Raw genomic sequence first — 57671 nt, forward strand, 5'->3', positions numbered from 1 at the left:
TTTCTTGTGTACTGGGGACATATTTTACTGCCATGATCCCATCCACCCTTTCGCCAGTAGGTATCCACAGTCGGTGTTCTCCCGAACCAAATAAAGGAACTGCCGTCCTACGATCCTGTGCTATCGTCAGACCGGGGAGGTTGGAATTGCCATGACCTACCAAGCCACCCTTAGGCGTTTCGGTTTCGTCCATTTGCTGCCAACTTTTTCCATGGTCAGTGCTCAGCATGGTGCTGTGGTCGGATATGATCATTACGCTACCATCCGGGCCCACATCCAGTGCCCGCATGGACCTCAACGCATAATCATCCCCATGCCGCATGTGCGGTGAAAAATGGCCGACCACCATATTTTGACTGATTGGCTGCTCCCTTGAAGCCCAATAAACACTGTCCTTGGCCCAGGTCTCCTGATAAAGTCGCGCTGTACTTGTCCAATTTTCCCCAAAATCGATAGTGGCCCACAAGCGACCTGGCATAATCGAGTTTCCTATCTGTGGATCTGCAAAACCTACATACACCGCACCATCACGACTCGGATCCGCACTGACCATATTGAATCGTTGCAGGGCACTTTTCGGAAGCTCTGGATATTGCTTGGTTACTTCATCGATAGGAAGATCAAACCACTTGGAAAGATACTGGTAATAATTTTTGGGCACTCCCCCCGAAAGTCGGTTAATGTTCAGGCCTAAATTTCCATTTATTTCTTCCCAAGTATCACCCGCATCATCAGAGTAAAAAACCCCACCAGAGCAGCTTGTGGATTGTCCAGATGGATGGTACTGCACTTGGTCTAGGACATAGAGCACAAATCGCCCAGTAGATTGGTCAAAATAATAGTCCATGTCCATGATGATATTGTTGTCCAATTGACTTTCGCCAATTTGGGTCCAGCTATCTCCACCGTTTTCAGAGCGATAGAGGCCATAGTTGGAAGCCGCAAAAACCACTTGCGGATCTAGTGGGTTGACAATAATCCTTCCTACTTGGGCTTTCGGATGGAGTCCTTTATTCACAATTTCCCAGCTACTTCCCGCATCCGTGGTCCGCCAAACCATTCCCTGGTAATCAGAAGGAATGCCATGAGGCGCTGAAGCTTTGAGGTCTTTATAACAAGACAGCCACTCCTGACCACGCACATTTGTCCCTCCCCCTACAAACCATTTGTGGCTATCGGTGGGATCAATGGCCAAAGAAGCCACTTTCTTCTTCCACCTGTCTATATCTTCCCCATCCTGGCCTACCTTATACCACGGACAGTTTTTCACTACTTCCCAATTTCTACCTGTGTCCTTGGTGATCCATAATTCAGAAGATGAAATCGCCAGTCCCATTTTGGGTTCTGAATGCGAATAATACAAATCCCGCAAGTGGTAAAAGGTACCATCTCCATCTTCATCGGTGATTCCATACCACCGCTTGCCGTTATTTTCAGACTGGTAAGCATTCCACATATCCGGGCACAACGCCACCGTTCCGGGGATAGTGGGATGGTACCTGAGCAGGTTGGCAAATCCAGCATTCCCGGGCCCAAATTGCCGCCAGGTAATTTCATCGCCGGAATCGACACGCTCAGTTTTCAGTTTATGGATATTATCTTGATAGACCTGAGCCTGAAGCAGGGTAACATGAAAAAAAACTACTACGAATAGAATCCTCATAACATGGTTATTTGAACCTAAATCTAGTATGGATTAACTCCGATGACTGATCCTTATATCCAAATTTGTAGCATACATGTCTTTTGGAACCCGTAGCCCTCCTTAGCCTGAGGCAGGAGATATGGAGCAGCTATTTTTCATTAGCTGTCGGAATGTTTCGGAACTGCTTACGGTAATTTTGGGGAGACATTTGCTTATATAAGTTAAATTGGCGATGAAAAAATGACAAATTATTAAACCCGGATCGATAGCCAACCTCAGAGACGGACAACTCCGTTTCGATAAGCATTTGACTGGCAAGAGTGATCTTGTACTCATTCACGTAATGGGAAAAAGTTTTGTCAAAAGTCTTTTTAAAAAACCGACAAAACGCTTCTTTGGAAAGTGCAAGTCTATCTGCTATCTCATTAAGGCGTATTTCTTCCAAAATATTGTCCTTGATATAGCTATTTATCTGATTGACACGTTGACTCTCTTTATTGGAGAGCGCCTTACCAAAACCCGGTCCAGCAAGCAGGGAGGTACTGGAATCATTGGCAAGGGTATTTAGAATCCGTAGAAAGGACAGCAATCTGTCAAAAGGACGCTTATTTACTAGATCAATAAACTCCGCTTCCATCGCTATTGATGTTTGGTGATCAAATGCAATTCCATAGGAAGAATTCATCAGTAATTTACGGATATTCGAAAATTCCGGCAAATCCAACCAATACTTCAGCAAGGATTCATCCCATTGGATAATAATGCATTTTACACACTTTCCATTACCTCCTACAGTTTTCCAAGAATGCGGGACATTCTTTCCGACAAGCACTAAGTCCCCCCGATAAAAGGGAGCCATAGAATCTCCCACATACCTAATCCCAGTTGATTGAACCATATAGGTAAGTTCATACTGTGGATGAAAATGCCATTCTGCCTTGAACTGGGGCTCTTCAAAAACCTTCACTTTAAATGAGCATTCAGAAGAGGTGGTCACTTGTTTTAAATGAGGTTTCATAAGAAACAATTGATTGATTTTTTCCAAAAATGACAATTATTAACTAAAACTGAAATGACAAATGGTAAAAATATCAATATAGTACACTACATAAACAAAATGCTATACTGATCTTCGGTCAGGAAAATTCAATTTTGCATATAACAATCTAACCATAATACAAATCGAATGAATGACCTAGCCATTAGGGAAGTGAAATTTTTCAAGGCCTCTTCCGACCTCAAAAAGCCTATAGCGGACGCTACGCATTCGCTAACCGAAATCTCCTTTATTGTCTTGAGAATTCAGCTGGAAAATGGAGTTATTGGGGAATCATACCTATTATCCTTCCAGTATTCTCCAAATGCGATTATAGGAGCGCTAAAAGATATAGTTCCCTTGATCAAGGGCTTTAAAGCATATGAAACAGGAATGGTTTACCAGAAGTTGGAAAATCTCTTTGAATATTTTGGCAACCAAGGCCTGCTTCGTTGGGTACAGTCAGCCATCAACATCGCTATGTGGGATGCTTGGGGAAAAATACAAGGTCAACCTATCCACAAGCTATTGGGAGTAACCAAAAAAAATGTAAACATCTATGGCAGTGGAGGTTGGCTCTCCTACAGTATAGATGAACTCATACAAGAAGTAACAGATTATGCTGACAGGGGATTCAAAGCGGTAAAGATAAAAGTCGGTTCCCCAAAGGTTTCCACAGACCTGAATCGCTTGCGAGAAGTACGGGAAGCAGTAGGTGACAAAGTAGACATTATGATGGATGCAAACCAAGGAATGGATTTACCATCTGCTATTAAATTGGCCCAGAATGCTCGTGATCTAAACATCCACTGGTTTGAAGAGCCAGTGCACCACCAAGACTTCCAAGCCTACCAAATACTTAAAAACCAAACGGGCATTTCCCTGGCCATGGGAGAAAGAGAATTTGACACACTCCCATTGAGGGAGTTGGTTACCCGAAATGCGCTGGATATCTGGCAGCCGGACATTCTCAGGATTGGTGGAGTTGAAGCATGGAGGGAGAGTGCCGCGTTAGCCCATAGTTTTCACCTTCCCGTGTTACCACATTACTACAAAGACTATGACGTACCCCTATTATGCACCATCCCCAATGGGGTCGGGGCAGAATCGTTCGACTGGGTTGACCCGTTGATTGACAATCCCATGGTCATTCAGGATGGGTATGCCAAACCGCATGATTTGCCTGGTTGGGGTTTTAATTTTATTGATGACCGGTTAACAGAAATCAAATGAGCAAAAATGTTTTTTCATTAGAAGGGAAATTGGCCCTTGTGACAGGCGGTGGAACAGGAATAGGGTTTGGTATTGCCCAGGCTTTCGTGAAAGCGGGTGCACAAGTGGTGATTACAGGACGTAGAGAGTATGTTTTACAACAGGCCGTAGAACAGCTTGGAAATAACACCGTGTATGTAGTAAATGACATCACCGATAAAGAGGCTATCCCATCTCTAGTAGCAGAAATAGAGCAAAATGTAGGAGCCATTAATATTCTGGTCAACAATGCAGGAATCCACCACAAGGCGATGGCTCAGGATACTTCTGACGAGGATTTTGAGCGAGTCATTCAAACCAACTTGCTGAGCGTCTTCAGTTTGACCCGAGAGTGTGCCAAATACATGCTGGGACGAAAGAGCGGCTCGATCATTATGATTGGTTCAATGGCCGGGCTTTTCGGTATTGACAAAGTAGTGGCTTACGGTTCCTCCAAGACAGCCCTGACAGGTCTTGTCAATGCTTTGGTTACAGAGTACTCGGCCAGTAATGTACGTGTCAATGCAATCGCTCCTGGCTGGATCGAATCCAACATGTTTATAAATGCAATTAACAATGACCCTGAAAGAAAAGCGCAAATCACGAACCGAATAGCCATGGATCACTTCGGGCAACCTGAGGACATAGGCCATGCAGCGGTTTTCTTATCATCTGTGGCAGCAAGGTATATTACCGGTGTAGTACTCCCAGTAGATGGAGGTGCCACAGTAAATTTTTAACATCATGAACAGCCCCACTTACATTGACGATTATTTGACCAGCAAGGCTTTTGATGGACAGAGCAGACTGGTCTATGGAACATCAGGCCTAGGAGGCGTTTGGGGCTCTGTGCAGGAGTCCGAATCTATTGATGCTGTACTATATGCATTGGAACATGGTGTTTCAGTCTTCGATACAGCCCCGTCTTATGGAAATGCCCAAGAAATCCTTGGTCGGGCACTTGCTCAGTGGAATGGCCCCCGTCCATTCGTAAGCACAAAAGTAGGTCGCTTAAGAGGAGAAGACGCCTTTGATTTCAAGTTGGACTTTTCTAGTGAGGGGATGACCAAAAGTCTGGAAAATAGTTTGACAGCCCTTGGACTGGACCATGTTGACTTATTATTCCTCCACGAACCGCAACTGGTACCCTTAGAAAATATTGACGCTATCCTTGACACACTAAAGCGTTTCAAAGAAGAAGGACTCGTCAAGAAAATTGGTGTGGGAGGAAATCCCACGGTTGCATTTCTGCCTTATATCACCAAAGACAACTTTGATGTGGTCTCGGGTTTTTTGAAAATGGACGCTTGTAACCTGTCCACATTTCAAGGAGATATTCAACTACTTAAAAAAGAACACATTGCCTACTATGCAGCTTCTGCGCTTCATTTTGGTCTATTGGGCAACCGATATGAGCAATGTCTAAAAGATGGTGCAGATGGAAACTGGATCATCCAAGCAGATTTAGACAATGCCAAGGCTATCAAAAAAATCGCTGATGAGCAGAACATGCCCCTGTCCTCTCTAGCACAACGCTATTTATTTTCCATTGAAGAGGCAGACCGTGTAGTGGTAGGAGCCAGAAACCTTGAACAAATAACTACCACCATCGAAGATTGGAAGCAGGGTAAGCTCCCAAAAGTTGTTTTTGACCAAATCACAAATACGATCTTAAAATGAAAACCATCAGACTGAACGAACCAGAAAAATGGGAAATGCTTGACGTGCCAAAACCCGCAGCAGAACAGTTGGCTCCTGAAAATGCGTTATTGAAAGTGAAAAAAATTGGAGTCTGCGGTACGGATTTACATGCATTCAAAGGTACCCAACCATTTTTCCAATATCCAAGGATTCTAGGACATGAGCTTGCGGTGGAAGTCGTAGCGGTCGGTGAAGCAGTGGACAATGTCAAGGTCGGCGACCACTGCTCTGTAGAGCCCTACTATAATGACATCATCGGTCAGGCCGTTCGCCGAGGCAAGACCAACTGTGGTGAACACCTTAAAGTATTGGGTGTACACGTGGACGGTGGCATGTGTGAATACTTCACCTATCCAGCTAAATTTTTGCACACTTCATCAAAGCTCTCTGAAGATCAGCTAGCTTTAATAGAACCATTGGCCATAGGTTGCCATGCGGTAGATAGGGCAAGAATTAAAGAAGAAGATATCGTTTTGGTAATTGGTGCGGGACCAATCGGACTTGGCACCGCACAGTTTGCTCAGCTTACGGGCGCCCGCGTCCTGGTGATGGATATTGATCAGAACAAACTTAAAATATGCAAGGAAATTACCGGTGTAAAAGAAACCCTTACAGCTGACAGCGATATAAAATCCAAATTACTGGAAATATTGGATGGTGACTTGCCAACGGTCATTTTGGATGCCACTGGCAGTTCCCAGTCCATGATGAAGACCTTTGATTATGTAGCTGCTGGAGGAACTATCGTCTTCATCGGCCTTTTTATAGGTGATATTGTATTTGACGATCCCACATTCCACAAAAAGGAAATTACTCTCATGGCCAGCCGTGCAGCCATGAGTCATGATTTTTCGAAAATCATCCAGCTGGTAGAAGAAGGTAATATAGATCCATCCACCTATATCACGCACCGGCTCAAGTTTGATCAGGTACCTAGTGATTTTGAAAAACTCTATGCACATGGGTCGGACCTGATAAAGGCCATAATAGAACACTAAAAAACAACATACAGCCATGTCCCCAAAAAAACCAAACAATAGTCGATTTCTGGTGCCACTTATCATTGTTATGGCCCTGATGTTCTTCTGGAACCTAAGCCGCAACATCAATGATGTATTGATTCCTCACCTTAAACGAGCATGTCAGCTTACTGATTTCCAGTCATCTCTGGTACAATCGGCCTTTTTCGGGGCATACTTCCTCATGGCTTTACCTGCAGGCTGGTACATTCAGAAAAAGGGCTACCGCATGGGCATCATCACAGGACTGTTCATTTCGGCACTTGGTGCTTTTCTATTCTTTCCGGCGGCAGAGACAAGGATCTATCCGCTCTTTCTGCTGGCACTGTTTGTCATGGCGGCTGGTTTTGCCATGTTGGAGGTGACCGCTTCGCCTTATATCACTAAGCTAGGTGATCCAGAAGGGGCTTCAAGTCGATTGAGTATGGCAGCAGCCATTGGCTCGCTTGGGGCCACCATCGCACCTTCACTGGCGGCATTGCTACTCCTGCACGAAGTGGATGTACCACAAGCCACCATCGAGGCTTTTACCCAAGTTGAGCTGGAAGCCTTTTTGTCTTCTGAGGCCGATCTGGTAAAGCCACCATACCTGATCCTTGGAGGCATTTTGGCTTTAACGGCCATCACGGTAGTTTTTATAAAACTGCCAAAAATCAAAGATGAGCAAGGAGGTGACAAAAAACCACTTATAGACATTTTAAGGTTCCGGCATACGCTATACGGCATAGGTGCTGAATTCTTTTATATAGGTGCTGAAATAGGTATCGTGAGCTTCATCATCCGGTACGCCAAGTGGTTTAGGATACCAGAGCTTACAGAGCAAAAATCAGCGCAGTTTATCACTGCATATATGGCCTTGGTGCTTATTGGCAGGCTCCTAGGCGTGTATATTCTTAAACGATACAAACCCCAACATGTGTTGGCATTTTCCTCAATCAGTGCATTTACCATGGTTACTGCCGCCATTTTTACCAATGGCTATTTCTCACTGGCCTGCTTATCCGCTGTTGGCTTGTTTACCTCCATTATTTACCCAATCATCTTCAGTCTAAGTATGCAGGACCTGAAGGAGTATACCAAGACAGGTTCATCAGTGTTCCTATTGGGAATTGTGGGAGGAGCTATCGTTCCGCCCGTTATGGGCTACATATCTGACACAGCAGGGATCAAGTATGCATTTATTGTTCCATTGATCTGCTATGTTTACCTATTGTTTTTTGCCATGGAAGGTTATAAAGTGAAAATCAAAGAAGCTTAATTATGAACACCAAACAGTTCAGGAGATTTACCTATTTTATTCAAACCGTCCCCCGCAATATCAATGCATTTTTTGAAAGTACTGATTGGCATCGTCTTTTGGAGAAACCCGAAATGAAGGAAATACACGACCTGAAAATCTACAGAAAAGGAATGGATTATTTTATCCTTTTGGACACCTCAGCGATTTTGGACAATAAAGCCCTCCTAAAAGCCCTGAACCGTATAAAAGCGTTTCAATTACTTCAAGAAAAATTGACCGCAAATGGCACCTCCTCTGCACAGTTGAGTAAGCCTCTTGAACGGATATTCGAACTGGAACAGCAAGACGTTTATTCTCCAGAAGAAGGTCAATTAAAAAATAGCATAGGAAAGCACAAAAGATTTGTATGGACTTTGCTATTGGAGCCAACCCTGATTGATGAATATAAAAGGGTGCATGCCATGGGTATGGCCTGGCCGGAAATCACCAATAACTTAAAAACCATCGGTGTGAAGGACATGGAAATTTACTTATATGAAAATCGTGCGTTCCTGATTATGGATACTGTGCCAGGTTTTGACCTTGAAAAGGTCAGCCCCACTTGGCAAAAAATGCCTCGTGAAAATGAATGGCAGGAATACGTGGCAAAATTCCAACAAACCAGTCAGGGGAGCTCTATTCAAGAAAAATGGCAAAGTATGGTCAAAATTTAAACGTTATGATCAAAAATACAAGTATCATCATCTTACTTTTTTTGTCGCTAAGTTGTACACAAAACGCAGCAAAAAAAGAAACAGAAAACGAAGACTTCCCCCTATATACTCCAACCTGGACTTCCCTCCAACGTCATCAAACCCCACAATGGCTTAAGGATGCAAAGTTTGGCATTTACACTCATTTTTCTTTGGAAAGTATGCAATTCAAAGAAGGAAATGGAAACAAATACAAACATGAACTTATTAATGAATTCACATTTGAAAATTTTGATGCCAAAAAATGGGCAGAATTATTTAAAAGATCGGGGGCCAAATTTGCCGGACCAGTAGCATGGCATGGTAGTGGAATGGTGCACTGGGACAGCGATATAACCAAACTTGATGTAGTTGATATCGGACCCAAACAGGATGTAACCGGTTTGTTAAAAAAAGAAATCACAAAAAAGAACATGAAATTTTTGATGTCGTTTCATCCCGGTTATTGGTATAATGCTCTTCTTGATAATGAAAACCCAGGGCGTGGAATGCCGGAATTCTATGAGCTTTATGGTCCACCCCATGACCAAGATATCACCAGGTTCACCCCGTGGAAAGACCATGTAGAGAAACAGTCTAAGTTTTCGGAACCTTATAGAGATTTATGGCTAAAAAAAATGAAGGAAGCTATCGATAAATATAGTCCGGATATTAGCTGGACGGATGTTTCCTTTGGGGGGACAGTATGGTCCCATAATGTCGGGAAATTCAAAAACGGAAAAGCCATTTCTGACAGTCTATATTTTAATGGTTTTGACGAAAGGAGACAAAGGCTTTATTTAAGCCATTTTTTTAACAACGGCCTTAAAAGTAATAAAGAAGTTGAGTTCGTCTACAAAGAACATGATATTCCTCCGGGAATTGGCATGAGAAATTTTGAAAACGGACTGATAGACAAACTGGCATATGATACGTGGATGACAGACATTGATATATGTCATCCGGTCAGTTGGTGGTACAAGCCAAACATGGACATAAAAAAAGCTGATTTACTTATAGATATGTTAGTGGATATAACGTCAAAAAACGGAATACTACTATTGAATGTCCCTCCTAAACCCGATGGTACTTTTGCGCAATTCATAAAAGATGAATTATATCAGGTTGGAGATTGGCTAAAGCTAAATGGAGAGGCCATTTATGGTACCATGCCATGGAGTATTTATGGTGAAGGTCCTTCTAATTTACCACAAACTGGACATTATTCAGAAAAGGAGGACAATGCCAGTTACAATGAACTGGATTTCAGGTTTACCCAAAAGGACAACCTATTATACGCTATCTGCTTGGGTATTCCCAAAGGGGAAGTTGTTATTCATTCACTGGGCAGCAATGCAAGATTATATCCAGGTGATATCCTATCAATAGAGCTCCTTGGTAGTGATGCTGCCATTAAATATGAACACAACCCCTATGACCTTACGCTACAAATGCCAGATGATTATCATGGTAATTTTGCCTGCGTTTTCAAGATTCAGCGAAAGCCCTGAACTCCCCACTGAATAACCTAAACTTGACATTAAATGAAAAAAATAATTCCGCTCTTGATACTGTCCTTTACCCTAGCCTGTCAGGCTAAAAATCAAAACAACCTATCCAAAGAAGGCACTCAGGTGGAAATGTACGAGGAAAATTGGGAAAGCCTTAAAAATTACGAAATTCCACAATGGATGAAGGACGCTAAGTTTGGCATCTTTATTCACTGGGGTCCCAATTCAGTAGCAGAACGTTATACTGATTGGTATCCAAGATGGATGTACTTGGATTCTGGTATTGTGAACCCCCAAACCAATAAAGTGGTCAACAACAAGGCCCACCCGGCCGTGGCCTATCACAGGGAGAAGTTTGGTGACCAAAAGGATTTTGGTTTTAAGGACATGATCCCCCTTTGGACCATGGAAAACTTTGATCCTAAAACGTGGGTAAATCTTTTCAAACAATCAGGAGCGCAATATGTCATACCGGTAGCAGAGCATCATGATGGTTTTGCACTCTATGAATCTACCCTTACTCCTTACAATGCCGTGGATATGGGGCCCAAAAGAGATGTTTTAAAAGAGCTAACGGATGAGATCAAGAAACAGGGACTCATCTGTGGAGTAAGCTCACACCTAGCGTTCAACTACAACTACTATAATCAACAACCCTATTTTGACACGGGAGATCCACGATACGCAGACCTATATGGCCCTCCCCATACTATGGGGGATTCGGTAAGTAGCGAATGGCTGGCCAATGTATGGTGGCCCAGAACAAAGGAAATCATTGACAAGTATCAACCTGATATTCTTTGGTTTGACTTTTACCTCGACCGGGCCGAATTTGCCCCATACCATAAAAAGCTGGCTACCTATTATTATAATTCCGGAATTACAAGAAATAAATCAGTGGTTTTACAAACCAAGAACCTGCACTATAAATCTTATCCCGAAGGCACCCATATGCTGGACCTTGAACGCAGCAAAATGGACTCCTTGCGAAAAGACTATTGGCAGACCGATACATCCATAGGTAAAAACTCGTGGTATTACTCAAAGAATTGGATACCAAAAGACGCGGGAAGCCTAATAGCAGACCTAATGGATATTGTAAGTAAGAACGGGTGTCTTTTACTTAATATCGGGCCTAGAAAAGACGGTATCATCCCAGAAGATCAGAAAAAAACACTTTTGGAAATTGGTCAGTGGCTGGAAGTAAATGGAGAAGCGGTTTATGGTTCTACCTACTGGGAAGTTTTTGGAGAAGGGCCGACCAGAACTGCGACCGGCCACCTATCAGAAAACAAAAACAAAGGCTTTACCCAAAAGGATATCCGCTTTACTACCAATAAAGGTACACTTTACGCCACCGTACTTGTACCTCCTACTGAAGATGTGCAGATAAAATACCTAACAAATTCTGAAATTGACATCTCCTCCATCCAGCTATTGGGCTATAATGGCAACATTGAGTTTGAGCAATCAGCAGGCGGGACATCCATCAAGTTACCTAAAGATACTGATTTGAAACATGCATTGGTTTTTAAAATCAATAAAGCAAAACCGCAGACCAATAACTTATCAGTGCATTAAACAAATATGACATGGAGAGTTTATGCTACGACACCTATAAAAGCTTGTTAGCTATACTTCTATCCTTGACAATTGGCGGGTGCTCCTCTAAATCACCAGCCCCTAAACGTCCCAATGTTATGATCATCCTGACTGATGATCAAGGCTACGGTGACCTGAGTTGTCATGGAAACAAGTTTATCAAAACCCCTAACATTGATACGTTATTCCATGAGTCGGTTCGATTTACCGACTTCCATGTTGATCCCACCTGTGCCCCCACTCGAGCAGCACTGATGACTGGTAAATACTCCCATCGTGCTGGTGTATGGCATACCATCGCAGGGGGAAACCACCTACGTGATACTGAAATGACCATGGCCGATGCTTTTAAATCCTCAGGATATCAAACTGCCCTATTTGGAAAATGGCATTTGGGATCCAACTATCCCTATCGCCCAATGGACAGAGGATTTGATGAATGGCTGGGTCAAGGAGATGGTGGCACAGGAACCACTGACGATTGGTTTGATAATGACCGGGTAAACGATCATTATTGGCATAATGGTGAACGAGTGCAAATAGATGGTTTTGCACCGGATGTCTTTTACAATGCGGCAATTGATTTTATCACAGAAAAAACATCCGCCGATGATCCGTTTTTTGTGTACTTACCCACCTATTTACCCCATAGTCCCCATACTTTGCCGGACACGACCATGGCAGAACATGCTGACCCGAAAGTTCCTAAATATGTTTCTTATTTTTTTGCTGGGATCAAGCGCATAGATGCTAACATTGGGCGATTAAGGCAGGCACTTAAGGAAACAGGGCAGGCCGAGAATACTATCATTATATTCATGAGTGACAATGGCGGTACAGATGGTGTGCAGCTGTTCAATGCTGGAATGAGAGGCCATAAAGGGCAAGTTTATGAGGGAGGCCATAGGGTTCCATTTTTTCTTCATTGGCCCAATGGGCAAATAAAGCATGGCTCGGATGTAAAAGAACTTACTGCACAAATAGACCTATTCCCTACCCTGTTGGATCTTTGTCAAATAGACTTGGAAAAACAACCTTCATTCGATGGCCGCAGTTTTAAGGAGCAGCTGTTTATCCCTGAAAAGCCTCTTTCCGATCGAACGGTTTTTGTAGAAACCCAGCGGACAATTATACCGAAAAAATGGGTAAACACAGTAGGGATGAACGGCAAATGGAGATTGGTCAATAACCAAGAACTCTATGATATATCAAAAGATCCAGCACAAACTACCAATATCATTGCTGACCACCCTGAAATTGTTAAAGCAATCCAGGATGACCATGTGAATTATTGGAAAAACGTAAGTCCAGGCGATAGGGACAAACCAGTCTATATTGTAGGCCATGAAGCAGACCCTGAAACCTACTTGACTTCCTCAGACTGGCATCTTCCCCAAGTCCCCTGGAACCACGCTCAGGTTGCTGCCGGACCGTCAAATGTTGGCACATGGGAGATCAATGTTTCACAAAAAGGAATGTACAGATTCGATGTGAGGAGATGGCCTAAAGAGGCCAATGCACCTATTTCTGGCGTACCAAGATTCCATAAAACCATTGATGCATGGGACAAGAATGGCGGAATTGATAAACTTATTTACGGAGACCAAATGAAGCCTTTACCTGTAAAAACCATTCAACTTGAAGTGGGTGGATACACTGAGGCGAAGGCCGTTGATTCAAACGACACTTCTTTGACGTTTGATGTAGAACTAAAAAAAGGTCAAGCTACGGTAAAAGCTTTAATGCTGGATATGGAAAACCAGCTATTGGCTGGAGCTTATTACCTATACATTACACCCTATTTCAAAAAACCTGACTGAGGATTTATGGGCTCTTAGTTCCTCACAGAAACCACGGAAATCTCAGAAAAGCTTGGTTTAACCCGCTTTTTCAATGTCGTTTAGTAAAGGAGATTTTCTAATACAGATCGTCCATTGAGAGAATTATGGTTTTAATCCATGGACTTTAAAAACATGTACAAAATGGATCCGCCTTACAGGTATTGGGCGTTAAGAAATTAAAAAGCGGGTGGGCAAGAAGGCAGGCTTGTTTGACGAAATACTAGCCAAAAAGAATGTTGGCAGCTAGAAAAGGAGGAGTTTGCCTGCATGAGGGAAGGTTTTAATTTTAGGCCAATAGATGCACAGCGGCGGATTTTTTTGGTTACTTTTTTGACCTGAAGCAAAAAAGTAACAAAGGTAAAGAGATTAAAACCATCTTGGAATTTAGCAAGAAAAATAATAGAACCAATATTTACAGATACACACTAACTAAACGACATTGCCCGCTTTATGCATTAGGAATCGTTATGGCCTGTCCCAATAGCTATCGGGAAGAACTGAAACTACAAGAAAATCAGGCTGTTTGGAGATTGAATCATCCGCCGCGGCGGATGGTGAACCTGTCTACCGCCAGGTAGAATCGAAAACAGCAGCGGATCGACTGATTTTGTCCGCCGCGGCGGATCAGGTCGCAATAGATAGGCTAGTGCATAATGCGGGTTTAATTCGGGGTTTTCTGTGGGCTCGGCGATAATAATAATTACTGTCAAGAAAGCGAATAATCAAATTTCCTTTTATCCTTTCAGTTAACAAAGCATTCCAAACCATTTCTTTACAGATCAATTGTCCGATCAACTACTACTTATTTTCCTGATAATACCTCACCCAATCGATTTTCATGCTCGTACCGTCTATGGCGTCCGTCACCGTTCCATGCCACTTGATAATGGCCAGGCTTAAAAAGATGGGTACTTCACTAAAACTAAATTCATTGGTTACCCTCCGAATTTCTTTTCCATCCATATAGAATACAAGTTCCTTTTCATCCCATAACAATCCGAATGTGTGATACTCTCTCGAGAAATCGATATTTTCAAAAGTGAATGCTTCTGGGTTTCGCATACTTGTTTTCTTACCGCTTTCCGTCAGCACCAAGTCGGTGTGATTATGTATGTTCGTATTCACCATATTAGGATAATGACCTTCGTTTATATCTAGCTCAAACCGCTTACCTTCAGTTGGAGAAGCTCCCTTTGTCATCAACCAAAACGAGTTGTTTGTCGCTTCAGCTGCCGCATATTTATAGCGGCATTCAAAATAGCCATATTTAAACTTCCTTCTGGTCCAGATACTTGCTGAAGTCCATTCCTGTCCTGCCCTATTCTCTTTCTTGTTTTTGAGGTACAATATACCGTCCTTAACTTCGGCATTTTCACGCCACCTGCTACATAGGATATGTCCACTTGGACCATTTTGTGCTTCCCAATTTACGTCCAGCTGCGCATCAGGATAATTAAAATCATCTTCCCAGACAAGTTTGAATTTTTTCTTCACAATATGTGGCACCTGTGCGGATACACTAAAATTGGTCAATACAAGTAACGTACTTAAAACCAAGATCAGCGTAGCATTTTTCGATTTATTATTTTTCATATACATCATCTATTCACACAATTAGTTGTTTTCCATATAGTACTTTACCCAATCGATTTTCATGCTGGTACAGTTCATGGCATCCGTGATTTCGCCAGCATGATCTAAATTTCTTTCTATACACCACCGACAAATGCCTCGATTTTATAATCAGAAATTACCCCCATTCCAGTTACTACCACTTTGCCATCCATTATTAACCAATTTCCTGCACTGTAGGCCAGGCAAACTCCAGCCATTTCTCTCCTTCTGTCTGGGACACCCCAGCCATCGGCAACATCAGACACCTTAAAATCATCACGAAGCACACCACTGGCATTGATCTTCACCCCTTCATTTTGTGCAATATTTTTCACTACCACTACTTAAGAATATACTGCATTTGAAAAGAGATTTTTTGGATAGCAACTTTCATTTGAACTTTAAACCCTAAACCCACGAATGTGAAAATGAGAATGAATTGGTCAATATAATTTTCGGAAGGCTCATCATAACTTAAGCCCTGGTTTAAAAAACATCCAGCCTTTTAGGGCACATATTTAGTGGTTCTTATTGGAAATTGAACATTGAAAGAATGTAACACGCCATTTTCATCCTTTATATCAGAGGCACAGAGTAGAGCCACCGGTTTTCCTTCCTCGATATACAGCTGAGGTCGTTCCAAATGTTCTACTTCCTGAGTAGTTCCATCTGCCCAATCTATTTTCAAAGTAGAAACCAATGGATCATCAGCCAATTTCCATTCGAAACCGTCCGAAGAGTCAAAGAGCACCAGAGCTCTGCCAGCATCTGTAAATGCACCGTGCATGTCTTTTACAATTGCACGGTACTTACCATCCTGAAACCAAATAAAGGGATCCTCCGCAGGAAAATCATGCCCTTCGGCTTGGAATACTGGCTTATCATGTTTTTTGAATGGACCTGTGGGGCTGTCTGAAGTGGCTACACAGTGCACAACAGGCCCACCCCAAACACCGGCTTTTTTTTTCATCACTGCCTTATAGACCATCAGGTATCTGCCGTCTGGACCTCTGGTAATGGATGGGTTACTGGTAATCAAAGCATCCAAAGCATCCTCATTGGGACTTACATCAATCAAGGGAGTATCAAATCGTCTCCATGGCCCGTTGGGATTATCTGCCACCGCTACACCGATCCTTTGGTTGTTTCTATGCACGGGATTTAATTTTATCGTCCTAGGTGTCGAATATACCCTTCCATCGCCGGTGTTGCCCATGTAATAGAGGTAGTATTTACCATCAAAAAAGTGAACAGTTGGATTGTGTGTACACAAACCATCCCAGAATTCTTTTCCACGGACAGTAAGGGCAACATCTTTGTGCCTAAACGGACCGAAAGGGCTGTCAGCCACGGCATGAGCGATCTGCGAATCGGTTTCCCATGCCCAGCCCAGCTCTTTTTTCCAGCGTGAGTAAAACATATGATACTGGCCATTTGGCCCTTTTATCACAGATCCTCCCCAAATGCTCCATTTGTCATCTTCAAATTTCGAATGCAAGGCGGGTTGCCCTAATTCCAATTTGAACTTCTCTGTTTTATGTTGAGCGTTCGATGTAGCAGATTGCTTCTGCTGCTGGCTACATGATGAAATGGCTATAATTGCCATCATCACAAGTACAATGTTCTTTAGTTTCTTTTTCATAGTTCCTTATTTTGAAGCTTTTGCCAATTCCAATTTGGACCACTTGCTTTCCTGCTTATTGGTATTTCGTTTGATCTGAAAGTAAACCTTCTCCTCATCCGCTAAATCAATCGACATCATCCCTCGGACATTCGAGGTGAAAGTCTTATCCAGGTTTTCTGGATCCGTACCATACCTTACCGTGTAGTCACCATCGGTAAAGTCACTGGAATATCCAATCACCAGCTTGCCATCAGTAATGAATGTATCCCAAACTATCGGTGGCAATACCTTTTCTGTCATGGTTACTTTTACAGCCTCAGAAGGCTTACTTTCTCCCTGATCATTGATCGCCACAAGAGATAATTCATAAGTCTTATCGGCATCAAGATCTCCGACATCAATGAAATCGGCAATCGTTTTCTCGGATTGCATTACCTTAGCACCATCAGTGTAAGTCACATAGTATTCTGTAGCGTTTGGAACCTGATCGAAGAATATTCTAGCTTTATTTCTTCCCGCAATTACCTCACTGATCTGCGGAGTATTGGCTCGTTTAAAAGAAAAGGTTTTTACCAAACGTGTATAACCTGTAGGTGCCTTTAAGCGGAGCGTAAGGTCAAGAACGGCTGATGGCAAACCAGTCCAGGTGAGCTCTCCATACCATTTCTTATCCTGCGGCGCAAGGTCGGGAAGCTGTAAGGCATTTTCAAAAACAACTTTACCAGAGGTATCTCTAAATGCATATTCTAATCGGTAATCCCGCATGGTGTAACTTGGGTAGCCTTTGACATCACGAATAGGCATGCTGACATTAGCCTTGCCGTTTGAGAAGTCTACATCAAATACCTCTATGCCCTTTACCGGTGAGTGCTCTCGCTGGATTCGATCAAAAAGCCTCCTTTTTTCCCTCCAGGTGGTGATGACTCCCCACACCCTGTTTTCTTCCGCAGTGGTACCCGCATAAGCACTTCGGTAGTCATTGAATGTCCACATGGAAGTTCCAATCACAAATTCATTTTTTTGTCGAAAATGATCCATCCACGTTGAAAACACCTCTTTATCACCGTCCAGCGAAGTGGAAGGAAAAGGGTCAAAACCAAATTCTGAAATAAAAACGGGCTTATTGGGCCACTTTTCCCTGAGGGTATTCAATATCTCCTGAGGTTTGCCTTGCCACCGGTACATATTGTGCATGATCAAGTCCACAAAGGTATTGGGATCAGTCTCCGGCGTATATTCCTCTTTTTGCCCAGAATTGCTCACGCAGGTCACCAGTCGGTACGGATCCAGCTCGTTTTTCACATATTTGATCATCTCCCGTCCATATGCATAGTGATTATTGAGCTCATTGCCGACGCTCCATCCGATAATACTGGGGTGGTTGATATCGCGCTCTATCATTCCTTTGAGCCAGTACTTGGCAAGCAGGTAGTTTTTCTCTTTTACCTCCACCCCATGTGCTTCTCTCAACATCACATAAGGCTCGTCAAACATCAGGATTTCTTCTTCCTCCCAATTTAGGTTTATGCCTTGTTCCTCTTCTAGTTTAGCTACCGGATAGTAGTTGGCGCGGAATTCATCATTGTCCAAATCACGTACATTGATCTCTTCAAAAAGCAGGATACCCTTTTGATCACAGAGCTCAATGAGTTTTTCGTTTTGTGTGCCATGCATGATGCGCATGAAATTGGCTCCGGACTCTTTCATAAGATCCACGTCTCTCTCCAATACTTCCAGCGGCTCAGAAGATCCCCAATAGCGGCTCTCACTTACCCGGTTGAATCCCGCCAGACGCACGGCCTCCCCATTAAGCAAAAGTTGTGAATCAGTCAGCTGAACCTTACGGATACCAAACTGATCGGCTTGTGTACTTAGCGTTTGACCTCTCTCAGAAATCGCTGTTTGAACTTGATACAGCTTGGGATTATCAAAGTGCCACAGCTCTACCTCATTGGCATCTAAAGTTGCCGTAAGCGTTACCTGGTCCGTGCTATGAGGAACAAGAACAAGCTCACCACTCAAAGTAGCTAACTCATCAGCTCCATTCATAACTGATGATTTCACAGCTATGGATCGTTCCTGACTTGAATTATTCTCTACTTTTACCTTCAGCGTAAGCTCAGCAGTACCTTCCTGTAAATTTGGATCCGCATGCATGTATTGATAGTCGATTCGTACAGCATTGGCTTGTGTGAGCGTCACGTCCCGGATGATCCCTCCCCAATTCCAAGTAGCACCTACAATGGCACTGTTGTCGGCTTGTACAGCGATAACATTTTCACCTTCAAAATTCAACGCATCGGTCACATCAAACTCAAAAGGCGTAAATCCTCCACGGTTCATTCCGATATACTGACCATTGAGATACACCCTAGACAGGTGATAGACACCTCCGAATTTCAGGTAATAACGCTTACTATTTGTCTTTTGCCAGCCATCGGGCAAGTCGATATGCTTTCGGTACCAGCCAATCCCAGTATAATTAGAAAAGTCATTGATCATTCCCCAGTGTCCCGGGACGGTGAGGTCATCCCATTCTGAATCATCAAAATCTTTCAAATGGACACGATCAGGCTCTGACTTGGCTCTTATGAACTCTTCCTCAGAAATTTCACGAAACATCACAGCATCTGCCGCCACAGCACCGCTCACAATAGCCGTAAGTTCCACATAATTGTCATCAGCTTGATTGAAATCATATATCCCCAGACTCACCCACTCACCACACACGACACGCTGACTTTGGTATTTGGTCGTTATGCCATCTGCATGCTGGATGTTGTATTGGGCTGTCAGGTGGGATGAAAAGGGAAATATGGTAAACACTTCGTAGTAACCGGATTTTTTAAATTCAGGATAAAACCGAACATACGAGCTGTCCTGAACATTACCGGCATCTAGATCAGTCAAGGAAAAGTAATGTTGTGCATAATCCTCTCCATAAAACCGGGAATTCCGCTCACCTACTTTCGAAACCTCCCAATCCCCTTTCATTTCGACATTCTCATCTACATTATCTATGACAATATCTGATTCACGTTCTTCTATATTGAGGTAATTGGAGCCCTCGCCATAAATCGTGTAAAACTTCCATTTGCCATTTAGTGAGATTTCTTGACACCTCACCTCCTTTGGGATAATGCAAGTAAACAAGAATAAAATGGGTAGATATAGTATGTTTTTCTTCATAATGGATATTTGTCTAGTCATTCCAATGCATTTCGATCAGTTCTTGAAGATGGGGATAATGGTCATCCTCTTCGTTCAGTTTTTTTCGTTGAGCCTTGAGTTCTTTTTTTAATTCCCCGATGATACCTTTATAATCTGGATTGTGATATTCATTTTGCATTTCTTCAGGATCTCTCCTTAGGTCATAAAATTCCCATGCTACCGGAGTATCAAAATCATATCTCCCCCATCCGTCCTGCTCTATATCATCTTTGGGTTTATAGTACTTTCCGTAATAAAAAATAAGCTTAAATTCCTTTGTCCGAATTCCAAAATGTGCTGGATTTGCATGCCTGCTTCCCATGTGCATCCAATATCGGTAATACGTAGCTGAACGCCACCCTTCAGGTTCTTTTCCAGTTTCCAACACCTGTTTAAAGCTTTTGCCTTGCATATACTCTGGTACTGTAGCACCGGCCATTTCCAAAATACTCGGGGCAAAATCTGTATTGTTGATCAATAAATCTGTTTTTATTCCTCCCCTATATTTTTTTGGAAAGTGAACGATAAATGGCATCCGCATACTTTCCTCATACATCCAGCGCTTATCCACATAATCATGTTCTCCCAACATCATTCCTTGGTCAGAAGTATAGATAATCACCGTATTGTCATATAACCCTTCTTTCTTTAAAAAATTAATTAAACGCTTAATGTTATCATCTACTCCCTTTACACAGCGGAGATAACGCTTAAGGTATTCTTGATAGGCTTTATGGACATATTGGGGATCGTCAGGATCCAAACCCATTTGTAGACTTCTTCCCATGCCACGAATAGTATTACGCATTCCTACTGATGACCCAATGTCATGGATCAATCTGTCATTTTCACCTCTGGTGGCAATGGAACCATGATTTCCCCGCTGATAAAGACTTGCTGGCTCTGGAATATAACTATCCTCTAGGTATGCTGAATATCGAGGAGCAAATTCAAACATCCCATGTGGAGCCTTAAAATGATGCATCAGTAGAAATGGCTTTGACCGGTCACGTGAATGCTTTAACCATTCGATCGAGCGGTCAGTGATGACATCAGAGGAATGGCCTTCGAACTCATCCACTAAAACCTCGTGAGCTCCATATCTTCCAAATTTAATGGTCTTTCTTATTTTACCTTTTCTGGAAATCAGCTGGGGATTATGATAATCTCCCTGTAAGGGAAGCACCTCATAATAATCAAAACTTTCAGGAGCTTCTTTTAAATGCCACTTACCGATTACCGCAGTCTCATATCCCTGCTTTTTTAAAAGTTGCGGAAGATATTGTTTTTTCTCTGGAAGAAAATCATGCAAATCCAGCACCCCATTGGTTTGGGAGTATTGACCGGAAAGGATCGTGGCCCGGCTCGGTGTACATATCGAATTGGTACTGAAGGCATTTTCAAAGAGCATTCCTTCAGAGGCCAGCATATCAATAGTTGGGGTTGGGTCCAATACCGACAACCTTCCCCCATACGCCCCAATGGCATGGGCAGCATGATCATCAGACATGATAAAAAGGATGTTGGGTTTTTCTTGTGCCGTAAGTTTTGCAAAGGTTGCAAAGAATATAACTATGAATGACATGGTCAATTTTGCTCCAAAATAGCCTCCCTGGCCATGGAAAAAAACTTGCAAATACCTTAAATCATCCTTCATCGTAACGGTACCGGGTTCCAAACTCATGTTTTTTTAAGGAGCAACTGCTCTTTCTTCTCTTTTTTTCCTCAAACTGCCCAATCCTTGCTTGAAATACACCTCTGGCCTATGCCAAACTCCGGTTGATTTAAACGTAGGTTCATCCACATCTAAGCTTAAATCCGCATCTACCCTAGCTATAATGGAGTGTTGCTTATTCCTATCAGTAGCAGCATTGATAAAATGGCAAACACCCCAAGTTACCCCTCGTCCATAATCTGTATCAGTAAATGCATCAGGTGTGTAAAACCCTGCAGCTGTAGGGGTAAGCTCCACAGTACTGGCAATATTAAAATTCACTCCATCTTCGGCATACTGCATGGTTTGTGCTTCATTCCCATCCTTAATCGCTAAGGCAGCGATTCCTTCTTTAAATGGAAAATAGGTCGTTTCATGCCCTGAATTTAACACAGGGTTGAGAGTGTGCTTCTCAAAGGGGCCATAAGGATCATCAGCGATCGCTAGTCCATGGGCAACGGCATATTCATCTCGCTTGTCTGGCCATTTGTTATATGCGGCTTTGTAATACAAGTGAATTTTGCCATTATATACAATTGGGTGTGGATCTTGGGTCTGGTCTTGGTCCCAATCCCCCTTTTTGCCAAACGGAACTACAGGTTCACCCACCATGGTCCATGGCCCATTCGGGGAGTCTGCGTAAGCCATTGAAATCGGACACCAGTCACCACGTGTCCCACTAGGTTCATTGAAGGCCTGAAAATACAAGTAGAATTTCTCCTCCCATATCAGTATATCGGGTGTGGCAACTGACCGCCAGCCCAACTCCGGTTTCGGTGGTCTGGACACCGCTACGCCCTGCTCCTTCCACCTGAAACCATCATCACTGGTAGCATACCAAATATCACATAAATCCCAGTCAGTGGAGGGGATTTGATCTGTTGCCTGTTCTGCTTTGTCCCAACCAATCGGAGGAACTTCGGTGTGTCTCTTGGTATAATAAATATAGAACTTACCATCCACCTTAATGGGACGGGAAGGATCACGACGGGAAATGGTGCCATCCCCATTGCTATAATCGAAACCTTCCAATCGGGTATATTTAAACTGGGTGAACAACTCATTGTCCTGCGCCCTTGGTGCTGGATAGTTAAACATCCGCTCAATTGCGGAGCTTAGTGGAAAATTTGGTTTTTCTTTAGGCATTTTATGGGGAAAAACCTTATGCTCGGATATCTCTTCGGCAGGTTCGTTGAGTTTGGAACCGGGTTGATTGCAAGATTGTAGCACCATGCAAATCACTCCTATTACGATTGAATGATGTATGTTCATTTCAATATTTTGGGTTTAAGTAATTGACTGGTGGATGGGCTTCCACAGGCCTATTTTTGTAGTTTCAAATTTTGTTCTTCAATCCGCTTTCTTTGATCCTTGGACAATCCCTGACTATAATAAACGTCCAAGTCATGACGGATACCCGTTTCCTTCATCTGCGGATCGTCCACATCCAAGCTCAGGTCACAATCAAACCGCGTAAGGATGGAATGGGGGTTCACGCCATAGGTTCCGGCATTTACAAAATGTGAAAGGCCCCAAGTGATTCCGCGACCGTAGTCCGTATTGGTATAAGCATCCGGCACAAATGGCCCAGCCGCTACAGGCACCAATTCGCCAATTGAGGCAATTTCAAAATTGACCCAATCTTCAGCGTATTGGATGGTAAAGTGCTCGGTGCCGTCCTTTGCCACAATGGCGCCTAGGCCTTCTTTGAAGGGGAACATCGTCACCTCGTGCCCCGAACTCGTCAATGGATTTAGAGGATGTTTTTCAAAGGGGCCAAGCGGATCTGTCCCAGTGACCAATCCCCCTCCAACCCAAACCGGATTCGGTCTGTTAAATGCGGATTTATAATAAATGTAAATTTTACCATCATGCACCAATGGGTATGGATCGTGGATGGCATATTGGTCCCAAGATCCTTCGGGGCCATTTTCGATCACCACTTTGCCCGAAGCCGTCCATGGACCATCAGGCGAATCCGCATAGGAAACGGTCACGGGACAATAATCCCCCCGCTTTCCACTGGCCTCCATAAAACCTTGATAATAGAGATAATATTTCCCCTTCCATTTAAGAATATCTGTGGTCGATACCGACCGCCAGCCCACCTCGGGCTTAGGAGGACGTGGTACTGCTACTCCCTGCTCTTCCCAGTGAAACCCATCCTTACTGGTTGCATACCATATTTCAGCCAGATCCCAATCAGTCGAAGGAATAGTATCATTGCTTTGATCGGCATTGCTTGCGCCTACAGGAATAACTGGAGTATCCCTCTTGGTGTACCAGACATAATATTGGCCATTCTCAAAGATCACCTTGGATGGATCCCGTCTTGAGATCGTCCCATCATGGCCGTTATAATCAAACCCCTTGAGCTCAGTATATTTGAACTGGGAGTATAATTCATTGTTTCGCGGATGGATAGCGCTATAATCATGAAAACTCCGCTTCATGGCCGCACTTAGCTGCCGGTATTTGGTATCTTCAGTGATGGTATAAGGAAAAGGAGTTTGTTCCCTATTTTGACTTGCAGTATTTTTATCAGGAGATTGACATGCGACCAAGACCATCACACCCACTATTAGCATATTTTTGATCATTTATTCTGTCGTTTATTGGATTCTTCAATACGTTTTCTTTGTTTATCTGTCAGTCCAAACTGAAAATAAATTTCCGGAGACAATCGATAGTTATGGTCTTTCATTTCGGGATCATGTACATCCAAACTTAAATCACAATCAAACCGATACAGTTCTGAATGCCATCTGTCATTATCTTTGCCCCTAAAATTTATAAAGTGACCGATTCCCCAAGTAATCCCTCTTCCATTTTTGTTGTCAGCAAAGGCATCGGGTATATAGGCATTTGGTCCCGTAGGCATAAACTCGGTTATGGACATTACTTCAAAATTGACCCAATCTTTAGCGTACTGAATGGTAAAATGCTCACTACCATCTCTTATTGTCAATGATGCCACTCCTTCTTTCCATGGGAAAAAGCAAATCTCGTGGCCTGAGTTTTGAACGGGATTTAAGTCGTGTTTTACAAATGGACCTAAAGGATCTTCCGCAATGGCCAACCCTATGCCACTCCAAACGGTATGGGGTCGGTTAAATGCTGCTTTGTAATACACATAGATTTTTCCATCATGTATCAATGGGGTAGGTGCCTGAATAGCAAATTGGTCCCATTCTCCCTTATTGCCCGTAGGGATGACCACATCATCAACATGAGTCCATGGCCCATCTATACTGTCAGCATAGGCCACTCCAACAGGACAATAGTCTCCCCTTACCCCACTTGGTTCCGTAAATGCTTGGTAATACAAATCATTGTTGTCCGGTAAACCCGGATATTAGTTAAATTCAATTTTCAACCTCTTGATTACAAAGTGGTTATTTATTTTTCGTCAGGGGCAAGCCCCCCTCATCTCAGGGAACAGTGTGTTTTGATTTTTCAAAATATCTTCTTGTATGATGGCTCTCCAGCTTCCTTCCGGATCCTCCAGGAACCTATACAAGCTGATATAATTCATTAATTGCTGTCTGACCAGGGATACCAAGTTGGAGAAAGCCCATTTCCTTTTGACCTGGCTTTTGATCAAGGTCAAAAGGAGATTGGCCAACATGGCCGACCATATCTGTATTTCTATGGCATTTTCATTGTCGCCCAAGAAGTACTTTAAAGGGAAGTTCTGCTTAAGCTGTTTGAATAATAGCTCTATCTGCCAGCGTCTTTTATAGATGAGTGCTATCTTCTCTGCTGCCATCTCAAAATTATTGGTAATGAACTCAAACGGGCGTTCACTTTTGCTGTCCCAATAGGCTATTCTCCTGGAACGGTGCTCCTGTTGCTTGTTCTTGCCATATCGTAAGATGATTTCTTCATCCTTGAGTACTCCGGAATCTGCCCGATCAGGAATATTAAACTCCTTTCGGGCCTGATAGACAGCATTGTCTTTTAACCTGGTCACATACCATATCCCGCTTTCGGTCAGGACCTCATATTTTCCATAATCCACATATCCCTTATCAAAAGTGATGATAGAGCCCCCGGGCAGGTTGAAAACCTCATTCAGGAAGGTATGGTCATGTCGGACAGCCGCACTGTAACGGACAAGATAAGGAACATGGTCACTCGCCCTGATGATGGTGTGGGCCTTAATACCTCCTTTCTTTTTGCCCGTTTTCGGGTTCCTGCCTACTCCCTTGAGAATATCCTTGAACAGACTAATGGTGGTAGAATCCATAATATAGAGCCTCTTCATATCAGCATCCTTCAACCGGCTGTCCGTTAAACTGTCACCATGCCTTTGGTACACACTCATGTATATATCGGCGAACACATCGCTCACACGTCGTTTGTTGGCTTCTGATAACGTACTCCGCCTTACCACATAGTTCAGACCCAAATGGGCCAATCTATGGGCATTGGCCAACAAACCGACAAGTGTCTCACGAATGGAATGATAGCCCTCAAATGCTACAAACAGCATTACTATCAAGTGGTTATAAGTCGTGAACTTCTTCACATAACGCTCCGCATTATGCCTGCGGGCTATCTCCCTTACCTCCCCCTTGTCAATGAACTTTATTAACTGATTGAATATCGGCTGTCCGCTAAAATTACTACTTTTGCCCATGGCTTAACTTTTTTGTGTCGTAACTCAAAAGTAGCCACAATGGGCTGGTTCAGCAATGGACTGGCCCTCTTTCATTTATTTTTTACCGGACACCAATGAATACAAATAATATTTCCCCTTGAACTTCAAAATATCCGGGGTCGCCACTGCCCTCCAACCCGGAGTGGGATACGCTGGACGAGCAACTGCCACCCCTTGCTCTTCCCAATGAAAACCATCCTCACTGGTAGCATACCAAATTTCGCCCAAGTCCCAATCCGTCGTGGGTATGGTATCATTCCAAACCAAACCGTCTTCCGAGGTTTCCATTATTTTATAATCGTTTGAAAACCTTCCTACTGGAGGAATTGGCGTATCACGCTTCGTATACCAGACATAATACTTCCCGTTTTCAAACAAAATCTTGGAAGGATCCCTCCTGGTTACGGTAGCATCGCCATCATTATAATCGAAACCTGTTAATTTGGTATATCGAAATTGGCTGTATAACTCATTTTCCGCATTTACATGGGAAGGGTACTGGTTAAAACTCCTATCGATTGCTGCACTTAATTCATAATCGTCAGAATACTCCGTTACTTGGTATGGAAAGGCTTCTGTTCCAGGCTCAGGAGTTTTCAATGGGATTACTACGGAATATGAATCTTCACTGTCCTTCGGCAGAACCGCTACAATTAAGGCCTTGGGGATACCATCTTCCATGTAGAATTTGGGCATATCTGCCGTGCGCTTTGTTTTAGTAGTAGTTCCATCTGTCCACTTGATCTCACCTGCCTCAATCACCAGAAAGTTTTTAGCGGGTTTCCAATCCAGCCCCATATCATCGGATTCAAACAACATCGTACTTCCCTCAGGATGGTCCGACCATACACCTCTTGAATCTTTTGCCAAACAATAATAATTCCCGTTATAGACCCACTCCAAGTGGTCGTCAATTGCAAAAGAAGCAGTAGGGTGGGTGATAAATGGAATATCGGTATCGACAAATGGACCTTCTGGTTCCCGGCTGATAGCCGTAACGTGTACTACCCTTCCCCCTCTCTCACTACCATCATCCTTGACATATTTATAGGTCATTAAAAATTGTCCATCAAGTCGTTGGGAGACCACTGGTGTGGAAACCATTTTCCTCCCCTCTACCACATTTATCAGCGGCTGATCAAAACGTTTCCAATCTCCATTCAGGTCATCTGCTATCGCCAGGCCTATACGCTGATTGTTCCTGTTTACCCACCATTCTTCATCATCTGAAATGGATGGCATACGGTCTGCAGGTGTACCGTCCCAAAAACCGCTGCCTCTATTCCCCATATAATAAAGATAATACTTCCCTTCATGTTCCATTATATGGGGATTATGCGTGCAATCGCCATCCCAATACTGCTTTCCCCGAGCAGGCAGCACGACATTCCTAAACTCATAAGGACCAGTCAGTTTATCCGAAACAGCATGAGCAATCTCAGAGTGTGTCACCCAGCCATGGTGCCCTCTACTTTTCGGCCAACGTGAATAGATCGCATGATATTTACCATCCTTCCCCTTGACGATATTGGTTCCCCAAACATTATAATTCTCCTCACTGATAATAGTTGACTTGCTCCATTCTTCAGGTAACAGCTTGGTGAAATCCAAGCCTTTTTGGGCCATGGTGCTGGTAGATAAAAACAGGGCCATTAGTACCAATCCCACTTTTATTTTTTTCATATTTTCAGTTTCATTATTTTCCACATTATTTTTTAGCTGAAATTCCTGAAACAAAACCTATTTCTCCCAAAATGAGAAAACCTCTTTAAGCTGGTAATAGGCCTTTTTTCTTTCTCTGCGTTCATTGACCACTCCCCACTCCCTAAAGCCAGTGGCAGGGGTTCCTTTGTATTTGCTGCGGTAGTCATTATAACTCCAAATGGAAAAACCTGTGACATACGGCAGGTTTTTTAAGCCTTTTAGTTCGGTGACTAGCTCTTCACTTAATTCCGCAGCAGGGGCAGGCCCTATTTGGCTTTTACCGATTTCTGAAATGAAGATGGGCTTACCCGGAAATTTCTCATGGGTCTTCTGTGCAAGCTTCATCGCCTCGCCGTAGGAATTCATGGAGATAAAATCCACTTTTTCATAAGGTTCTGTTCCCACCTCACCTTGACGGTATGAAGTTATCGTCACGTAAGTCTTCAGTCTAGTAGCGTCAAGTTTTTCTACATAATCGAGCATGGAATTGACATACTTATACTGGGCAGTGGTCATTGCTTTTTCGGACCATTCTCCTTTTGGGTCACGGAGCTCGTTTCCCACGCTCCAGGCGACTACACTAGGATGGTTATAATCCCGCTCCACCATTTCCTTGAGCCATTGTTTGGTCAGTGGGTTATCAGGGAAAGCCTGAGGATCATCATCGCCCCACACGGGAATTTCACCTACCAACAGAAACCCTATACTGTCGCAAAGGTCAAGCAAGTTTTCTGAATAGGGAGCATGCATCAGACGGGCAAAATCTCCCCCAAGGTTATACTTAATGTCCATCATGTCTTTACGCACCAAGGGGTCCGGTTCGGTATTGCCATAGGATGGGTGATCATGCACACGGTTCACACCATTCAGGCGTACTGGTTTATTGTTAAGGAAAAACTGTTCTCCCCTGACTTCAAACTTCCTAATGCCAAACTTATCCGTATCCAGGTCTACTGTTTTGCCATCCACGGTCACTTGACTGGTCAAGGAATAAAGGTTCGGCGCATCTACACACCACAATTTGTAATCGGCCAAGCTCCTATTGAATTTTATTTCCGAAAAGACCTCCTCCCCAGGCGCCACATCTTTGGTCGCATAAACGGTATCCTGCTGCTGATCAATCGTGGCCCTTATATCAGCTTTAACGGTTTTTGAACTGTTATTTTTCAGCCTATATCTAATGGCAAATTGCACTTCATCACGCTCAAAATCGGGTATGGCAGAAATATGTTGGCTCACAAGCCTTATCGGTTCATGCGCCTCTAGGGTTACCTCTCGGCTTATGCCTCCCCACGGCCACCAAGCTCCACGGTTATAGGAGTTATCTGCCATCACGACCAATGAATTGCTTCCCTCACGCTTTATAACATCAGTGACATTGAATCCAAAGGGCGTATAGCCTCCCACATGCTCACCTAAGAATTGACCATTAAGCCAAACTTTGGATGTTTGGTAAACAGCACCAAAATGCACCCTGACATGTTTACCCCTCCAGTCATCAGGGATTTGAAATTCCTTCCTGTAAAAGCCTCGCCCCACAAAGTCCGCATAGCGGGACCTAGTATCCCAGTTGCCTGGTACTTTTAAGGTGTCCCAAGAAGAATAATCAGCAGTCAGCAATTGGTCTTTTCCTATATTATTGGAAGCCAAAAATTGCCAAGTCCCATTTAATGAAATGGCCTCTTGGTATTGCCCAAAGGGCAACTCCTTTTGCCCACAAGACACAAAAGCCATAAATAGGAATAACAAACTCAATTGTTTCATTTTTTTGTTCGGTTTAAGCGTGACGATAGCCTGTCTGTTCATGATACTGAATGTTTCTATAGTCCTCTCACGGAGCATGCTTGACAATGGACAACGGAAGCTGGACATTGAAGGAATGGCGGACATTGTCGGAGTCTATGGTATCAGCTGCGCACATCAAGGCTATTGGTTCCCCGTTTTCTATAAATAATTGTGGCCGCTCTAAATGATCCAGCTTTACAGTGGTACCATCTTCCCAAGTGACCGTACGGTCAGAAACTTCAAAGTATTTCCCTTTTTCCCACTTAATGCCATCCTCCGAGTCGTAATGGACCAATGAAAAAACCCGTTCACTGCCTATGAACTTTATGCGCTTGACTATCGCACGGTATTTTCCATCTTGAAACCAGATGTACGGATCTTCAGCTGGAAAGCGTTCTCCTTCGAAAGTAAACACTGGATCGGGATATTTCTTAAAAGGCCCTGTAGGCGAATCGGCAATAGCGACCATGTGTACCACTGGCCCACCTCCTGGAAGTGGCTCTTTTTTCCCTACGGCTTTATAAACCATTAAAACCTTTCCGTCCTCCATTTGACACACGGAAGGATTGGAAGTCATCAGTGCATCATGGGCACTGCTGTCCGAAGCAATGTCCAACACAGGCTGGTCAAACCGCTTCCAAGGACCGTTTGGACTATCGGCCACGGCTACGCCTATACGTTGATTGTTTCGGTGTTCCCAATTGATCCTGGGTTTGCCTGGTACACTTACGATTTCTTTATTACCTCTATTCCCCATATAGTATAGGTAGTACTTTCCATCGATCTTGTGGGTCGTCGGATTATGAGTGGTGGCACCATCCCAGTATTCCAGTCCACGATCAGGAAGGGCTACATCACGAAATTCGTAGGGTCCAAAGGGAGACTTGGCCACGGCATGGCCGATCTGGGAATAATTAACCCACTCCCATCCAATATCCTTAGGCCAAAAAGAATACATCATATGGTAAAGGCCATCATCTCCCTTTACCACAGACCCACCCCAGATGCTGGCCGTATCACTTGAAAAGACAGAACGATCGGCTATTTTCCCGAGTTTAATCTCGAAATCAGGCGATTCCTTCTTTTCATTTATTTTCTCTGAATGGCCACAACCATAGACCATTAAAGTGACTATGCCCAGGAATACGCTTGTAGAAAGGTTCCTTAGTTTTTTTTCCATTTAACCATTATTTTGGGTATTGTTCGTATCTGAAACCACTGTTCTTATTATTAGTGGAAGGGATGCACCACCTCTTCATCTGGACTTCGGAACACATACGGTTTCCATGATTCATATCGTTCCTTCCACTCTTCCAAAGTCCGTGTCGGGTATTTTGACGACAAACCGCCCATCCGAAATTCTTGCGATACTCCTTGGTCGTGGATGGACTTCCTCCATTCATAGAGCTCTGCTAACAGCGTATCCTTGATGGCCCCATATTCCTTCTCATACGCAAGGTTTTGGAGCTCATAGGGATCTCTTGAAATATGGTACAGTTCGAATTCAGGCTTTGTTGGAGCAAAGAATTTTGCCTGATCTTCATTGAGCTTGCCCTCTAGGTACATCACGTTCATCTCTGCCAACATGGGATAGTTATCTTCTTTATATCCGCTAAACTGTAGCCAAGCCCTTTCGGGCATAAGATTGTGGATCAGTTTATATTCTTCGGACCTGATCGTCCGCATGGCATCATGAGTATCACCCATCCTGTCCCTTGCAGCAAAAATGTACTGGCGAGTTGACAAATGATCCGAAAACAGTGACTTCCCGTGCAATGGAGTAGTGGGCTTTACCCCCGCTGCATCCAAAATAGAAGCCGTCACATCGATGCTCTGTACCAAATCATCACGAACACGACCTGCTTCAATCTGCCCAGGCCATCGCATGATCAAGGGCACTTGGATTCCTGGGTCATACAGGAACTGCTTGCCCCGGATGTGGCATCTTCCATTGTCACCGATCAAAATGACCAAGGTATTTTTCGCCAGACCTTCATCTTCCAACCTGCAGAGTATCTCTCCAATTTCCCGATCACAGAGCTGCATCTGCTCCAGACCGTTTGCCCAATCACGTCTGGCAAATGGGGTGTCAGCATAATATGGAGGTAGCACCACCTCATCGATGGCAATAGGGTTTAAGGGATCCCTTTTCCATGCACGGTGGGTACCGGTAAGTGTAATTTGGGCAAAGAAGGGCTGTCCCTTCTTACGGTCTTTCCAATCATCGCCCATAAATCCCAAATCACCCTTAAAGTTGGCATCCGTTTTAGTGGACTTCATCAAGGCGGTATAATAGCCCGCTTCTTTCAGTAATAGTGGCAGGGGCTTTATGCCATGAGGCAATTCTTCTTTATCCTTCTCAGCTGTTCGGTGTTGCTGTGCTCCGATGTAATTTTGATGAAATCCAGTAAGCATGGCTGACCGGGACGTGGAGCATACGGGACTGGTGCAAAACGCATTGGTATATCGTGCTCCTTGACTGGCCAATTCATCCGTAATGGGAGTCTGGATACCCTCGGTCCCATAGCATCCAAGATCATTACTCCAATCCTCCAACATGATCCAAACGATATTGGGCCGGGAACCTTCATTATCATTCTGAGCCTTGCTCGATGATGGCATCAACAGTAAAACACTCCACGAAACCATTAAGAAAACTACGCTAGTTTTGGTTACATGATACCGAATCAAAGATGCAGCTACTGTTTTATAAAAAGAACTGTAACACATATATCTATTATTTGGATCCATTGACATCTAATACTGATCTATATTCAATATTTTACTTCCAAGGACCATTTTGGTCTAGATTGGAATTGGTAAGCACTTCATTTTCCGGGATTGGAAAATACCGATGCTTGGGTTGAACAGGACGTGTCGGAAACCAATAATTGGTAACTTCTCCGACTTCCAAAAACTCACCTGTCCTGGTCATATCAAACCAACGGTCCGCCTCAAATGCCAACTCCCATGATCGCTCCTGCATAATGGCTGCCAAGTACTCCTCCAAGGTGATCGCAGAAGGAAGTGGGGCAAGACCTGCCCGATCCCTAACCTCATTGACCATTTGAAGTCCTTCCCCTTGGACCTGACCACTTGCTCTTGCGCTGGCTTCGGCATAAATGAGCAATATATCAGCATACCGTAATATCGGGAAATTGGTCTCGTTTCTAGCACCATTGGCCATAGGATCGGCATATTTTGCGATGATCACCCTTTCTTTCAGGTTTGGGTCATTATCCATGGTATGAAGCACTCCTTGGCTGTCCACAAAAGAGGTGTCCATTAACTGCTTCCGTAAATCATCATCAGCATAGGAATGATAAAACTGCTCAAATGCAAAACTGGATCCCCAAGCGGTAGCGGCATAGACGCCGTTTGACCCTGCTGGTGCCAAATAGGAGGTAAAACTCTGGGACTGGAGATTTGGACTACGCGAAAATTCCACAGCAAAGATATTTTCCACCCTATTGGCATTTTCACGGCTTACGTCCCAAAGTTCCCCTGGGCTGTCCACCAGCCGATAAGTACCGTCATCCATCACCATCTTGGCCATGTCCCTTGCCTCTGCATACTGTTCATTATAAAGATATACTTTTGCCAATAATCCTTGGGCGGCTCCTTGTGAAGCCCTTCCGCTCACCTCTGGAATTCCCGGACTTAAAATATCACTTGCCTCTTGTAAGTCCTGGATGATCTGATCGTAAATCTCTGAAGAAGGGTTCTTGGGTGATTCAATATCCGCTAAGCTCCCTGTGGGAAGGGTTTTTAGTGGTACATCCCCAAAAGTCTTCACCAAATTAAAATAATATAATCCTCGCAGGAATTTAGCTTCGCCCACAATTTGGTCCCGGCGAGATTCATCCATGTCGATTTGCGGAACGTTCTGAATGACCAGGTTGACATTATTGATACCATTATAGCTTTCGTTCCAAAACTGCTCCACTTGATCGTGGGTAGCATCGTAGGTGAATTCGGTCAGCAAGTTCCGTCCCACCACTGGCTTGGGAAACATTTGGTCTGCCGAATAATCACCAAGCATCCAAATGGACTGCCCGTACATGCCGGGTTTGGTAAGTGCTCCATAAGCCGCAGTGATGGCTGATTCTGCATCCTCCGCAGTATTATAATATTCATTGATCGTCAAAAAACTATAGGGTGTTTCTTCCAGATCACTGCAAGAAAACAGTGTCATTGCCAAAACAATGGCGCTCACAATGTGTTTGGTATAGATATTCATGGCTTTTTGGGTTATGATTAAAATGATACTTGGACACCGAGCAAATAAGATTTTGCCCTAGGATAGGGATCTCTGTCAATCCCAAAATTGGTAACATTATTAACACCAGTGGTGTTTAGCTCCGGATCATATCCGGAATAATCCGTCCAGGTGACTAAATTGGTAAGGCTGGTATACAGCCTCAGTCTGGACAACCAATCTATTTGGGACACTTCAAAAGTATATCCTAATTGAATATTCTTTAACCGGATAAAGGATCCATCCTCAATATATCGGCTGCTTTGGAGTAATCTGCCACTTTGTGATGGTCGGATATATTCATTACTAGGATTTTCGGATGACCAATGGTTGACGACTTCTGCGAGTTGGTTGGTGCCAAATACAGCTGACTCCAATTGCATTCTTCTGTTGAAGAATACATCATTACCCATGTTACCCTGCACAAAAATTGAGAGATCAAATGCTTTGTAGCGGAAATTGTTGGTTATCCCAAAAATAAAATCGGGATTGGGGTCTCCAATGATCTGCCGGTCAGCTGCACTAAATGCCCCGTCTCCGTTGATATCAGCGTACCTTGCATCTCCTGGTTGTGCCGATGGCATGTGACTGTTGGCTATATCATCCGATTCCTGCCACACTCCATCCCATACGTAACCATAAAATGTTCCTACTGGATAGCCTACTTTTAGCAAACTGCCGTTAGCAAAAGCTCCTACTCCTCCATCACCGGTAGGGATCACTTCATCTACTTCACCTGTGATTTTAAGAATTTTGTTTCGGTTACGGGAATAGTTTGCTGATACCTCCCAGTTCAGCTGGCTGTCGATGACCACTGCGTTCAGTCCCAGCTCAAATCCTTTGTTCTCGATTTCGCCAAAGTTCCCAAATATAGTGTTAAAGCCAGAAGACGATGGTATCCTACGGGAAATCAACAAATCTTCGGTTCGCTTGTGATAATAATCAAATGTCAACATCAACTGGTTGTTCCATAAACCTACATCCATGCCGACATCGGCCTGGTTGGTACGTTCCCACTTGATATCTGGATTGGCCACTCCTGTGGGGCTAATTCCGATATTCAGTTCGTTTCCAAAATTATAGTTGCTCCCACTGGTCAATCTCGGAAAGGATTGGTAAAGCGGAATGTTGGCATTTCCGGTGACCCCATAGCTCACCCTTAATTTCAGATCACTGATCAGCTCACTATCCATTAAGAAGTCTTCTTCTTTTACCCTCCACGCCAAGGCTGCAGAAGGGAAAAAACCCCATTTATTGTTTTGGCCAAACCTACTGGAACCATCGGCCCTTCCGGTCAAGGTAAGTAAATACTTGTCCAATAGGATATAGTTTACCCTAGCAGTCCAAGAGTCCAATCTCCAACTATTTTTATTAGAGGAAATATTCCTGTTGGAAACTAGGCCGAGATTATTGTTTACCAAAAGGTCAGTGGACAGTTCACTTCCTCCTGCAAGAGAGCTAACCCCTGTGTAGCGCTGGGTGGAAAATACCCCAGTAATATTGAAGTCATGTGCCTCACCGATCTTTTTGGAATAATTCAGGACACTTTCGTGGATCAGGGAGTTTTGATCCAAGTTCCCTATTCCGGCGACACCACTGTTGATCCTGCCCATGGGGACATCTGTTCCCGTATAGGTGTCCTTACGGTCATGGAAAACATCCACGCCAATGTTCCCTCGGTATGTCAATCCTTTCGCAATATCCACATGGACATAAAAATTGCTGAGCAGCCTGGTATTGGTACTCCGATTGAGTACTTGGGTCATAGCCAATGGATTGGCCTGTAATTCAAAATTGGCATTGATGTCCCCAAAATAGGTGTAATCTCCCTGATCAGTATATGGTGCAAAAATAGGTGGGGCAAAGAGTGCCGCAGTTACGGTTCCCATATTTTCACTTTCGTAAGTGGTCCCTGTGATGGCGCCATTACTTACGACATAATTATAATTAAGGTTAATACCGATCTTCACCCGATCTTGCAATTCATTTTCCAGGTTGAGCCGTGAGGAAATCCGCTCAAAATCGGAATTTTCAATTATCCCTTGCTGATCAAAATAATTAAAACTGAGATTATAAACTGTTTTTTCGCTCCCTCCAGCGAAAGACAGCTGATGGTTTTGGATAGGTGCATTCCTGAAAATAACATCCTGCCAATCTGTGTCGTGATAGGTAATACCATCCAAGGCCCCTGGATTGATTTCATTGTTGAGTGCGAGAAACTCCTCTGCATTCATCATATCCAGTTTTTTGGTTACCTCTTGGACACCGTAGTAGGCATTGTAATTGATCTTTGTCTTTCCCTTTTCTCCTTTTTTAGTAGTGATGAGGATCACGCCGTTTGCACCTCTGGCACCGTAAATGCTAGTGGCCGATGCATCTTTCAGCACTTCGATAGAGGCGATGTCATTGGGATTGATCGTGGACAAGGGATTTAACTGGCCGCCGGCAGAATTCTGGGCCGTGGTCGATCCTGGAGCCGATCCACCCGCCACAATAGGAAAGCCGTCAATCACATACAAGGGCTCATTTGAGGTGCTCAAGGAATTACCTCCTCGAATCTTGACACTTGTAGCCCCTCCAGGCGCACCGGAATTTTGAGTAATTTCCACCCCTGCTACACGCCCTTGTAGCCCTTGATCCAAGGATGAAATGGGGGTTTTGTTCAATTCTTCAGAAGAAACCGAAGCAACGGAACCAGTCAAATCGGATTTTTTAACCGAACCATACCCTACTACCACTACCTCCTCCAAGGACTCGGTATCAGATGATAGGATCACATTAAAATTGCTTTTTCCGTTAAGAGGGATCTCTTTGGACTCGAACCCCACAAAGGATACTACAATGACCTGTTGGTCATCTTGGACAGTCAAGGAAAAGTTCCCATCCAAATCTGTTACTGTACCGTTTGAGGTGTTTTTCTCCACTACAGTAGCACCTGGAAGAGGAAGCCCTTCTTCATCCACTACTGTTCCGGTGACTTCAAAAGAAGTGGTCTTGACGTCCCTATACTCATTAGCTTTTGATTCGATGGTAGGGGTATTGGTTTTGCTCAGGGCATATCCGTCCTGGTAGGTTAAGCCCAAGGCCAAACCTATCAAAATTACATTAATTGATTTCATTATTTCGGGTTTTAAGGTTATTTGATCATAAGAACATGAATAGTTACAAACCTCTATTAGGTAATACATATACCAAAAACAGCTAGAGGTACTTTCTCGGAAGGATGCTCAAATTGAAGTTTAAGCATTCCAGTCACCACAGGTTGGTCAAAGTCGACAGTTATGACCGCTTGATGGTTTTCGGAGATTGTGGCCAGGTGTTTATCATTCTCATCCATCACTATCATATTTCTGGCAACAAAAGGCATGACATGTTCATGGTGTTCCATTTGTACCGTTTCCATAGGATGATCGTAATCCGTATCAAGAAATATTTTGAGACGACTTATCGAAACGGGATGAGACCATTGGAAATCAAGTGAAGGCTGGGTATCTGATGGACTAGCCATCCAAGCATTAGGCTGTGCTACAGGCCGGTACAATGGGCTAAGGATATTAGTGGCTTCATAGGTATATACTGGTTCTGCAAATTCAATGGCCATATTTCCTCCCTTAGGCCGACGCTTTGGACACCAAAACTCAAACTCATCCACTCCAGAACCCTCAGGCGGCTCTTGCTTGCCAAAATTGGAAACCGCTTTATTCACTTGATTATACACTGAGACCATGCCCGATAGCAATTGATCAGAAAGTAGAATATCCACATCGTCGTTTTTCAAGACTGTAATAAATGCATATTGGTCTTGAAATCCCCCCAGGTCTCCTAATTCCACCGCCAGCTTTTGTTCGCCAACCTCCAATGAATAATCAGTTGACCACACCGTGATATCTGGCGTGTGGTTATATGGTTTGCTACTTTTCCTTACTTGTACCGTAAGTGCTGTGGCCTTTCTGACATTGAATGACAGGGAAAATGCGGGTATTTTTTTTCGTACTGGAACCATTTGAGCCATCGAAAAAGAAAGGTTCTCCCATGAAGATCCAGCAGAAATCGCCCTTAAACTGTATTCACTTGACGGATGGATGACCGCATCATTGGCCAAATTATCTAAAGTGAATTGAAGCTGTGGAATATAATGTCCCGTAGCCACCAGGTCCTGTTGGAGCTTTTTCAGCTTATGCTTCTCAAGGAGCTCACGAGGGGAGACATCGTATTTTATAACATGCGCTGCAGCCATCCCGACAGCCTGTCCTCCATGGGCACACGTCGCCATTACCCTTGTGGAGCCAAAGGCCACGTGGGAGGCACTTATGATCCTCCCTGTCAACAACAGGTTGTCAATAGACTTTGGCACATAACACCGGTAAGGGATGGAATAAACGCCCTTGGTATGCCATTGGGTGCAGCTGGGCTTATCACTGTACACCCCATCAGCAGGGTGAAGATCCATGGCCCATCCCCCAAAAGAAATCGCATCTTCGTGTGCTAGCTGATGGACTAGGTCTTCCTGCTTTAGCATATACTCTCCTTCAAACCTTCTGCTCTCACGTTTGCCGGGGATCAGTCCCACCCATTCCAAGGTATAGTAATCTGCTTCCGTGAATTTACCTGAGTTCTTTATATAATTCCATATTCCATAAGCTACTTTCCACAGTTCATGTTTGATTTCTTCAGTATCGTGGATGGTATCTTTCCTACCACCGTACTCAAACCACCACAGCTTACACCCATGGTCACCCACTTCCACATTTTTGACTCCTGGAATCTGGGAAGTGTCCTTTATCGCATAATCGGGTGCCACATACTTGACTGGCTTTTCTGTTTTCTTGGAATAGAAAAACAAGGTATGCCCAAGCAGTTCACCATAATCTTCCACATCAGGAGCCAATCCTTCCCCTAGCTCCTCGGGGCTTTCGGCTCCTATTCGATAAGGTACACCGGACATGTAAGAAACGATGCCATCTCCAGAAGCATCAATAAACTGTCGGGCTGTGAAATTATAGAGTGTGGAGTTTTGCGAATTAAATGCGATGACCTTTTCGATGGTGCGGTCGTCAGCTTTGGCAATATGGAAAACTGTCGTATTGAGGTAAAGACTGATGTTGGGCTCCGCCATTACCTTGTCAAGCACCACCGTATCAAAAAGCACCGGGTTGCCCTCTTTGTTTCGAAAGGTATTTTCCACCATGATTTCATCCACTATCCCCCCTTCTCTCGCCCAGCGGTTGTTATTTCCCATATGGGAGGTGGCTCCCAAGGCCCATAATCTCACTTCGCTGGATGCGTTGCCTCCCAATACAGGCCGGTCTTGGATCAAGGTCACTTTGCATCCCTGCCGTGCTGCGGTAATCGCTGCACAAACACCGGAAAGTCCTCCTCCCACGATTACGATATCCGAATATTCGGTGGTTTCTTTAAGATTACGAAAATTCTTAAACGCTTCTTTTATCATGCTAATTTTTTGATTTCGTTTTTCCAAAATATAATCCAGCACTTGCCATAAGTACCATGACAATACCGGCAGCTACCAACATCCCATTTCCTTTACTGGCGATTATACCAAGTCCTGTCATTATCAATCCTATCATGCCTGTGGCAATGGAGATGACTTTTATCCCGAAAGCGGTATCATCACCCGACCGTTCTACTTCTTCCACTTCCTGGTCGGAGCCAATGGTTACTGGGGCTTTCTCCCCTGATAAAACAGGCCTATTCTTGATTTCAAATAGGATCAACATACATACAGGTACTGTAACTCCCAAGGTCATTTCCATACTTCTGGAGACTTCATAATCCAGCACGGAAGGCAAAATGAGAATTATCAGTGCCAAGACCGCAATACTCACCGTAGAGGTAAGAATGACAGATCTACTGTCCTGTCTATCGGAATACAGGCTCCACAGTATGGGAGCAAACAACGGCGCTCCAGTCACAGCGGCCACTTTCAGCACGACATTGACGATTCCTCCCAAATAGGGAACCAGCATGGCTACACCCATCACGCCAAGTCCAAAAAATACGGTCACCCATCTGGCGACTTTAATCAATTGGTTTTCTGACGCTCGGGGATGGATTGTCTTGTAAAGGTCATTAGTAGTGACAGCCGCCATCATATTGAGGGTTGTATTTACCGAGCTGGCCGTAGCAAAGACCATGGCTGCTATCATCAGGCCCAACATACCAATTGGCAAAGCCTTGGCACACATCATGAGGTAGGCTCCTTCCATCTGCTGGGTCGTCACCAGTCCTGGATCGTAAACTTTATAAATCATAGGAGGCAACATCCATATCAACGGAAAAACCAAGTACAAGCCAGCAAATAAAAGAGCTACTTTTTTTGCCTCTTTTGGAGATTTCACACTGGTATACCGTTGTACATACGCCCAGTTTCCACCGATAAAAACAAAATTATAAAGCATGAAAGCCACCAAGAACACGGGGCTAAATTCACTGTTGATAAGATCAAAAAACCCTTCTGGGGACTGGGAAATAAAACCATCCGTCCCCCCCACTTCATCCAATGCCAATGGGATAACAATGAAAACTGCCGCTGTCAGGACCACAAACTGTAATACATCCGTGGCCAATACTGCCCAGAACCCACCCACAGCGGTATAAAGAACAATGGTAATTCCTAAAATCAGGATGATGAGGGTAATAGGCATCTGTGCCGAAACTGATACGATCTTTGCCACTGGATATAGAAAAGATCCCGCGGTAAAAAATGACACTGCAATGAACAAATAAGAATATATTTTCTGGGTTTTTACACCAAACCTACGGGTAACATATTCAGCAGCAGTCAAGACGTTAGTCTCTTTCCATTTGCGGGCTACTGTAAAATAAATGATCAGTCCTGCAATGGCCATTGTACTCTGGATAGTAACTGCCACCATTCCTTGGTCATAAGCAATAGAACCCCAGACCACAAATGTTCCAGCAGAGAAAAAACTCATAAACAAGCTAAGCCCACTAATCCACCACGGAACGTTTCCTCCACCCGCAAAAAAATTGGTCATCGACCGCCCTGTCCTGGCAAATGCCAGTCCTGCTGAAAGAACGATTAAGGTAAACACACCTATCAATATATAATCTTGCTCTTGCATTTAGGTTATTTTGGTATTGCGATGATAAAAGTGAGTATTAGTCAGCTAAAAAAAAATAATGATGGATAAACTGGGTTAACGAAAAGGTTTTCGTATTGAATTTTTTTAACGAAAACCTTTTCGTAAATTATCATAAAACCGTCTAAAAGGAATTAAAAAGTATATTTCCATTATGAAAGAATATATCACGATAAAAGACTTGGCAGACCAACTTCACTTATCCGTAGGGACGGTATCCAAAGCTTTTAACCCAAAATACAAGGATATCAGCGACCGTACCCGACAGAAAATTCTTGAAGCTGCTCGCAAAATGGGGTATGTACCTAATCCTTTTGCCCAAAAACTGCTAAAGAAGAAAACCCTAAACATAGGCATAATCGTCCCGGAATTCAGTCACAGTTACTTTTCGGAAGTAATCTTCAGTGCGCAAGAAAAGCTGTTGGAAAACGATTACCAGACTTTAATCATGTCATCGCATGAAAGTTCGGAATTGGAACGAAAAAATATAGAAACATTGGTAAACCATATGGTGGATGGCCTTATCATTTCACTTTGTAATGGTAGTCTTAATCATGAATACATTAACGATGTGATCGAATCCGGAATTCCCATTGTCCAATTTAATAGGGTATCCAAGAAAGTAAACTCTCCAAAAGTAGAGTTTAACGACTATAAATGGGCTGTATTCGGCACTGAGCACCTGATTTCCCAAGGCTGCCAAAACCTGATCCATTTAGCTCTTCCCAGACACCTTCCCTTGGGACATCAGCGCATTTTGGGGTTTAAAAAAGCATTGGAAAAACACCGAATTGCCCATAAGGATCACCAGGTCATTGAAGCCGGAATCACCGTACAGGACGGGGAAGAGGCCATGTCCAGGTATTTGGAAAATCATGGATGCCCAGATGGCATATTGGCTGCAGGAGACCCCTTGGCTATCGGTGCCATGAAAATCCTGAAGCGAAAAGGGATCGCTATACCAGAAAAAGTCAAAGTTATGGGCTTTACGGAATCTGCCATGGCCTTGGTCGTCGAGCCAGAGCTGTCAAGTATATCACAGCCTACGGACCAAATTGGCCATTTGATTTCCAAGTTTTTATTGGATCAAATCGCCGGTATCGATAAGTCCAATGAACATTACCTCTTTGATGGAAAACTGAACATTAGGGAATCTACTTCCTGCACTGGTCAGTAAAAATGCGGGCCGTCAGTCGTTTTACAGCGACGGCATCCCAATAGTTATTTTTTAATTTCCTGGTTTCTTTCCATATGGATATACCCCCATTTCCTTATGGCCTTCACCAAAGGAAAAAGGGTATCGCCATAGGCTGTTAAGGAGTACTCGACTTTGGGAGGCACCTCTGCAAAAACCTTGCGTGCTATTATTCCATCCTCTTCGAGCTCATCCAGTTGCTTTGCGATCATCCGCTCGCTAATGGTAGGCAAAGTCCGGTTCATTTCGCTGAACCGGTTTACCCCTTTCTTGATCAGCATGATCAACGTGGTTTTACATTTTCCTTTGATCACTTGCAAAAAAGCGTCCGATGGGCAATCGACTTCAATTTCTTTTAAATTATCCATAATTTTATTTCCCTAATAACCAGTAAACATGTGGTCAAGTTCAGTAACTGAACAAAATGTAAGTCATTGATTATTTGACTTATCCAATATACCTTTAAAAGAAAAACTATGAAAGAAACGTTCAACGCATTTCTGGTTTCCGAAAAAGAAGAAGGTATCCATCAGGAGATTGCCCAGTTACCGTTTTCTGCATTGCCTTCCAAAGGGGTTTTGATCAAGGTCCGTTATTCATCGGTCAACTTCAAGGACGCCCTATCGGCCACCGGTAACAAAGGGGTTACTAAAAAATTCCCCCATGTGCCAGGTATCGATGCCGTTGGGGAAGTGGTAGATCCTGACGATTCGCCATACCGAAAAGGAGACAAAGTCCTCGTTACGGGCTATGATCTAGGCATGAATACATGGGGCGGCTATGGAGAATACACCAAAGTCCCCGAGTCATGGATCCTGTCCTTACCGAAGGGTTTATCAGAAAAAGAATCCATGTGTTACGGGACAGCAGGACTGACAGCAGGATTATCTGTTTCCAAAATCATCAATGCCGGAATTGTCCCTAATGATGGTCCAGTGATAGTCAGTGGTGCCAGTGGTGGCGTCGGTAGTATCACTACTGCAATTCTGAGTAAATTAGGATATGAAGTTCACGTAATCACTTCAAAAAACAATCCTGAATATTTCCAAGACACACTTGGAGCATCTAGCATCCTGAGTCGGGAAGCGTTTGTTGAACAACATAATAAAAAACCTATGTCCCGTCCTACCTATGCTGCTGGAATCGATTGTACAGGAGGAGAAATCCTCTCCGGAATAGTCAAGTCCGTCAAATATAGTGGTATCGTTACTTGCTGTGGCATGGTGGCATCTCCAGAAATCCATACCAGTATTTTTCCATTTATCTTAAGAGGAATCAGTTTGATCGGAATTGATTCTGTGGAAATCCCTTTAACACAAAAGGAAGATATCTGGCAAAAACTGGCCAAGGAATGGAAGCCATCACAATTGGAAAAATTGGCCAAGGAAATCTCGTTGGATCAACTTTCTGAAGAAATCAGTACAATCCTCAATGGTAAGGCCAAGGGACGGGCTATCCTAACCCATTAGGACCACCCGGGGAAAGCAGCCAATTCGAAAAGTAAGAACAGTACCTTTAACCCTGACCATAATGGACAAATATGGTCAGGGCCTTTTATTCTTTTAATTTTGCTAACAACTATCGAAAACCGAAGCGGGTAAAAGGTATATGCTAAAAGAATTTGTGCTCCCTTTTTAGAGGCATGAAAGCACCACACGCTATAAATAAGCAGGCTATTTTCTACCTAAACAATCTCTCTGGGGCGATGGACACCACCCAATGGATGACTTTCATATCATTTTTTTACTTATTTGACCTTTCCAATTCCATTTTAAAAACCGTCGAAATTTCATTTAGCCCTTTATCCGGAACGACCAAGGTCAGTGTTTCAGGACTTAGTTCCCAGTCAACGGTTTGACCCGTCCCCAGTACCGTAATATCCCTAATTTTGCCAGGTGGTATATTCCTATGGTAACCGCCGATTTCTCGTAATTCGATTGTGGCCCCTGGCTTAGGCTGTCCCAATAAAAACACGTACATCGCATTTTTATCCTTCGCGACGGTAAATCTTATATCTTCAGCGGTATATTCCACATTCGAAGATTGTCCGCCATGTGTACCATCTGCTATTTTTGCAGGCCCCCAACCAAAAACAGTATGAGGCCTGGTTCCGTAAACCGCTTCCTTATGGATAGCCATCCAGCCACCTATTTCCTTCAATATTTTTCGTTGTTCCTGATTGATCACACCATCTGCCCTAGGAGAAACATTTAACAATACAATCCCATTCTTGCTCCATACATCAATCATGTTTCTGACCACCAAAGCTGCATCTTTATATTTTTCTCCTTCGACGTACATCCAACGCCTTTCCCCTAGGGTAATATCCGTCATCCAAGGAATGGGAGATACATCCCGTCTTCCACCTTGCTCAATATCATGAACACTATAAGCCAATGGCATATCATCTTGTTTATGGCAGAGAACGACCTCTTGGCCATTCTTAAGGCCATTGTTAAAGAAATTGGCAGCCATCTGTTCACGGGTACTGACTGGTATCAGGTTTAGCCATGAGTCATACCATAGAATGTCCGGATCATATTTTCTCACTACTTCATCTACCTGGTTAAGCCAATATTGGTTAAACAGATCGATGGATTCCCAGTTACCAAATAACTTTCTAAGTTTTGGTTCTGTAGTCGCAGTGGGTAAGTCAGGGTGATAAGGGTAATGACTGTCATACCCATTTGAGCCCCAATTTTCAGGATTCCCTGCATTTCTCTGACCATTTCTAGCATGATGGAAAGTAGCTAAGGTCCTAATATTTCGCTCCTTCAAAGCTTCAAATAATTCTCCTGTCACGTCTCGTTTGGGACCCATGTCCATTGCATTCCATGGATTCACTTCACTGTCCCACATGGCAAATCCATCGTGATGCTGTGCGACTGGCCCAGCAAATTTAGCGCCTGCCATTCTGAACAAGTTTGCCCAGTCCTCCGGGTCAAAACACTCTGCGGTAAACATAGGGATAAAGTCTTCATAGCCAAACTCCTCGATCGCACCAAAATTTTCCTGATGATATTTATTGATCCAGCTCCCCTTTATATACATAAAATGAGGATACCATGCACTTCCAAATGCCGGTACACTATATGGACCCCAATGAAAATATATCCCTAGTTTTGCATCGACAAACCACTCTGGCGCAGCCTCATGCCGAGAAAGTGACCTGGCATTTGGGTAATAGTCTTCGCGCTCCTTTTGGTCTTGTTGAGCGATAACTTCACTTAAAAGCAGCGTCACAAATACCATCGGAAACAGTAAATATTTAACCTTCATTGTTTGGACTTTAGTTGGTTATGTTGATTTTCAATTCGCTGCCGTTGCTTTTTACTGAGTGACTGCTGGTAATGAAACTCAGGACTTAGGTTCATGTAATGTCCTTTCATTTCCTGGTCATCGATATCTTGACTCAAATCACAATCAAACCGAGTCAATACCGTGTGGTTGTGCTCCCAATCTCCACCAGCATTGATAAAATGGGATAGCCCCCAGGTGATCCCTGTCCCGTTCTTGGTATCCGTAAATGCATCAGGGATATAAGGTCCAGCCGCCACAGGTAAAAGTTCTGTTATAGCTGCTATTTCAAAATTGACCCAATCGGCAGCATATTGGATAGTATTATGTTCCTGTCCATCCCGTTGCACTATCGCCGCTACACCTTCCTTGAACGGAAACAGTGTGGTTTCATGCCCAGAATTGATCACCGGATTGAGTGGATGCTTCTCAAATGGCCCCAAAGGGTCATCTGCTATAGCCAAGCCTTGCATCCGCACCTTCGAAGGATTTAGCTCAGGGCGTTTGTCAAAATCCCCTTTGTAGTACAAGTAGATTTTGCCATTATGCACCAATGGATAAGGGTCATGAATGGAGTATTGGTCCCATGATCCTTCAGGACCATTGGGAATGACCACTTTATTGGTGTGGATCCAAGGGCCATCCGGAGAATCCGCATACGCGACCGATACTGGACAAAAATCTCCACGAAGACCACTGGCTTCCATAAAAGCTTGAAAGTACAGGTAATATTTTCCCTTCCATTTCAGAATATCCGTAGTGGTTACGGATCGCCATCCAGGCTGGGGCTTTGGAGGACGGGCCACAGCCACCCCTTGCTCTTCCCAAGTAAAACCGTCTTCGGAAGTCGCATACCATATCTCGGACAAATCCCAATCGGCAGAAGGGATGGTGTCGTTTGCCTCTTTTGCTCGTGCCATTCCAACAGCCTTCACAGGAGTATTTCTATAGGTGTACCACACGTAGTATTTTCCGTTTTCAAAGATCACCTTTGAAGGATCCCTTCGGGTGACGGTTCCATCTCCGCCACTATAATCAAATCCCTTTAGAGGCGTATATTTAAACTGAGAGTATAGCTCACTTTGCTCTGGTCGGATATTTTCATAGGCATCATAATTCCTTTCGACCGCTGCACTCAAAGGCCTATTGGGTTTATCTGAGGGAATTAAAAAGGGGAAATCTTTACTTCCATTGCTTACCTGTTCCTGCTGGGAAGATTGGCACGCACCTAAACATAATGCGATTCCAACTATATAAATTATTTTCATGATATTATTGCTGTTTGATTATGCAATTAAAATTTAAATGTGAGTCCAGTAACTATTGGCTCATCATCATTACCAAAATAATTCTCCGTATTCCCGTGAGGCCCCATGGTGTCCGAATGTTGGAATTTGGTTCCTATGGCGGGGATGTTCTTGAGAAATGAAATATCTCCTTCCGGAAATTTCACGGTAACCCTACCATGTTGGTCTTCACTGGGAGCTTCTGGGGTCAACATCCTCATAAAAAGGTGCGGAGAATGGCTATAAACAGTAAAACCATTATTGTCTCTACCAATCACCTCTAACCAATACAGACTGGAATAAAAGCCTTTGAACTCGGGGTAATCATACGCTGTCTCTCCGGTAACGGTATTGTTATAGTCATTTTCCCAAACCTGAAACCTTGTGCCCTTCATCCGATTTCGCCATACTCGATAAGGACCATCTCCCAACCACTTCATGCCTTCAACGTCTTTTTCGGGAAAGGAAAAAGTAAAGCCCTTAAAGCCTTTCACCCTTTTCTCACCCTTCATTTCTACCCACAAATCGAGTAATCCGTTTGGATACACGGTCCACCTGACTATGTCCGAACTTAACTCCACATGGGTGGTCCATTCTGGGGTTTTGTCCCGCTCCTCGAAACGAACCGTAATCTCCACCTTATCTTCTGTGGCCTCTACCATTAGGGTATCCACTTTATCATCATGATCAAATAGTATAGGGCCATTTTTTAATGGAATTAGCTTACCTTTTTTCATCACTTCTACCAAGAGCCCGTTTTCTTTGGAAAAGCTGTAATCTATTTCATTGGTACTGACCTTAATTAACTTCCCTGATGCAGTGGAGGTCAACTTCCCTTCTGTCCCATAGTCCAGCCGGTGTTGGTGGTATTCGGCGGGAGACTGTACAGGATAGGACCAAGTGTAAATTTCTTTTCCCTCTGGGTCAAAAGCTGTTAAATGTAACGCATCGGCCTCTTGCCATCCATCAGGCCTGTCAACGGATAGCTTTCCTTTTTCACCTGGAGCCATATCAGGAAATGTAACGGATTCCTCAAACAACACCTTACTTGGTTCGTTTGAACCTACCATTCCAAATCGCATCCATTTGGCCTTCAATGTACATTCTGCCAGGTTGGTAAAATGGTGCCTGTTTTCCACACGAAAAACACCATTAAACCCCTCTCGGATGTTCCGCTCTTCAATATAAATGGGTGACCATATTTCTTTTATGGTATAATAGCTTGCTTCTTTTTCCCCATAAGGTCCTACGATACCGTCGGCGGCATGATTTCCATCTGTGTCCAGTTTGCCATTTTTATCAGTCCTGACCACTGCCTCATCGGCAAAATCCCATAAAAAGCCTCCAGCGGACTGCGGTAAGTCCCACATCAGTTCCCAGTAATCTTCCAACCCTGCCCCATGACCTCCATCATATAATCCATGCAAAAACTCCGTGGGAAACAATATCTTTTCTTTGGCATACCCGTCATTGGCAAGGGCATGGTATGGGAAATAATGTAGGGTATTGGTTTTATTGAAAATATTCCAAGGATGAATGACTTCCCGCTTTTGGATATCCCAAATGGCATAGTCATCATCCAGCTCTGTATTCCATCCGCTTTCATTGCCATTGGCCCATAACAAAATGGATGGGTGGTTCACATCCCTGACCACGGTCTCATTTACGATCTTCTCTCCTACTTCCGTATCCAAGTGAGGGCTATGCCAGGTACATACCTCATCGATCACAAATAATCCCAATGAATCGCAAACATCTAGAAAATGTACGTCAGGAGGATAATGGGACATCCTGACCGCATTCATGTTCATGTCTTTCATCATCTGCACATGCTCAATGCTTAGTTCCTTGGACGTGGTCCGGCCGGATGTGGGATAAAATGAATGGCGATTTACGCCTTTAAATTTAATTCGTTGCCCATTGACGTATATCCCGTCGCCTTCCAGCACTTCTACTGTACGGAATCCGATCCGCTCCTTGATTTCATGTAGGACATCCCCATTTTGATCTTCAATAGCCAAAGCCAACCAGTATAGATTGGGTTGCTCAGGATTCCACGTTTTGATGTCATCGGCTTGGGCATGGATCGACCATATTCCGGAAGATTTCTTTAGCTCTATGTCGTTCAGCTTCTGCACCAAGTCTCCTTTCATACTATACAAGTGCGCATTCACATCAGACGCATTTGGAGCATTCAGGTACAAATCGGCCCTAATCTCACCATTGGCCCCAGCATCGATGGCCACACGGTCAATGTGTTCTCCTGGAAGTGCCTCTAGGTAAACCGGGCGAAAAACCCCTCCAAAAACCCAAAAATCAGCCTTGCGCTCTGCATAGTTAATACTTTCATTGGAAGATACTTTATCCACCCTTACTTCCAAAAGGTTCTCTTGGCCACCAGGCTTCAACAAGTCCGTGATCGCATAGCTGAACTCATAGAATGCCCCTTGATGTATCTCTCCAGCCAGCTCCCCATTAATCCTTACCTCGGCATCGGTCATGACTCCCTCAAAGACGATTTTCACCTCCTTCTCTTTCCAATCCTTGGGCACAGAAAAGGTATGCTTGTAAAGGCCATACTCCTTGGCTCGTTCGTCCATAGGATCTTGTCCATAGTTATATGCGCCAAAACCTTGTTGTTCCCAACACGACGGAACCCCTATCCTCGTCCACTTACCGCTATTTCTTCCTTCCGAACAAAAAAAGTCCCACTCCACCAAATCGTCTTTTCCTGTCCCCGACAAGTACTGCCTTTCGGTAATTGCCCCACTACTGCCCTGCCCATATCCTTCATAGCCTATGGTCACCAGTAAACCGATCAAAATTAATTTTAAACCTATTTTATACATAACCTTTATTTGTTGACAGCCTTAATTCTTTCATGAAAATTAGTGCATACAGCGATAAAAAATTAACTTTAACGGTGCTTTAACGGTACCTATAACGGTTAATATCCACAGCTAATCAACTGATAAATGCTTTAAACCCATGAACCTTTCAAATGAGGCTAAACTTGAGATAGCCGAAAAGATCCTTAGGAGCGAAACATTCAAAAATGCTCCAACAAGTACCGCACTTTTGCGTTACCTTGTTCAGGCTGAACTAAAAGACCAGGTACTAAAGGAAAGTATCATTGACGTAGAATTTTTTGGAGGAGATCCCGGAAGCGAAAAAATCAATCCTCGTGTCAGGGTAAACATCTTCAACTTAAGAAAAAAACTGGCTGATTATTATAAAACGGAAGGCGCTGGTGATCAATTCATCATCTTACTGGAGAAAGGCCAATATCAACTAAAATACCAATCGGGGCCAAAGGCAAATAATGCTAAAAAAAGCTGGAAGCCATCATTGCACCAGGGTTTACTGCTGCTTTTGTCCTTAACTATTTGTGGCTTGCTTTTTTTCTTTTTGTCCAATACCAAACCAAAAGTGTGGAAAGGCTTTATTAACAATGGCCATGCTACCAATTTATATATCGGTGATGCCTTTGGCTACAGCGGGAAGACCATTTCCGGCCTTAACGGTTGGACGAGGGATTTCGACATTAACAGCTTGGATGATTACTATAAGATGCTGGAAGACAAGCCACAGTTAAAGCAATTGACCTCTCCTACAGACTACAATTACTCCACGCGAATGGCCGAAAATGCCACTCATGATTTGGCCAGGTTTTTTACTTTATTGAATACTGATTTTGTCATAAAATACGCCACCCATGCCTCATTTGTGGATATAAAAAAAGAAAACACCATATATATTGGTAGGTTAAAAGATCAAAAGAACTTTCTCTACCTATTCAATGAAGGGAATCGGGACTTCCAGATAATAGACAACCAAATTCATTTCTCAGGAAACGGCAACTTTTCGGACACTACCTTCATGACCAATATCGGCTATAAAGAAAATGACCTGGCACTGGTCTCCCGAATGCCCGGCCCAAATGACACTGAACAGTTCTTCTTTTTCTCCAATCACGATATTGGTGTAATGGCCACCGTGGAATATTTCACCAACCTTGACTCCTTGGAGTCCTTTACCCAAAAACACCTAATGGACAACACATATTTCACCGCAATATTCAAGGCCAAAGGCAAAGAAAGGACTAACTTAAGCTTAGAGGAAATTTTGGTGGTGCCTTTTTAAAGAATAGCCGGTTAAAGATCACTCCTACTTGCTTGCAACAATCACTTTCCATAAATTTATTCACTAAACGGGCGACTCGAAACCTTATCATGAGTCGGAAAATCTACAGGTACTTGCTGGGTAACTTCACCTGTGGCCGCCCACTCGGTGCCACGTAGAAGCGTAGTGATAAAACCTACCCCCTCCATTGACCTTTGGTCGTGTCCCAAGGTGGTGTGAAAAACCCTGCCATCTCCGTAAGAAAGGGCCATTAGCACTGGCTCATGACGGCCTTCTCCTCCTTCACGTGTCAGGTCTTCACCCGTGGCAAGCACGATCATGTTTTTGGCAGGTCCACGCATATGGGCATAGCACTCGTCGGGCGCCCCGAGCCATTGACGGGGTAGGTCTTTAGTGATCGCATGCTCCTCTCTGAGGGTTATCTGGAAAGAGTGGCGTTTTCCATGGCGACCTGCTGCGCCAGGGGAATGATCCTCTATCCGTTCACCCTCTTCGTTAAAGTACACATATGGGCCCCATTGTTCGTTCCTGCCGCCCCAGCCACCAATTCCAGTCATTTCATTATAGGCATCCCATCCGGGGAAACTATTATCAGCTGCATGAACAGACACAAAACCTCCCCCATTCTGCACGTATTCTTCAAAGGCTTGCTGGGTTTCCTCTGGCCAAGGGGCTGCTTTCCAACCAAAATTAGAGATGACCACATCATAATCTGAAAAGCGGGGAGCAAAATTGGGATCAGCTTTCGGCTCATCAAGGTGCTCACCCGAAACCACATCCACATGATCCAAATAAGCGGCTTGTGATTCCCCTTTCCACAAATATTTTGTACGGGCTACATCTACCAAAAACAACCCGGTATTCTCCAGATAGGTTTTCATCATTACAGTGGTCTTAGGCCAAGCCTGATGGTTATTTTGACCATCTACGATCAACACGTTGATTTTACCTGGTACTTGAAAAGCACTTGACACATGGGCCAATATCAATAAAACAAGACAAAGGGTATATTTCATGTTATATGGGAGTTAATTTGTCCAGTTAAACTTAAAAAAATAAAAAATACTTATCCCAATCTCTCCCGTTTTATAAACAGGGGTGATATACTTTTGAACATTTGACTTATTGGCTAAAAGGGATGGCATGATTGCTTCATTTTACCATAGTAGACACTTAAACCAAGTAGTTCACACAATAGTACAAGTCCCGCTTACCAATTGGTAAAACTTCCGTCCTTTCGTTTTAAATGAGGCACTTCCAAAAAACGAAACTCTTCCTCCTGCAGCAATGCTTCATTTACTTCCACCCCTAAACCGACGGTCTCGGGAACCTCATACCGGTTTTTCTTTAATAATGGTTGTTGTGTATAAATCCTTGGATCATTGGTCCCCATTTGTTCAGCCTGGGTATTGATTTCTTCCAGCCAATTAAAATTGGTACACGAGGCCGCCAAGTGAATAGAAGCGGCTGTACAAATCGGCCCTAGGGGGTTGTGAGGCATTAGGTCTATATAATGCGCCTCCGCCATGGCCGCCACTTTTTTGGACTCTGTCAGCCCTCCGACGTTACACACATCCAACCTGATAAACTGGGTCAAATTGCTTTCGATATAGGGCAGAAACTGCCATTTACTGCTAAATTCCTCCCCTATGGCAAAAGGAACATTGATCAACTGTCTAAGTGACTGATAGGCTTGTGGGCTTTCATCCCTAATGGGCTCTTCAATAAAATCCAATGTGCCGGTTGGCATTTTATGGATGAATGATGCCGTCTCAGGTACCGACAACCTATGGTGGTAATCAATACCAATCACCACATTGCTGCCTACTTTTTTCCTTAGCGCTGACACCCATTCCGATAGCTCGCCAATGGATTCCCTTGGCTCAAAAGTCCGCCCATCCTCAGAACTTTCATACTCTGCTGGTGCCAACCGAAGCACCTTCCAACCAACTTTCAATAAAATATCCGCTTTTTCAAACAATTCGTCACGGGATTTAAACCGCAAGGACGCAAAACACTCCACATGCTCTCTTTGCTTGCCTCCCAAAAGCTCGAAAACCGGAATTTGTAAAAGCTTCCCCTTGATATCGTATAACGCTAGGTCGATTGCTGAGATAGCCGCGGCCAATACCCTTCCACCTTCAAAATACTGGCTTCTGTACATCTCCTGCCATGCGGCCTCTATTCGTAAAGGATCTTTCCCTACAAGAAATTCCCTGTAATGGTTTATGGCTCCAATGACAGCTTGCTCTCGTGTGGATAGGCCAGAGGCTCCCCAACCATACACGCCATTGGTCAATTCGATTTTTGCCAAAAGTTGGTTTCCACTACCAATTTTCACTGGGTAGCAAATGATATTCTCGATTTTCACGCTTTTCATGGCTCCGTCTCTTTTTTGATAAAAGTGCATAAAATGTACTGATACCACTAATACAGATTGTCATTTCTGTCTCACTTATCGTTAAAGTAATAAAATCCAAACTAGACAAAAACTCAACACACCACACCTCATCCGGCATAAACAGGGTTTTAAACGCTTAGCTACGCATCTTTGAACATATGTGGCAAAAGGATCACTCCGGATCACCTAACTTACTCTTTCATTACAATTCAACAATGCCCCATTATTCCAAAAAACGATACAGGATATTGGCTATGGTTTTCATTACCGTAGTGATCAACTACCTGGACAGAAGTAATATTTCTGTTGCTGCTTTTGCCATTGCTGAGGACCTCGACATTACGTCCGTTCAGATGGGCTATATTTTTTCTGCATTTGCGGTTACCTATTCGGCCATGCAGATCCCAGGTGGCATCATTGTCGATTATATAAAACCAAGAGTACTCTATCCTAGCATCCTTACCTTGTGGTCACTGGCTACATTGGTGCAGGGATTTTTGAGCTCTCTTGGTGGGTTTATAGCCAGCCGGGCAGCGATCGGGGTTTTTGAATCCCCTTCATATCCGGAAAACAATAAAATAATCACGAAATGGTTTCCTGAAAATGAAAGGGCCACCGCCATTGCCATCTACACATCAGGGCAATTTATTGGCCTTGCCTTTTTGACTCCAGCACTGGTACTAATACAGGATAAGCTCGGTTGGCGGGGCCTGTTTATCATATCAGGGATCATCGGTATAGTTTGGGCCATTGTGTGGTTTTTCTTTTATAAAGACCCTCCAGAACAAGCCCCAAATGATACAGAAAAACCAGCTACTACTGAGAACAAAAGTGAAGAAAACGACATCACCCCGATAAACCCCTCATTTAAGTGGGACGACCTTAAAGAAGCTTTTATCCACAGGAAATTATGGGGAGTATATATCGGTCAGTTTTGCTTGGGCTCCCTATTTATTTTCTTCCTTACATGGTTTCCCACTTACTTGGTAAAATACCGGGGCTTGGATTTCATAGAGTCCGGTTTTCTGGCTTCTATTCCGTTTTTGGCAGCTTTTGCAGGGGTGCTAATATCAGGATTTTCGTCAGACTTCATGGTTAAAAAGGGCTTTTCCAATGAGTTTTCCAGAAAAGCTCCCATTATTTTGGGAATGGTGCTTTCTACTGGAATTATTGCTGCCAATTTCACGGATAACACCGCTTGGGTCATCACGTTCTTGGCCATAGCATTTTTTGGAAATGGCCTGGCCTCTATTTCTTGGGTATTTATATCACTACTCTCTCCCAAAAACCTGATCGGGTTAATTGGGGGCGTATTCAACTTCATTGGTGGCTCATCTGCCGCATTGACTCCGATAATTATAGGCTACTTGGTAGAAGATGGAGATTTCGAACCTGCCCTCTATTTTATAGGTTCCATGGCAACTGTGGGCTTTTTAAGTTATTTATTTCTAGTAGGAAAAGTCGAGAGGATCAAACCGAAACTATCCTCTTCAGACTTGAACTAATAAACAACCTAAACACGTTAAAAGATGGAAAAAGAGTTTTCAGAAGAGAATTTCAAACGTTCGCCCATTATAGGAATATTAAGAGGGTATACCTTGGATGACACCCTTCGGATAGCAGAAGTATTTCAAAAATCCGGTTTGACCACATTAGAAATCACCTTAAATACGCCCAATGCACTGGAAATCATATCCAAGACCAAACAGCATTTTGGTTCTGGATTAAACATTGGTGCAGGCACGGTCTGCAATGTCGATGACGTGAACAATGCCCATCAGGCCGGTGCTCAGTTTATGGTCGCCCCGATCACGGATAAGGAAGTTATTGCCCATTGTTCATCTATCAACATCCCTATATTCCCAGGGGCACTGACTCCTACTGAAATCTACCAAGCATGGGCTGGTGGCGCCCGGATGGTCAAGCTTTTTCCCGGAGGGACCTTCTCCCCCAGCTTCATCAAGGATGTCTTGGCCCCACTTGACCAAATCGAAATAATGCCCACTGGTGGAGTGACCTATGAAAACATGGAGGAGTTTTACCAAGCCGGCGCCAAGGCTTTCGGAATGGGAAACAACCTTTTTCATCCCGACCTTATCAAAAGGAAAGAATGGCAGCTCCTTCTCGACCATTTCGTCAAACACAAAAAATTAATAGAAAATCTACAAAATCAATTTTAACCGATGATTTTAATTATCAATGAACTACCCCGACGCCAAGCGATCGAGGTATCACAATAATGCTAATTGATTTGTATATGAAATTTTGTTTTTCTAATTTCCTTGATTCTTTTCGTAAGCCTAAATCACTTCTTCAATAGCACATTGACTAACTATTTCGATGTAAAATCCATTTGTCCAAAATTTCTCACCCCACAACTTAGCCTTGAGTTTGAGAAACCTCTTGAAAAATTCTTTTGCCATAATACTTTTCAACATCGTTATCATCTTTGAAACTGAATAACTCGGACCACTTTAAACTAAAAAATGAACAAGGTCCGGTTCGTGCCGTATCTCCACAAAATGCACATCATAGTGCTCCGAAAAATCCAAACAGATTTTCTTTAAACCTGACCTCTTTTATCACTGATTTCCTGTACTTCAATGAAAAAACCAGATGATATTACAATAGTGACTAATGATCTCCTATTTCTCAAAAGGATTAAACCATAAACAATAGCTTTATTGATAAGGCAATTGTTTTTCTTATATTAGTATCACCAAATAGCATAAAAACACCTCAAATTTATTGGGACCTATTCGGTGACCCTACTTTTCGAAATTGGTATAAATAATTAAAAATCAATCGATTGAAGATAAAGGTGATAATCCCGCCACTCCCCAATAAATTTTAGTTCTGACATTTTTTTGACCCTACTACGGTTGTACTGGTGAATTTCAAAATGAATAAAAAACTAATATTAATCATTGGTTAATATGGCTAAACTAAATTCAAAACATGGAATTCAACCTACAATCCTTTAAAGAAATGGCCAGGCAACTGGATGCCTTGAATAGAAAGATAGACCAGCTAGTGGATCAAACGCATTCTGAATATGGCAGCGAGGTCATGTCGATTGATGAGGCAGCCAAGTTTTTAAAGCTTACCAAATCGACCCTTTACAAAAAGACATCATTGAATGAAATTCCCTTTTGCAAAACAGGAAAAGTCATCGTCTTTTTCAAGAAAGATTTGGTAGAGTGGTTAAAAGACCATCGTGTCAAAGCATTGGGTAGTTTCATCCTCCAAAAATAAGTAGCACCAAAAATTTAAGCTGGTTCATATTCCCAGGTCAGGAATACGCTCGACAGCCTCACGTTTACGTTCATCGACTACCTTTGCATAAATTTGAGTGGTCTTGACGTTTCTGTGGTTAAGTAATTTTGATGCCGTATAGATATCCGTACCTAAGGACAATTGCAGCGTAGCAAAGGTATGTCTGAAACAATGAAAGGTAATTTTCTTTGTGATGCCTGCCCTCATTATCCAGTCCGATAGTTTACTATTGGTCCACATCGAATATTTCAGTCCATCAAAGATCCTTGACTCAGGGTCAATGATCAACGGCTTGATTATTTCGATGGCCTGTCTTGATATATTCAATGTTTGGGATCTATTGGTTTTAGCATGTCTGATGTTAATATAATAACCAGTAACCTGAGAAAAGTGGAACTGACTCCAGGTCAAATCAATTAGATCGCTCCACCTAAGTCCCGTAAGTGCTGAAAAAATGGAAGCCTCTCGAAGTTTGGGAACCTCACAAGGTGTCTTGTTGAGTTCCTCAAGGGTCAAATATTCCCTGACCGATTCTTCCTGTTTCAGTCCATCTACCTTTAATCGAAAGTTTTCGGTTAGGTAATCCCTTTTGTACGCCTCTTCCAAAACCAACATAAATTTCCCATAATAGGATGCCTTACTATTTGTGGACAATTTCCTGGTCCTGCTTTTTAGGCTGGTACAGTTGTTCAGATAATACTTATAATCCTCACAGAATGCCCGGTCAATGTCCCTGTTACTACAGGTACCGTTGGTATAAAGCTTGAAATATTTAAAGGCCGCTTGCCAGTTTGCATGGG

The 57671-nt window shown here is 43.5% G+C and carries 41 protein-coding genes and 1 pseudogene (2 of these 42 cut by a window edge); 15 read left to right on the top strand and 27 right to left on the bottom strand.

What is annotated here, in order from left to right:
• Positions 1-1663, bottom strand: the 5' portion of a protein-coding gene (locus FDP09_RS16235) for a VPS10 domain-containing protein (RefSeq protein WP_137403669.1). Its footprint begins 1124 nt before the window's first position; 1663 of the gene's 2787 nt are visible here — the first part of the coding sequence; the start codon lies at positions 1661-1663; its stop codon lies off the left edge, out of view.
• A gap of 130 nt (positions 1664-1793) precedes the next feature.
• The gene (locus tag FDP09_RS16240; RefSeq protein ID WP_137403670.1) at positions 1794-2663 is read right to left on the bottom strand and encodes an AraC family transcriptional regulator; all 870 of its coding nucleotides are present in this window, start codon (positions 2661-2663) and stop codon (positions 1794-1796) included.
• A 168-nt stretch (positions 2664-2831) separates the two neighbouring features.
• Between FDP09_RS16240 and FDP09_RS16245 the strand changes: the two genes are divergently transcribed.
• The 9 genes from FDP09_RS16245 (at position 2832) to FDP09_RS16285 (ending at position 13556) form a co-directional block, all read left to right on the top strand.
• Complete coding sequence (locus tag FDP09_RS16245) at positions 2832-3914, top strand: mandelate racemase/muconate lactonizing enzyme family protein (RefSeq protein ID WP_137403671.1); 1083 nt, start codon at positions 2832-2834, stop codon at positions 3912-3914.
• Positions 3911-4672, top strand: coding sequence for an SDR family NAD(P)-dependent oxidoreductase (locus tag FDP09_RS16250; protein WP_137403672.1), 762 nt, complete (start codon positions 3911-3913; stop codon positions 4670-4672). The genes FDP09_RS16245 and FDP09_RS16250 overlap by 4 nt, the downstream gene beginning before the upstream one ends.
• Before the next feature lie 4 nt (positions 4673-4676).
• Positions 4677-5612, top strand: a complete 936-nt coding sequence (locus tag FDP09_RS16255; protein ID WP_137403673.1) for an aldo/keto reductase — start codon at positions 4677-4679, stop codon at positions 5610-5612.
• Positions 5609-6631, top strand: coding sequence for a zinc-binding alcohol dehydrogenase family protein (locus FDP09_RS16260; RefSeq protein WP_137403674.1), 1023 nt, complete (start codon positions 5609-5611; stop codon positions 6629-6631). Before FDP09_RS16255 ends, FDP09_RS16260 begins: the two co-directional genes overlap by 4 nt.
• 16 nt (positions 6632-6647) lie before the next feature.
• A complete protein-coding gene (fucP, locus tag FDP09_RS16265; protein ID WP_137403675.1) occupies positions 6648-7910 on the top strand; it encodes an L-fucose:H+ symporter permease in 1263 nt (420 codons plus the stop codon).
• Positions 7911-7912: 2 nt separating this feature from the next.
• Positions 7913-8605 (top strand): L-rhamnose mutarotase, encoded by a 693-nt coding sequence (locus FDP09_RS16270; protein ID WP_137403676.1) that lies wholly within the window; start codon positions 7913-7915, stop codon positions 8603-8605.
• On the top strand, positions 8521-10134 hold the full coding sequence (locus FDP09_RS16275; RefSeq protein ID WP_137403677.1) for an alpha-L-fucosidase: 1614 nt from the start codon (positions 8521-8523) through the stop codon (positions 10132-10134). Before FDP09_RS16270 ends, FDP09_RS16275 begins: the two co-directional genes overlap by 85 nt.
• 33 nt (positions 10135-10167) lie before the next feature.
• On the top strand, positions 10168-11715 hold the full coding sequence (locus FDP09_RS16280; protein WP_137403678.1) for an alpha-L-fucosidase: 1548 nt from the start codon (positions 10168-10170) through the stop codon (positions 11713-11715).
• Between the two features lie 119 nt (positions 11716-11834).
• Positions 11835-13556, top strand: coding sequence for an arylsulfatase (locus FDP09_RS16285; protein ID WP_229683411.1), 1722 nt, complete (start codon positions 11835-11837; stop codon positions 13554-13556).
• An 819-nt stretch (positions 13557-14375) separates the two neighbouring features.
• Here the strand turns inward: FDP09_RS16285 and FDP09_RS16290 are convergent.
• The 17 genes from FDP09_RS16290 to FDP09_RS16370 all read right to left on the bottom strand — a co-directional run bounded on the left by FDP09_RS16290 (position 14376) and on the right by FDP09_RS16370 (position 41255).
• Positions 14376-15170, bottom strand: coding sequence for a glycoside hydrolase family 16 protein (locus FDP09_RS16290; RefSeq protein ID WP_222840293.1), 795 nt, complete (start codon positions 15168-15170; stop codon positions 14376-14378).
• Positions 15171-15286: 116 nt separating this feature from the next.
• A complete protein-coding gene (locus tag FDP09_RS16295) occupies positions 15287-15526 on the bottom strand; it encodes a hypothetical protein (RefSeq protein WP_137403681.1) in 240 nt (79 codons plus the stop codon).
• Between the two features lie 170 nt (positions 15527-15696).
• Positions 15697-16833 carry a glycoside hydrolase family protein gene (locus FDP09_RS16300; RefSeq protein WP_222840294.1) on the bottom strand — a complete coding sequence of 379 codons (1137 nt, stop codon included), beginning with the start codon at positions 16831-16833 and terminating at the stop codon, positions 15697-15699.
• Between the two features lie 6 nt (positions 16834-16839).
• A complete protein-coding gene (locus tag FDP09_RS16305; RefSeq protein ID WP_187328697.1) occupies positions 16840-20004 on the bottom strand; it encodes a glycoside hydrolase family 2 TIM barrel-domain containing protein in 3165 nt (1054 codons plus the stop codon).
• A 13-nt stretch (positions 20005-20017) separates the two neighbouring features.
• Positions 20018-21709, bottom strand: a complete 1692-nt coding sequence (locus FDP09_RS16310) for a sulfatase family protein (protein WP_229683410.1) — start codon at positions 21707-21709, stop codon at positions 20018-20020.
• 6 nt (positions 21710-21715) lie between these two features.
• Complete coding sequence (locus FDP09_RS16315; protein WP_187328698.1) at positions 21716-23011, bottom strand: glycoside hydrolase family 117 protein; 1296 nt, start codon at positions 23009-23011, stop codon at positions 21716-21718.
• A 50-nt stretch (positions 23012-23061) separates the two neighbouring features.
• On the bottom strand, positions 23062-24339 hold the full coding sequence (locus FDP09_RS16320; RefSeq protein ID WP_137403683.1) for a glycoside hydrolase family 117 protein: 1278 nt from the start codon (positions 24337-24339) through the stop codon (positions 23062-23064).
• Entirely contained in the window at positions 24336-25067 is a 732-nt protein-coding gene (locus FDP09_RS16325) for a glycoside hydrolase family protein (protein ID WP_137403684.1), read from the bottom strand. Before FDP09_RS16325 ends, FDP09_RS16320 begins: the two co-directional genes overlap by 4 nt.
• An 81-nt stretch (positions 25068-25148) precedes the next feature.
• Positions 25149-26381 carry an IS4 family transposase gene (locus FDP09_RS16330; protein WP_137402859.1) on the bottom strand — a complete coding sequence of 411 codons (1233 nt, stop codon included), beginning with the start codon at positions 26379-26381 and terminating at the stop codon, positions 25149-25151.
• 75 nt (positions 26382-26456) lie between these two features.
• The gene (locus FDP09_RS16335; RefSeq protein ID WP_137403685.1) at positions 26457-28085 is read right to left on the bottom strand and encodes a glycoside hydrolase family protein; all 1629 of its coding nucleotides are present in this window, start codon (positions 28083-28085) and stop codon (positions 26457-26459) included.
• A gap of 57 nt (positions 28086-28142) precedes the next feature.
• Complete coding sequence (locus tag FDP09_RS16340; RefSeq protein WP_137403686.1) at positions 28143-29870, bottom strand: glycoside hydrolase family 2 protein; 1728 nt, start codon at positions 29868-29870, stop codon at positions 28143-28145.
• 67 nt (positions 29871-29937) lie between these two features.
• Entirely contained in the window at positions 29938-31071 is a 1134-nt protein-coding gene (locus FDP09_RS16345) for a glycoside hydrolase family protein (protein ID WP_222840295.1), read from the bottom strand.
• Between the two features lie 50 nt (positions 31072-31121).
• Positions 31122-32513: a sulfatase family protein gene (locus FDP09_RS16350; RefSeq protein ID WP_137403687.1), complete on the bottom strand. Its 1392-nt coding sequence runs from the start codon at positions 32511-32513 to the stop codon at positions 31122-31124.
• A 160-nt stretch (positions 32514-32673) separates the two neighbouring features.
• Positions 32674-34131: a RagB/SusD family nutrient uptake outer membrane protein gene (locus tag FDP09_RS16355; protein WP_137403688.1), complete on the bottom strand. Its 1458-nt coding sequence runs from the start codon at positions 34129-34131 to the stop codon at positions 32674-32676.
• Between the two features lie 17 nt (positions 34132-34148).
• Positions 34149-37268 (bottom strand): SusC/RagA family TonB-linked outer membrane protein, encoded by a 3120-nt coding sequence (locus FDP09_RS16360; RefSeq protein WP_137403689.1) that lies wholly within the window; start codon positions 37266-37268, stop codon positions 34149-34151.
• A 56-nt stretch (positions 37269-37324) separates the two neighbouring features.
• Positions 37325-39601, bottom strand: a complete 2277-nt coding sequence (locus FDP09_RS16365) for an FAD-dependent oxidoreductase (protein ID WP_137403690.1) — start codon at positions 39599-39601, stop codon at positions 37325-37327.
• Position 39602: 1 nt separating this feature from the next.
• Entirely contained in the window at positions 39603-41255 is a 1653-nt protein-coding gene (locus FDP09_RS16370) for a sodium:solute symporter family protein (RefSeq protein ID WP_137403691.1), read from the bottom strand.
• A gap of 172 nt (positions 41256-41427) precedes the next feature.
• On the opposite strand from FDP09_RS16370, the gene FDP09_RS16375 reads away from it, so the two are divergent.
• Positions 41428-42450: a LacI family DNA-binding transcriptional regulator gene (locus FDP09_RS16375; RefSeq protein ID WP_137403692.1), complete on the top strand. Its 1023-nt coding sequence runs from the start codon at positions 41428-41430 to the stop codon at positions 42448-42450.
• Positions 42451-42494: 44 nt separating this feature from the next.
• Here the strand turns inward: FDP09_RS16375 and FDP09_RS16380 are convergent, their stop codons facing one another.
• Positions 42495-42836 carry a winged helix-turn-helix transcriptional regulator gene (locus tag FDP09_RS16380; protein ID WP_137403693.1) on the bottom strand — a complete coding sequence of 114 codons (342 nt, stop codon included), beginning with the start codon at positions 42834-42836 and terminating at the stop codon, positions 42495-42497.
• Between the two features lie 108 nt (positions 42837-42944).
• Between FDP09_RS16380 and FDP09_RS16385 the strand changes: the two genes are divergently transcribed.
• The gene (locus tag FDP09_RS16385; protein WP_137403694.1) at positions 42945-43937 is read left to right on the top strand and encodes a YhdH/YhfP family quinone oxidoreductase; all 993 of its coding nucleotides are present in this window, start codon (positions 42945-42947) and stop codon (positions 43935-43937) included.
• Positions 43938-44211: 274 nt separating this feature from the next.
• On the opposite strand, the gene FDP09_RS16390 is transcribed toward FDP09_RS16385, so the two are convergent.
• Genes FDP09_RS16390 through FDP09_RS16400 form a run of 3 tightly spaced genes read right to left on the bottom strand, consistent with a single transcriptional unit; the run spans position 44212 to position 49900 of the window.
• Positions 44212-45747, bottom strand: a complete 1536-nt coding sequence (locus FDP09_RS16390; protein ID WP_137403695.1) for an alpha-L-fucosidase — start codon at positions 45745-45747, stop codon at positions 44212-44214.
• On the bottom strand, positions 45744-47033 hold the full coding sequence (locus FDP09_RS16395) for a glycoside hydrolase family 117 protein (RefSeq protein WP_137403696.1): 1290 nt from the start codon (positions 47031-47033) through the stop codon (positions 45744-45746). The genes FDP09_RS16390 and FDP09_RS16395 overlap by 4 nt, the downstream gene beginning before the upstream one ends.
• 26 nt (positions 47034-47059) lie before the next feature.
• The gene (locus FDP09_RS16400; RefSeq protein ID WP_137403697.1) at positions 47060-49900 is read right to left on the bottom strand and encodes a glycoside hydrolase family 2 TIM barrel-domain containing protein; all 2841 of its coding nucleotides are present in this window, start codon (positions 49898-49900) and stop codon (positions 47060-47062) included.
• Between the two features lie 139 nt (positions 49901-50039).
• On the opposite strand from FDP09_RS16400, the gene FDP09_RS16405 reads away from it, so the two are divergent.
• Entirely contained in the window at positions 50040-51194 is a 1155-nt protein-coding gene (locus FDP09_RS16405) for a helix-turn-helix domain-containing protein (RefSeq protein WP_137403698.1), read from the top strand.
• Positions 51195-51250: 56 nt separating this feature from the next.
• Here FDP09_RS16405 and FDP09_RS16410 read toward each other — a convergent pair whose 3' ends face one another.
• Both FDP09_RS16410 and FDP09_RS16415 read right to left on the bottom strand, forming a co-directional pair.
• On the bottom strand, positions 51251-52210 hold the full coding sequence (locus FDP09_RS16410) for a ThuA domain-containing protein (protein ID WP_137403699.1): 960 nt from the start codon (positions 52208-52210) through the stop codon (positions 51251-51253).
• 194 nt (positions 52211-52404) lie between these two features.
• Positions 52405-53574 carry a mandelate racemase/muconate lactonizing enzyme family protein gene (locus FDP09_RS16415; protein ID WP_137403700.1) on the bottom strand — a complete coding sequence of 390 codons (1170 nt, stop codon included), beginning with the start codon at positions 53572-53574 and terminating at the stop codon, positions 52405-52407.
• Between the two features lie 275 nt (positions 53575-53849).
• On the opposite strand from FDP09_RS16415, the gene FDP09_RS16420 reads away from it, so the two are divergent.
• A complete protein-coding gene (locus FDP09_RS16420) occupies positions 53850-55100 on the top strand; it encodes an MFS transporter (RefSeq protein ID WP_229683538.1) in 1251 nt (416 codons plus the stop codon).
• A 24-nt stretch (positions 55101-55124) separates the two neighbouring features.
• Positions 55125-55775, top strand: a complete 651-nt coding sequence (locus tag FDP09_RS16425; RefSeq protein ID WP_137403702.1) for a bifunctional 4-hydroxy-2-oxoglutarate aldolase/2-dehydro-3-deoxy-phosphogluconate aldolase — start codon at positions 55125-55127, stop codon at positions 55773-55775.
• Positions 55776-55895: 120 nt separating this feature from the next.
• On the opposite strand, the pseudogene FDP09_RS24305 reads toward FDP09_RS16425, so the two are convergent.
• Positions 55896-56051 (bottom strand): annotated as a pseudogene (locus tag FDP09_RS24305) (transposase); the annotation flags it as partial.
• Positions 56052-56553: 502 nt separating this feature from the next.
• On the opposite strand from FDP09_RS24305, the gene FDP09_RS16435 reads away from it, so the two are divergent.
• A complete protein-coding gene (locus FDP09_RS16435; RefSeq protein WP_137403704.1) occupies positions 56554-56850 on the top strand; it encodes a helix-turn-helix domain-containing protein in 297 nt (98 codons plus the stop codon).
• 24 nt (positions 56851-56874) lie between these two features.
• Here FDP09_RS16435 and FDP09_RS16440 read toward each other — a convergent pair whose 3' ends face one another.
• On the bottom strand, positions 56875-57671 hold the 3' portion of the coding sequence (locus FDP09_RS16440) for a tyrosine-type recombinase/integrase (protein WP_137403705.1). 322 nt of this gene lie beyond the right edge of the window; 797 of the gene's 1119 nt are visible here — the last part of the coding sequence; its start codon lies beyond the right edge, outside the window; the stop codon is at positions 56875-56877.

Origin of the sequence: Echinicola rosea, assembly GCF_005281475.1 — a bacterium.
Taxonomy (GTDB): Bacteria; Bacteroidota; Bacteroidia; order Cytophagales; family Cyclobacteriaceae; genus Echinicola; species Echinicola rosea.

Bases quoted from the DNA above. Each gene is read 5' to 3' on its own strand.
- FDP09_RS16350 (WP_137403687.1), bottom strand. From the start codon at position 32,513: ATGCCATCATCGAGCAAGGCTCAGAATGATAATGAAGGTTCCCGGCCC.
- FDP09_RS16390 (WP_137403695.1), bottom strand. From the start codon at position 45,747: ATGAAGGTTAAATATTTACTGTTTCCGATGGTATTTGTGACGCTGCTT.
- FDP09_RS16355 (WP_137403688.1), bottom strand. From the start codon at position 34,131: ATGAATATCTATACCAAACACATTGTGAGCGCCATTGTTTTGGCAATG.
- FDP09_RS16385 (WP_137403694.1), top strand. From the start codon at position 42,945: ATGAAAGAAACGTTCAACGCATTTCTGGTTTCCGAAAAAGAAGAAGGT.
- FDP09_RS16360 (WP_137403689.1), bottom strand. From the start codon at position 37,268: ATGAAATCAATTAATGTAATTTTGATAGGTTTGGCCTTGGGCTTAACC.
- FDP09_RS16245 (WP_137403671.1), top strand. From the start codon at position 2,832: ATGAATGACCTAGCCATTAGGGAAGTGAAATTTTTCAAGGCCTCTTCC.
- FDP09_RS16405 (WP_137403698.1), top strand. From the start codon at position 50,040: ATGAACCTTTCAAATGAGGCTAAACTTGAGATAGCCGAAAAGATCCTT.
- fucP (WP_137403675.1), top strand. From the start codon at position 6,648: ATGTCCCCAAAAAAACCAAACAATAGTCGATTTCTGGTGCCACTTATC.
- FDP09_RS16270 (WP_137403676.1), top strand. From the start codon at position 7,913: ATGAACACCAAACAGTTCAGGAGATTTACCTATTTTATTCAAACCGTC.
- FDP09_RS16310 (WP_229683410.1), bottom strand. From the start codon at position 21,709: ATGAGTTTGGAACCCGGTACCGTTACGATGAAGGATGATTTAAGGTAT.
- FDP09_RS16280 (WP_137403678.1), top strand. From the start codon at position 10,168: ATGAAAAAAATAATTCCGCTCTTGATACTGTCCTTTACCCTAGCCTGT.
- FDP09_RS16255 (WP_137403673.1), top strand. From the start codon at position 4,677: ATGAACAGCCCCACTTACATTGACGATTATTTGACCAGCAAGGCTTTT.
- FDP09_RS16320 (WP_137403683.1), bottom strand. From the start codon at position 24,339: ATGATCAAAAATATGCTAATAGTGGGTGTGATGGTCTTGGTCGCATGT.
- FDP09_RS16290 (WP_222840293.1), bottom strand. From the start codon at position 15,170: ATGAAAAATAATAAATCGAAAAATGCTACGCTGATCTTGGTTTTAAGT.
- FDP09_RS16365 (WP_137403690.1), bottom strand. From the start codon at position 39,601: ATGATAAAAGAAGCGTTTAAGAATTTTCGTAATCTTAAAGAAACCACC.
- FDP09_RS16305 (WP_187328697.1), bottom strand. From the start codon at position 20,004: ATGAAGAAAAACATACTATATCTACCCATTTTATTCTTGTTTACTTGC.
- FDP09_RS16345 (WP_222840295.1), bottom strand. From the start codon at position 31,071: ATGGAAAAAAAACTAAGGAACCTTTCTACAAGCGTATTCCTGGGCATA.
- FDP09_RS16395 (WP_137403696.1), bottom strand. From the start codon at position 47,033: ATGAAAATAATTTATATAGTTGGAATCGCATTATGTTTAGGTGCGTGC.
- FDP09_RS16285 (WP_229683411.1), top strand. From the start codon at position 11,835: ATGATCATCCTGACTGATGATCAAGGCTACGGTGACCTGAGTTGTCAT.
- FDP09_RS16420 (WP_229683538.1), top strand. From the start codon at position 53,850: ATGGTTTTCATTACCGTAGTGATCAACTACCTGGACAGAAGTAATATT.
- FDP09_RS16260 (WP_137403674.1), top strand. From the start codon at position 5,609: ATGAAAACCATCAGACTGAACGAACCAGAAAAATGGGAAATGCTTGAC.
- FDP09_RS16330 (WP_137402859.1), bottom strand. From the start codon at position 26,381: ATGGGCAAAAGTAGTAATTTTAGCGGACAGCCGATATTCAATCAGTTA.
- FDP09_RS16410 (WP_137403699.1), bottom strand. From the start codon at position 52,210: ATGAAATATACCCTTTGTCTTGTTTTATTGATATTGGCCCATGTGTCA.
- FDP09_RS16275 (WP_137403677.1), top strand. From the start codon at position 8,521: ATGGCAGGAATACGTGGCAAAATTCCAACAAACCAGTCAGGGGAGCTC.
- FDP09_RS16400 (WP_137403697.1), bottom strand. From the start codon at position 49,900: ATGTATAAAATAGGTTTAAAATTAATTTTGATCGGTTTACTGGTGACC.
- FDP09_RS16380 (WP_137403693.1), bottom strand. From the start codon at position 42,836: ATGGATAATTTAAAAGAAATTGAAGTCGATTGCCCATCGGACGCTTTT.
- FDP09_RS16375 (WP_137403692.1), top strand. From the start codon at position 41,428: ATGAAAGAATATATCACGATAAAAGACTTGGCAGACCAACTTCACTTA.
- FDP09_RS16240 (WP_137403670.1), bottom strand. From the start codon at position 2,663: ATGAAACCTCATTTAAAACAAGTGACCACCTCTTCTGAATGCTCATTT.
- FDP09_RS16435 (WP_137403704.1), top strand. From the start codon at position 56,554: ATGGAATTCAACCTACAATCCTTTAAAGAAATGGCCAGGCAACTGGAT.
- FDP09_RS16300 (WP_222840294.1), bottom strand. From the start codon at position 16,833: ATGAAAAAGAAACTAAAGAACATTGTACTTGTGATGATGGCAATTATA.
- FDP09_RS16315 (WP_187328698.1), bottom strand. From the start codon at position 23,011: ATGAACATACATCATTCAATCGTAATAGGAGTGATTTGCATGGTGCTA.
- FDP09_RS16370 (WP_137403691.1), bottom strand. From the start codon at position 41,255: ATGCAAGAGCAAGATTATATATTGATAGGTGTGTTTACCTTAATCGTT.
- FDP09_RS16415 (WP_137403700.1), bottom strand. From the start codon at position 53,574: ATGAAAAGCGTGAAAATCGAGAATATCATTTGCTACCCAGTGAAAATT.
- FDP09_RS16335 (WP_137403685.1), bottom strand. From the start codon at position 28,085: ATGAAAAAAATAAAAGTGGGATTGGTACTAATGGCCCTGTTTTTATCT.
- FDP09_RS16250 (WP_137403672.1), top strand. From the start codon at position 3,911: ATGAGCAAAAATGTTTTTTCATTAGAAGGGAAATTGGCCCTTGTGACA.
- FDP09_RS16425 (WP_137403702.1), top strand. From the start codon at position 55,125: ATGGAAAAAGAGTTTTCAGAAGAGAATTTCAAACGTTCGCCCATTATA.
- FDP09_RS16340 (WP_137403686.1), bottom strand. From the start codon at position 29,870: ATGAAACAATTGAGTTTGTTATTCCTATTTATGGCTTTTGTGTCTTGT.